Source organism: Micromonospora sp. NPDC049051 (genome assembly GCF_043197575.1).
Classification (GTDB): Bacteria; Actinomycetota; Actinomycetes; order Mycobacteriales; family Micromonosporaceae; genus Micromonospora.
In genome coordinates this window covers 56,273-111,962 of the sequence record NZ_JBICTL010000004.1, presented here as the reverse complement: position 1 = coordinate 111,962, position 55,690 = coordinate 56,273, and the positions used below count along the sequence as shown (strand labels likewise).

Sequence of the window (55,690 nt, the reverse complement as noted above, 5' to 3'; positions counted from 1 at the left end):
TGGGTCGGGCCGGTCCCGTTCTACTCGGGCAGCGCGGGCGCCCGGATCGAGCGCGTCTTCTTCCTGTACCGCAGGGCGCTCGGGGACTGACAACAGGGCGAACGGGATGTAGCGCCATTCGCCCGTATCGGTGATCGTCGCGCCCTACCGTTTCGGTAGAGGAGGCAGCCATGATTACGGACGACGAACGCCCCGGCCCGTTGCCGTTCGACCGGCTCGACTACGGCGACGCCGAGCAGCAGGCGGAGATGGCCGGCGTCGACGAACCGGCCGACGAGCCGGTGACGCTGGTCGACGAGCCGGTACCGGTCCCGCAGCCGTACGACGGGGCGCAGCGGAGGCGCAACCAACGGCCACTGCCGACGTGACAGCGGAAGGGGCGGACCGCTGACGCGGCCCGCCCCTTCCGGCGTATGAAGCTGGACTCAGAAGTCCATCTCCCCGCCACCCGGACCAGCCGGGGCGGCCGGGGTCTTCTCCGGCTTGTCCGCCACGACGGCCTCGGTGGTGAGGAAGAGCGCCGCGATCGACGAGGCGTTCTGCAGCGCCGACCGGGTCACCTTGGCCGGGTCGATGATGCCCGCGGCCAGCAGGTCGACGTACTCGCCGTTGGCGGCGTTGAGGCCGTGACCCGGGTTGAGGTTGCGGACGTGCTCGACGACGACGCCACCCTCGAGGCCGGCGTTGACGGCGATCTGCCGCAGCGGGGCGTCCAGCGCGATCTTGACGATCTGCGCGCCGGTCGCCTCGTCGCCGGCCAGGTCCAGCTTGTCGAAGGCGGTCTTGCCGGCCTGCACCAGCGCGACGCCACCACCCGGGACGATGCCCTCCTCGACGGCGGCCTTCGCGTTGCGGACGGCGTCCTCGATGCGGTGCTTGCGCTCCTTCAGCTCGACCTCGGTGGCCGCGCCGACCTTGATCACCGCGACGCCGCCGGCCAGCTTGGCCAGCCGCTCCTGCAGCTTCTCGCGGTCGTAGTCGGAGTCGCTCTTGTCGATCTCGGCCCGGATCTGGTTGACCCGGCCCTGGATCTGCTCGGCGTCGCCGGCACCGTCGACGATGGTGGTCTCGTCCTTGGTCACCACGACCTTGCGGGCGCGGCCCAGCATGTCGAGGCCGACGGCGTCCAGCTTGAGGCCGACCTCCTCGCTGATGACCTGGCCACCGGTGAGGATGGCGATGTCGGCCAGCATGGCCTTGCGGCGGTCACCGAAGCCCGGCGCCTTGACGGCGACCGACTTGAAGGTGCCCCGGACCTTGTTGACGACCAGGGTGGCCAGGGCCTCGCCCTCGATGTCCTCGGCGATGATCAGCAGCGGCTTGCCCGACTGCATGACCTTCTCCAGGATCGGGAGCAGGTCCTTCACCGACGAGATCTTGCTGTTGACGATCAGGAGGTAGGGGTCGTCGAAGACGGCCTCCATGCGCTCCGGGTCGGTCATGAAGTAGGCCGAGATGTAGCCCTTGTCGAAGCGCATACCCTCGGTGAGCTCCAGCTCCAGCCCGAAGGTGTTGCTCTCCTCGACGGTGATGACGCCTTCCTTGCCCACCTTGTCCATCGCCTCGGCGATGATCTCGCCGACGGTGTTGTCACCGGCGGAGATGGAGGCGGTGGAGGCGATCTGCTCCTTGGTCTCGACGTCCTTGGCGAGCTTGAGCAGCTCCTCCGAGACGCTGGCCACGGCGGCCTCGATGCCCCGCTTCAGGGCCATCGGGTTGGCACCGGCGGCCACGTTGCGCAGGCCCTCGCGGACCAGGGCCTGGGCCAGGACGGTCGCCGTCGTCGTGCCGTCACCGGCGACGTCGTCGGTCTTCTTCGCGACCTCCTTGACCAGCTCGGCGCCGATCTTCTCGTAGGGGTCCTCGAGCTCGATCTCCTTGGCGATGCTCACACCATCGTTGGTGATGGTGGGGGCACCCCACTTCTTCTCCAGCACGACGTTGCGGCCCTTGGGGCCGAGGGTCACCTTCACGGCGTCGGCGAGCTGGTTCATGCCCCGCTCGAGGCCGCGGCGAGCCTCTTCGTCGAACGCGATCATCTTGGCCATACGGCGTTGTCCTCCTGGACACTCACGGGCCACCCGGAGTGTGTGTCCCGGATGGGCCGCCTGGTGTACGCACCTTGGGACGTCGCCACCTGGCGACGACGACGTCTCCTCGGCCGGGCCGGATAGCCCGCGACGACCGGCCATGTGCCGCAACCGCGTCTGGACGCCGCTGCGACCGTGGCCCTACCGCCCCGACCATTGGCACTCGCGGTGTGCGAGTGCCAATGACTTGTTTAGCACTCTCCCCTGCCGAGTGCAAGCACGATGGGCCCGGTCAGCCGAGTTCGCCGGCCAGCCGCGCGCTGTCCACCGGCCCCTCGTGGGCACGTTGCTCGGCGTACGTGACAACCAGCCCGACCAGCTGGGCGAGGTGGGTGGGCAGGGCCAGCACCGCGCCCAGCAGCGTCACCACCAGCACGCCGACCGCCGTGCCGGGCGAGTCCAGCGGGGTGGTGCCGAACGGCAGCGTGCCGATGCCCTCCACCATGCCGGCGGCCCCGCCGCCGATGATCACCGCCGCCGCCACCAGCGCCACCCGGCCGAGCAGCAGGCCGAGGCGGTCGTGGAACATCCGGAAGGAGCGGCCGATCGGGTGCTGCCGCTCGAAGAGGTAGACCGGGCCGGCCATGCTGAGCGCGAAGGCGAAGTAGATGCCGGGGATGACGCAGAAGCAGACGCCGAGGCCGATGATCACGCTCATCAGCAGGGTCCAGCCCCACAGGCCCAGTGCCCGGCGCGCCCCGTGGGACAGCGCCGCGCCCATGCTCACCGACTCGCCGGCCGCCTGCCGGGTGACCACCCAGGTGCCGGCCGCCCAGCCCAGGCTCTGCACCAGGCCGAAGACGAGGGCGCTGCCGAGCACCACGGAGAGCATGACGCCCAGGTCGGTCACGAAGGTGTCGGGCAGCGTGGTGGGCTCCTCGGCCATCGCCTGGTCCCACCGCGCGGTGGGGTCGACGACCAGCGAGAGCACCGAGACCACGGCCGCCGGCAGCACCTGCGTGAGCAGCAGGATCGGCAGCAACAGCCGCCAGCCCCGGCGTACGGCGCCGACGCACCGGTTGAACCAGCCGTTGACGCCGGCGCCGGGCGGGGTGACGAGCGGGTCGGCCGGGTCGAGGCCGTACGCCGGCGGGTGCCAGCCGTGGACGGGCTGCCCGGGGTAGGCGACCGGGGCACCCGGGTACCAGGGCTGCCCGCCGTACGGGCCGGCGCCGACCGGGTACCCGCCGGTGGGCGGGAAGACCCAGTCCTGCGGCGGCTGCGGGCCGGCCGGCACACCGCCGCCCGGGGCCACGGGACCATCCGGGGCCACCGGACCACCCGGGGCCACGGAACTGTCCGGAGCCGGGACGGCCGGCCCTCCGGCATTCGGATCTCCCGGAGACGGCACGGCCTGGGGCGGCTGGTCGGACATGAACCCTCCTCAGCGATGGCTGGAACGGCTCACGATCCTCCCCTGCCGGCGCAACCGCACCGGAGCCCGCCCCACCGCGACACCGCTGCCCGGCACGATCGGCCCGCCGAACCGGACGGCACCGCCGGGTCACCCGCCGGACATCCCGGGACCGATGGCCGGGGAGGGGCGCAGGCGACCGACGCGTGGGCGGAGGAGTGCGCGGTCAGGCGATGACGCGTACGCGCTCGGCCTGAGGGCCCTTCTGGCCCTGGGCGACCTCGAACTCGACCCGCTGGCCGTCGTCCAGCGCCTTGTAGCCGTCCATCTCGATCGCCGAGAAATGGACGAAGACGTCCTGCCCGCCGTCGACGGCGATGAAGCCGTAGCCCTTTTCGGAGTTGAACCACTTCACGGTGCCCTGTGCCACGGTGCACTTCCTCACTCTGCGCAGCGTTTCACGACCCCGGAGGCCGGGCTGGCCGGCACCGGAGGACGCCCGATTCGGCGATCGACAATGGCCGCTGAAACGGTAACCGAAATCGCACGCTACACGAAGCGTGACGGCGGCGCACGACCACAAATCGGGCATATTTCAACCGGTGGGCATCGGCGTTCATCGCTGTGGTACGCATGCGTCATGACGAGCACGCCCGACGGGTCGGGGCAGGCGCGGCGGGCGGAGATCCGGCGGGTCCGGCCCCGCGACGCCGCCCGGATGCGGGCCCTGCGGCTGGAGATGCTCGCCGACGCCCCGCTGGCCTTCCTCGAGACCCTCGCCGACGCGGCGGCCCGGCCGCACGCGGACTACGCGGCCAGGATCGCGTCCGTCTCGGCCGGGGTGGGCACCGCGCAGTTCGTGGCCGACCCGGGCGGCCGGCTCGTCGGGCACGCGGGTGGCACGGCGGCCCCCGGGGAGCCGGCGCTGACCCTGGTGTACGCCGTCTACGTCACCCCGCCCTGGCGGGGCACCGGCCTGCTCGGCGACCTCGTCGACGCGGTCGCGGCCTGGTCCCGGGCCTGCGGGCGCCCCGAACTGATGCTGGAGGTCGTGGTCGGCAACGACCGGGCCTACCGGGCGTACCGGCGGCTGGGCTTCGTCGACACCGGCGTACGCGTCCCGCACCCCACCGTGCCGGTGCTCACCGAACTCCAGATGCGGCGCAAGGCCTGACGCGGCTGCCCGGACCGGCCGGCCGTGGGCCGACCCGGGCAGCCGGACGGATCACGCGTGGCGGCGGGACTGCACGACGCGGAACCGGTTGGCCACGTAGGCGCCGTCGGTGAGCGCGGAGTTGGCCGCCGCGTTGGCGCCGCTGCCGTGGAAGTCGGAGAAGGCCGCCGACTGGTTCACGAAGACCCCGCCGGTGAGGTTGCAGGACAGGTGCACCCCGACCTCGATCGCCGCCGCCTCGGCCGCGTCGAGGACGGTCTCGTCCGTGGAGTAGACCGCCGCCGTGAGCGCGCCCTTCTCGCCGACCGTGGAGCGCAGGATCTCCAGGCTGTGCGCCGTGGAGTCGGTGGCGATGGCGAACGAGATCGGCCCGAACCACTCCTTCGAGTAGGTCGCGGCGTCGTCGGCCGCCAGCCTGACCACCGTCGGGGTGCGGACCACCGCGCCGGGGAAGGCCGGGTGCTCGACCGTACGCGACTCCAGCACCGCCTCGCCGACCTTGGTGACCTCGTCGAGGCGCTCCAGCACCCCGTCGTTGACGATGGCGCCGGTCATCTCCACCCCGCGCGCCGGATCGGCGGTGAGCTTGGCGACCGCCGCGGCGATCCCGCCGGCCACCTCGTCGAAGCTCTTGTGCCCCTGGTCGGTCTCGATGCCTCCCGAGGGGATCAGGATGTTCTGCGACGTCGTGCACATCTGGCCGCTGTAGAGGGTCAGGGTGAAGCCGAGGTTGCGGCACATCCCGGCGAAGTCGTCGGTGGAGTCGATCACCACCGTGTTCAGCCCGGCCTTTTCGGTGTAGACGGCCGCCTGCCGGGCGTTGGCCTCCAGCCAGTCGCCGTACTCGGTGGAACCGGTGAAGTCGATGATCTTGATGGCCGGGTGCAGGGCCAGCGTGGAGGCGAGCTTCTCGCCGGGCGCCTCGGGGGCGAGCAGCACCAGGTTCGGGTCGAAGCCGGCCTCGGCGAGCACCTCCCGGGCGTACTTCACCGTGATCGCCAGCGGCAGCACCGCGCGCGGGTGCGGCTTGACGACCACCGGGTTGCCGGTGACCAGCGAGGCGAACAGCCCCGGGTACGAGTTCCAGGTCGGGAAGGTGTTGCAGCCGATCACCAGCGCCACGCCACGGGGCACCACGTGGAAGGTCTTGGTCATCCGCAGCGGGTCGCCCTTGCCGGCCGCCTTCTCCCAGCCCGCCGTCCCCGGGTGCCGGGTCATCTCCGCGTACGCGTAGGCGACCGCCTCCAGCGCGCGGTCCAGCGCGTGCGCGCCGCCGGCCTGGAAGGCCATCACGAAGGCCTGGCCGCTGGTGAACTGCACCGCGTTGGCCAGCTCGAAGATGTGCTTGTGCAGCCGGTCGAGGATCTCCAGGCAGACCCCCGCCCGGGCCTGCGGGCCGGCGTCGCGCCAGCCGGGCAGCGCGGCGGAGGCGGCGGCGACCAGCTCGTCGGCGCCGGCGTGCGGGTAGCGGACGTTCAGCTCGACGCCGAACGGGCTGGTCTCGGTGGCGACCCGGTCGGTCGCGCCCGGCTGGTCGAGGGGGAAGTCGCCGCCGAGGTACGCCTCGAAGGCGGCCTTGCCGTCGGCGGCGGCGGTCTCACCGTAGACGCGGGGGCTGGGCGACTCGGGGTAGGCGGACCAGTACCCGCGCTCCGTGATGGCGGTCAGCGCCCGGGTCAGGGTGTCGGCGTGCCTGTCGTACAGGGGGTGCGGGGTCTCCGTCATGCCCGCCATCATGCAACAGAAAGCACCAGGATCAGTAGGGGCGTGTCACAACTCAGATGGTGAGCTGCCAGTCGGTCCAGCCGTCGACGGGGCGGAACCCGAGCTGCTCGTTGATCCGCACCATGTGCGCGTTCTCGGCCGCGTTGAAGGTGTCGATCGCGCGTACCGCCGGTTCGTGGGCCAACAGGTGGTGCAGGTTCTCGACCTTGGCGAGCAGCCCGAGGCGGTGCCCACGGTGGTCCGGATCGACGATGGTGATCTGCTGGAACGCGTGCCAGTCGGCCGACGCGCCGACGTCGAGCAGGGTCCAGGCGACCAGCCGTCCGGACGCCTCGTGGCGCAGGGCCGTGTGGTAGCGCCGCCGCCCCCGCGCGTCGAACGCCCGCTCAGTGCTCCGGAGCCGGTCGGCGTCGACCCGCTCCGGCTCCCACTCCACCTCGCCCAGGGGCGCGTCGGCCATCAACCGGCCGTCGAGGTAGGCGATGTCGGCGACGTACTCCTCGGGGGTGTGTCCCTGCCACCGCACGACGCGGTAGCCGGCCGCCCGGGACCGGGCCCCGGCCAGCGCGGCGGCCAGGCCGTCGTGGTCGAGCCGGGTGGTGTCGAGCCGGCGGCGGACCTCGGCCAGCGCCGGCCGGGCGCCGGTGGACGCGGCGAAGGCGGCGCCGGCGCCGGAGCGGGGCGGGCCGCCGGGCAGCGTGGTGACGGCCATCGCCACCACCCGCTTGCGGCCCCGCTCCCGCAGCAGGCGTACGGCGTGCTCGTGCAGCGCGCGGCCGACGCCGCGACGCCGGTGCTCCGGATGCACGACCAGCTCGGCCGTGGCGTTCTCGGTGTTGTCGAGCTGCGGCAGGTCCAGCGCGAGGTAGCCGGCCGGCACGCCGTCGAGCCGGGCCAGCGCCCAGAGCGGTTCGTTGCCCGGCATCGGGTGCCGGACCGCCGCATCGAAGCGCCGCCGGCAGAAGGGCGGGAAGTCCGGCAGGTCGGCCTCGTTGGCCGCCGCGCCGATCCGGTACGCCTCGTCGACCGCGGCCTGGTCGGCGGCGTCGAGCGGCGCGATGGTGATGCTCATCGGCTGAGAGTGCGCCGCCAGACGACGATCGGGCCAGCGAATTAACCGCTGGCCCGATCGGGAGGTTGGTCGGGAGGGACGCTCGCACAACGCCTCCGGCGTTGGGTCGCAAGAACTGAAAGTCTCCGGCGAAACGCCCTCCCGCACGGAGCATCTTGCGCCGTCCGGTTACGGCCGTCAAGTCCTTGTCGGCGCGTTTTCCGCACTCACAGCGAAAACCCAGTTACCCGGCGAATCCCCGGATCAGGTGAGGAGGCCGGCGTCGCGGGCGGCGCGCAGCGAGGGCTTGATGCGGTGGGTGGGACCGACCTGGCCGGACACCGCATCGAGGGTCTTGAGGCCCTCGCCGGTGTTGAAGACGACGGTCTCCGCCGTCGGGTCCAGGCGGCCCGACTCGACCAGCTTGCGCAGCACGGCCACCGTCACCCCGCCAGCGGTCTCGGCGAAGACGCCGGTGGTACGGGCGAGCAGCCGGATGCCGGCGCGGATCTCGTCGTCGTCGACGTACTCCATCCAGCCGCCGGTGCGGCGTACCGCCTCCAGGGCGTAGATGCCGGCGGCCGGGTCGCCGATGTTGAGCGACTTGGCGATGCCGGTCGGCCGGACGGGGGTGATGGTGTCGGTGTCGGCGTGCAGGGCGGTGGCGATCGGGTTGCAGCCGGCCGACTGCGCGCCGAACACCTTCCAGCCGCCGGCCGGCGCCTCGACCAGGCCGATCTCGACCAGCTCGGTGAACGCCTTGTCGATCTTGGTGAGCAGCTCGCCGGAGGCCATCGGGATCACCACCTGCGCGGGGATCCGCCAGCCGAGCTGCTCGGCGACCTCGTAGCCGAGCGTCTTGGAGCCCTCGGCGTAGTAGGGGCGCACGTTGACGTTGACGAACGCGGTGTCCTCGAACTCGTCCGTCTCCACCAGCTCGCCGCAGAGCCGGTTCACGTCGTCGTACGAGCCGTCGATGGCGACCAGTTCGCCGCCGTAGACGGCGGTGGTGACGACCTTGCCCTGCTCCAGATCGCCGGGGATGAAGACCACCGAAGGCGCGCCGGCCCGCGCGGCGTGCGCGGCGACCGAGTTGGCCAGGTTGCCGGTGGAGGCGCAGGCGTAGCGGGTGAAGCCGAGCGCGCGGGCGGCGCTCAACGCCACCGAGACCACCCGGTCCTTGAAGGAGTGGGTCGGGTTGGCGCTGTCGTCCTTGACCCAGAGGGGGGCGGTGATGCCCAGCTCGGCGGCGAGGTGCGGGACGGACACCAGTGGGGTGAAGCCGGGGTCGAGGCTGACCCGGGTGGCCGGGTCCTGGCCGGCGGGCAGCAGTGCCGCGTACCGCCAGATGTTCTGCGGGCCCGCCTCGATCTGCTCCCGGGTGACCGTCGCGAGCGCGGCGGCGTCGTAGTCGACCTCCAGCGGGCCGAAACACTCGTAGCAGGCGTGCTGGGCGGCGAGCGGGTAGCGGGCCGAACAGGCGCGGCAGACCAGGGCACGGGCGGGGCTGGTGGTGGTGTCGATGCCGGAGGGGGCGAACGTCGACGTCATGTCGCGGGTCCTCTCATCTTTCCCCGCATCGCACCCTGCGGCGGGGACGGAATTGGCACCTGCCCCGCCGGTCGCTCTGCGGTGAGCGCGCGGGGTGGTTGCCGGGGCGTCGTCGGGCCGTATCCCTCAGCCCCTCTGGATGAGGTATGCAGTTGTACCTGCGAGTTTAAGCACCGAAGGCGCCCGGATCGACGGCCGATCCCACGCTGTGAGCGATCCCGCAGTCGCCGCCGGGCCGCAGGCGGCCTTCTGTCACGGTACGGATTCAGACGGCCACGGAGCGGGAGTCGGCGGCGGGGCGGCGGGCGCGTAGCAGGGTGTCGACCGCCCACCGGCCGGGACCGAACACGGCGATCAGCAGAAACGACCAGCAGAACAGGACGGCCAGCTCGCCGCCGTTGCGCAGCGGAAGCAGCGCGTCCGGCTGGTGCACCACGAAGTACGCGTACGCCATCGAGCCGGACGCCAGCAGGGCCGCCGCCCGGGTCAGCAGCCCGACGAGCACCAGCCCGCCGCAGACCGCCTGGATCAGCGCGGCCCACCACCCCGGCCACTCGCCGAACGGGACCGCCTCGCCGGTGCCCCGGTTTCCGCCGAGCACCCCCAGCAGCGAGGCCAGGCCGTGGCAGAGGAAGAGCAGGCCGACGACGGCGCGGAACAGGGACAGGGCCGGGCCACCGATCCGGTCAGTGAACATCAGGGCACCTCCGAGCAGGACGACGGGACGACACCAGAATGCCGACAGCCATTCGGCTGTGTCGATTGATTCCCTCTTTATGGGAACGCTCCCACGACGCGGTCGGGCCCTGTTCTGGCGCGTCCCCGCTACGGTGCCAGGCACATCGACGGAAAGGAACGCGCGAATGCGTCGCAAGCTCGTCCCCGTGGTGGCGCTCTCCATGGCCTGCCTGCTGGCGCTCACCACCGCCTGTTCCACAGGCAACCGGAAGAAGCGGAACCGCTCCGCCGACCGGCCCGCCGGCACCGCCGCGAAGCGGGACGACGTCGACGCCGCCCCCGCGACCACCCGGGCCACCCCGACGCCCCGCCGCACCGGCGACCAGCTCACCTGCCTCGAACTGCGCAACACCCGGATCGGCAGCAGCAGGGTCCGCTACCGCGGGTACGCCGCCCCGATCCGTCTCGCCGCCGGCCGCTGGTCCGACCGGAACGGCACGACTGTGGAGTTGCAGCGGCCGTGCGCCATCGGCGACCTCGACGGCGACGGCGCGGGCGACGCGGTCGGCGTGGTCATGCTCGACGGCGGCGGGACCGGCCGCTTCTTCACCCTCGCCGCCTGGCGCAACGTCAGGGGCGAGCCGGACTACCAGGCCCAGGTCGACCTCGGCGACCGTACGCCGGTGGAGAGCGTCAGCGTGAGCGGCGGCAGGGCGACGGTGGTCTACCTGACCCGGCCCGCGGACGGCCCGGCGGCGGAGCTGAGCATCCGGCGTACCGCCGTCTACCAGCTCAGGGGCACGACGCTGGCCAAGCTGAGCCACACCGACGCCCGGGTGACCGCGACGCCCCCCGGCAGCGGGGACGCCGCCGACTCCGGCACCGAGCCGGACTCCCCCGACTCCCGCACCCGCACGCGCAGGCCCCGTTCCCGCTGACGTCCCGCCGGTGGTCGTACCGGGCCCAGGACCGCGCCGGCCGATCCGCCGGCGCGGGCTCCGGCCGTGCCGGGCAGGCGCCGGCTCAGTCCGGGACCGGCCGGGGGGCTGGTGGCTTCGGCAGCCGGATGTATCCGGTGGCCGGGCAATCCTGCTGAGTCACCGCGCCGAGGCAGCCCCACCCCGAGGTCGGGGGGCGCTCGAAGTACTGGACGGGCTGCGACGGGATGGCCTCGGTGGTGAACGTGCCGGCGCCGCTCGGGATGCGTTGCTCGTGGGCGCCGGTCGTGTCGGTGTAGGAGGCGACGATGTGCCACTCGCAGGTGTGGGTGGACACCTCCGGCTGGATGCGGAAGGCCATGTTCGACTGACCGTTGCCCAGTTCGACGACGTTGCGGCGGAAGTACAGCTGGCCCTCCCGCGGCTCGCCCTCGTCCAGGACGTACGGGCCGTGCGGCTCGTCCGTCGGCCCACCGGTCAGGTCCCACAGCAGCCCCTGCCGGGACTCCGCGCCCGCCGGGGGAAGGGTGACGACGGTCTGCGCCGTGGGTACGCGGCACGAGTCCTTGACGGCGGTCATGTTGTTGATCGTGAGTCCGGCGGCGCGATCGCTGTTCAGGTTCAGGTCGAACGTCTGGGCATGACCGCGGTTCTCGTTGCCGTCCTCGAACGGCGCAACGTAGGACGCGTGCTCGACCACCCGGCCGCCGAGCGGCTTGAGGAGCTCCCACACCTCTGACCTGTCGCCGGTCAGGGCGGTGAGCCCGGCCTGCTCGCCCTCGGTCAGCGGCCGGTCGAGCAGCACGGTGAAGGCCTCGGGCAGGTCCCGGTCGTAGTCGAGGGGCGTGACCGTGGACACGAACGCGGCCTGCTCGCGGTCGACCGCCTGCTGAGCCTGCCTGTCCGAGCGGGCCCGATCGGTGGCCGTCGACCGGTCCAGAAGGACATTGGCCTGGTAGGCGAAGAGCACGCCGACCACGACGATGACGGCGACGACGGTCGCGTACACCGCGCGCTGCTTCGGCGCAAGCCGGCGAAAGCCGGGCAGGCGTTCATCGGCCAGCACGGCCCAGGCTTTTGGCTCGGTCGCCGACCCGGACGGCGACGCAGGCGCGGACGGCGGCACGGACGCAGACGGCGGCACGGGCGCAGACGCGGACGACGGCGCGGACGGCGGCGCGGACGGCGACGCAGGCGCAGGCTCGGGCGGCGCCGTGGACGACGGCGGCGTGGCCGGCGCTGTGGATGACGGCGGCTCAGGAGGCGACGCGGGCGGCTGGTCAGGGGGCGGCGCAGGGGGCGGATTGGTCATACCCGATTCTCACTCAGCGGCACCACGCCATCACTGAACTGCTCTCGCCGCGCCGAGATAGAGCGGGACAGGTGATGTCGTAGGCGATTCAGCTCGACAGGCGCCGCACGGCGGCCCCGTTCCGGGCCGGTCCCGCAGATGGGGCAGCTCGACAGCGGGGCCAAGGAGATCACGCTGGGCTTCGACGCCCCGCCCCGGCCGCTGACCCTGCGGCCCGACGAACGGGCTGCGGCCACCGTGCTCTGGCGCAACCTGGTCACCGACTCGACGGTCGTCGCCACCAACGGCGAACGCCTGGAGATCGCGCCCGCCAAGGGCCAGGCCGCGCAGGTGGTGGGCCTGGACGGGCCGATCGACCTCGGCAACACGGGCCGGATCGGGGTCAGCGCCTGGAAGAAGGCGACCGATGCGGCGCCTTAGCTGGTGACGTCCTTGCGGGTGAAGCGCCAGAACGCCAGCCCCCAGAACAGCGTCGCGTAGCTGATCGCGGAGATCGCGCCGCGTACCACGTCGTCGGTCTGCACCGGCGTCGACAGCAGCCCCAACCAGGCGGTGCTGTAGTGCGTCGGCAGGAACGCGCGCAGCGCGCCCAGCGCGGTGATCTGGTCGAGGATGCTGGAGAGGATCCAGAGCAGCACCGCGCCGCCGACCGCGCCGAGCGCCGCGTCCGTCACCACCGACAGCAGGAACGCCAGGCCGGCCACCACCAGGAGTACGACCGCCAGGTAGCCGAGCACGCCCAGCAGCCGCAGCAGCCCCTCGCCCGGTTCGAGCTGGGCGGCGACCGTGCTGCGCAGCGGCTCCCAGCCGTAGCGCAGCGTGCCGATCAGCAGGGCGGTGCCGGCGAGCAGCAGCAGCGCCAGGGCCGAGTACGCGAGCGCGACGAGCAGCTTCACCGTCAGCAGGCGGGCCCGGGGCACCGGTATCGCCAGCAGGTAGCGCAGGCTGCCCCAGCTCGCCTCGCTGGCCACCGTGTCGCCGCAGAACAGCGCCACCACCACGACCAGCAGGAACGACGCCGAGACGAAGATGGTGAAGAGCGTGAAGTTCAGCCCGCCCGACGTGGCGAACTCCACCAGGCTGCCGAACTCCCCGCGCCCGTTGTCGTCGTCGTCGCCCGTGTCGAACTGGAACGCGATCAGGATGATCAACGGCAGCAGGACCATGAACCCGAGCGCGAGCTGCGTACGCCGCCGGGAGGCCTGCCGCCGGAACTCGGCGCCGAACGGCAGGGTCGCCGACGGCCGGTAGCCGGCCGCCGCGCCCGCCGTGCGTGACGTGCCCGCCATCATCGGTCCCCGCTTCCCCGAGAGTTCTCGCCCACCAGGGCGAGGAACGCGTCCTCCAGGCGGCGCCTCGGCACCACCCGGTCCACCCCGATGCCGGCCCGGACCAGCTCGGCGACCACCTCGCTGCGGGCGGTGCCGTTGGTGTCCACCACGAGCTGGCCCTCGCCGTCCGGGAGCACCCGCACCCCGTGCAGGCCGTCCAGCACCGCGCGGGCGGCCTCCGGGTCGGTCACGTCGAAGAGCACGCTGGGCGACTCGCCCACGATCTCCTCGACCGGGCCCGAGGCGACGATGCGGCCCTTGTTCACCACCACCGCGTGCGTACAGGTCTGCTCCACCTCGGCGAGCAGGTGGCTGGAGACCAGCACCGCCCGGCCGTCGGTGGCGTAGCGCTGGAGCACCCGGCGCATCTCCGCGATCTGCGGCGGGTCGAGCCCGTCGGTCGGCTCGTCGAGCACCAGCAGCTCGGGCAGGCCCAGCATGGCCTGCGCGATGGCGAGCCGCTGCTTCATGCCGTGGCTGTAGTTCTTGATCCGCCGGTGCACGGAGTCGCCCAGGCCGGCGATATCCAGCGCCTCCTCGAAGTGCGCGTCCTCGGCCGGCCGGCCGGTGGCCCGCCAGTACGCCTTCAGGTTCGCGAGCCCCGACAGGTGCGGCAGGAAGCCCGGCCCCTCGACCAGCGCGCCGATCCGGGACAGCACCGGCGACCCGGGCACCAGCCGGTGCCCGAAGACGTAGATCTCGCCGGCGGTGGGCTGGGTCAGCCCCATCAGCACCCGCAGCGTGGTGGTCTTGCCCGCGCCGTTCGGCCCGAGCAGGCCGACGACCTGACCGGGGTGCACCTCGAAGTCCACGTTGGAGACGGCGACGAAGCCGTCCGCATACTCCTTGCGGAGCTGCCGCACGGCGAGCGGGACGCCCGCGTACGTCGGATGCACGGAGCTGTCCTGGCGGCGGTGCCGGCGGCGGACCACGGTGACGACCACGACGAGCCCGACCACGATCGCGGCCACGAGGCCGACCAGCACCCAGCGCCACACGGTGGCGGCCGTGGGGATCGGGTCGCCGGCGACGGTCGGCAGGCTGACCGCGCCGGTGGCCGCGACGGTGTGCACGGCCGGCTCGGCGGGGGTGGCGTACGCCTGGTCGGAGGTCGCCACCACCACGCGCAGCCGGTGCCCGGCCTCGAACCGGCGCACGATCGCCGGCAGGGTGACGGTGACCGGCCGCGCCGCGTCGATCGTCGGCGGCAGCCCGGTGAGCCGGACCGGGGCGACCAGGCCGTTGGGCAGGGTGGCCGCGCCGTTGGGGTCGACGTCGTAGAGCTTGACGAAGAGCACCGCCTCCCCCGTCGGCGACGCGGCCCGGACGTCGACCGTCGGGGCGCCGACGACGTCCACCGCCCCGGTCAGCGGCTCCGACTCGAACCGGGCGTGCTGGCCGGGGATGTCCCCCGCCACGCCGCCGAGCAGCGACGACAGCTCGCCGGCGAAGGGCACCGAGGAGATGGCGGCCGGATTGCCGGCCGGCGGGTTGGCGACGGGCTGGGCGGGACCGGCGACCGGTACGTCCCGGCGGGCCGTGCCGGCGACGCCGGGGTAGTCGGCGTAGCGGTAGCCGGTGGCCACCAGTCCCCGGTCGAGGGCGTCGAAGCCGGCGATGCGCGAGAAGGTGAAGTCGTCGCCCGGGGCCGCGCCCTCGCCCTTGACGTAGTGGTCGAGCCACTGCACGGTCAGGAACTTCACCCGGTCCGAGTCGGTCTTCGGGCCCTCGCCGCCGTCGTGCCCGCCGGTGAACCAGGCCACCCGTACGGGCGTGCCGGCGGCGGCGATGCCGCGCGCGTTGGCGTCCGCCTCGCTGAGCGGGAAGAGGGTGTCCGCCGCGCCCTGCACGAGCAGGGTCGGCGCCTTGATCCGGTCGAGCACGCCGGCCGGGCTGGAGCGACGCAGCAGGTCCACGGCGGCCTGGTCGGCCCTACCGGTGGTGGCGATCCGCAGGTACGCGGCGCAGATGTCGGCGGCGAACCGGCCACACGCGGGGTCGGCGGCCCCCGCCGGGGCGCGCCCCGGACCGGTGCCCGGCCCGGCTCCCGGCCCCGGACCGGGCGGGCCGGCGGAGACGGGCGCCCCTTCGGGCTGGGCGGCGTCGGCACCGGAGAGCCCCGCCGGCCCGGAGCCGACGTTGCCGCCGCCGCCGAAGAAGAGGCCGGCCCAGCCGGACTTGAACACGCCCTCGGTGGGCTGCTTACCGGTGTTCTCCGGCAGGAAGGAGCGGGACAGGTCGTTCCACGTGATCATCGGCACGATCGCGTCGACGCGCTGGTCCTGCGCGGCGAGCAGCAGCGCCAGGCCGCCGCCGTACGAGCCGCCGACGACGCCGACCCTCGGGTCACCGGCGGAGTCGGTGCGGATCTCGGGCCGGGCGGCGAGCCAGTCCAGCAGCCGGGCGGCGTCGCGAACCTCGTAGTCCGGGTGGCTCAGGTGGATCTGCCCGCCGCTGCGGCCGAAGCCCCGCGCGGTCCAGGTGAGTACGGCGTAGCCGCGGCCGGCGAACTCCTCGGCGTCGGCCCGGACCGACTCCTTGGTGCCGCCGAAGCCGTGCGCCAGCAGCACCGCCGGCACCTTGTCGGCCGCCGAGGCGCCCTCGGGCAGGTAGAGCGTGGTGTCCAGGTCGACGGGCTCGTCCCCGTTCGGCCCGGAGGGGACGTTCACGAACGCCGCCTCGGTGCGGATGTCCGGCCCCTGCGGCAGCACCGCCCAGGTCACGGCGGCGGCGAGCAGCACGACCACCGCCGTCGCGGCGACGGCGCGCCGGCGGGTGGGCAGGGCACGCCGGATCCACGCGGCCGACAACGGCGATCTCATTCGGCACACGGTACGGGCCGCATCCTGAGCGTTGGCTGAGATCCTCCGTACGTCTGTCCGGATGATCCGATCGGCGTCCCGAACGGGCGGTCCAGACCGTCCCAGGAGGATGAATTCGGATCACGTGCATTCCGATGTTTGCCCGAAATCCACTCCGATCCATCCTTGTCACTCTCTACGCCGACACGGAGAGTGCCCGATCCGACACCTGACGATTACTTCGGGCTCCATGACGCGAAACTGACTGTTTCGCCAACCGATGAGCTCCTGCGGGTCGACTAGTTTTCCGGTCCGGTGCACGGGACTTCGCCGTCCACCCGACACCCCCGTTACCCCGTGCTCCCGCCGGAGGAGACAGACATGACCGTCCCCGCGCCGCCGGCCCGCCGGCGGCCCACCGCGGTGGGCCGCGTACTTCCGCTGCTGCTCCTCGTCGCCCTGCTCGCGCCGATGGCGCTGCTGTTCGTACAGACCTGGCGGTCCACGTCCGACGACCGGGAGCTGGCCGACCGGGAACGCCTCGGCGTGGAGTACCTGCGCGCCCTCGCTCCCGTCACCCACGCCCTGGCCGACGCCCAGTCCGCCGCCGTCGCCGCCCGGCCCGTCAACAGCGCGGCGCTGACCCGCGCGGTCGAGGCCGCCGCATCCGTCGACGCGCGGATCGGGGACGAGCTGCGCACCGAGGAACGCTGGGCCGGCCTCCGCGCCAAGATCGAGGCGCTGAGCGCCCGCGGGCCCGCCGACCCGGAGGCTGCCTTCACCGCGTACGGCGAGGCCGCCGACCTGCTGCTGGCCCTGCACAACAAGGTCCGGGAAACCTCCGGGCTGGTCCGTGACCCCCGGCCGGACTCCTTCTTCCTCCAACACGCCGCCCGAGGCCTGTCCGAGGGGGTCGTGGCGGCCGGGCGACTGGCCGATCTGGCCGTGCTCGCCGACCGCCGGCCTGCCGCCGACCGGAACCGCACCACCGCCGAGATCGCCGCCCTCCGGGTGGCCGTCCTCACCCCCGCCGGGGACCTCGTCACCGACCTGCGGGCGGCCGTGGACAACTCGGAGAGCGCCGACCTCGGCCCGAGTGTGCTGACCCCGCTGGACACCTACCAGCGGGCCATCGAGGCGTTGGCCGCCCACTCCGCGTCGACCGGTCGCGACATCGCGGTCAGCGAGATCGTCGGCGCCCGGGTCGACGCGCAGTCCGCCGCCAGGCAGCTCCAACCCGTACTGCTGGACGAGCTCGACGCCCTGCTCGTCGAGCGTCTCGACGAGCTGAGCCTGGACCGCTGGCTGGCGGTGGCCGCCGGGGTGCTGGCCATCCTGCTGTGGGCGGCACTGGGCGCGATGTGGCTCGCCGCCGCCCGGCGGAGCACCAGGGAGACCGAGCACGAACACGACGGCGCGGTCGGGCCGGAGGACACTCCGTGGCAGCCGGCCGCCATCGGGGGCGCGGAACCGCGTGAGCTCCAGCCCACGGGGGCGGGCCGCGGGCCCGGGAGCACGCAGTGGGGGCCCGCCGATGCTGCTCACTAGTCTCCGGATCCGGGGCAAGCTCGCGCTGCTCGTCGTCATCCCGCTGCTCGCCATGGCGGGGCTCGCCGTGCCGGTGGTGATCGACCGGGTGGCCGCCTCGCAACAGGCTCGCGACACCGCCAACCTGGTCCGTGTCGCCAGCCGGGTCGGCAGCCTCGTGCAGGATCTGCAACAGGAGCAGGTCCTCTCCGTCGGACTGCTGCTCGGCCAGGTCACCCGCACCGACCTGATGCAGCGGACGGCCAACGTGGACGACCGGGTCGCCGACCTGCGGGCCACCCTGGGCGACCTGCTGCCGCCGCAGGCCGCCGAGGCCCTCAACGGCGTACGCGGGCTGACCGACCTGCGGAGCGCGGTGCTCGCCGGAACCGCCACCCCGGAACAGATCATGGCCGCCTACGGGCCGCTGAGCACGACATTGATCGACTCGCTGCGGCTGTCGTTCGGGGTGGACACCGGCACGCCGGCCGGTCGGCAGGTGCTGGCCCTGGACGGGCTGCTCCGCGTCGACGAGGCGATGGGCGCCTGCTCCACCCTGCTCCTGCTGGTCAAGGCCTCCGACTCCCCCCGGGTGGCCACCACGTACGTCGCCTGCATGGCGGCGCTCCGGGTCGACAGCCAGCGGTTCCGCGACATGGTCACACCGGAGCAGTTGCGGCTGGTGACGCTCAACGACGGGGCGGTGGCGGCCCGTACCAGCCCGGACTTCCTCGCCAAGAGCGCGCTGGACCCGGCCGGCGCGGTCCGGGACACCCCGATCGAGAGCCTCTTCTCGTCGGTGCTCTCGATGATCACCTTCGGGCAGTTCATCGAGAAGAAGATCGTCGCCGACGTCATCGACGAGGTGGGGGCGCAACGGCAACGGGCGCTCGTCGAGGCGCACCTGGTCGGCGTGCTCGCCGTCCTGATCCTCGCCGTGGTGGTGCTGCTCAGCGCGGCCGTCGCCCGCACCGTCACCCGGCCGCTGACCCGGCTCACCCGCTCGGCCGACCGGGTCGCCCGCGTCGCCGAGGCGGAGCTGACCCGGGTCGCCGACGACGACACCGAGGGCGGCGCGCCGGTACGCCTCGACCCGATCGACGTACGGGCCCGCGACGAGATCGGCGACCTGGCCCGCGCGTTCGACCGGGTGCAGAGCACCGCCGCCCGCCTCGTGGAACGGCAGGTCGCCGGCCGGCGCAACGTGGCGCAGATGTTCGGCCACGTCGGCCGCCGTACGCAGAACCTCGTCGGCCGGCAGATCGCGTTGATCGACCGGCTGGAGCGGCAGGAGACCGACCCGGACCGGCTGGAGCACCTGTACCGGCTCGACCACATCTCCAGCCGGCTGCGCCGCAACGCCGGCAGCCTGGTGGTGCTCTCCGGCTCCGCCGGCGCCGACCCCCACGTGGCGCCGGTGCCGCTCGGCGACGTGGTCCGGCTGGCGCTCGGCGAGATCGAGGACTACACCCGGGTCGACGTGCAGGTCCCGCCCGGTCTGTCGGTGGCGCCCGGCGCCGTCGGTGACCTCGTCCTGGCGGTGGCCGAGCTGATGGAGAACGCCACCGTCTTCTCCCCGCCGCACACCCGGGTCACCGTGAGCGGCGAGTCGACCGGCTCCGGCGCCCGGCTCACCGTCGTGGACCGGGGCATCGGCATGGCGCAGGAGCGGCTGGCGGAGGAGAACGCCCGGCTCACCCGGCGCGAGCGGCTGGATCTCGCGCCGACCGAGGTGCTGGGGCTCTTCGTGGTGGGCCGGCTGGCCCGCCGGCACGGCTGGACGGTGCGGCTGGCGCCGACCGGCGGCGGTGGCGGGGTGACCGCGTACCTGGACGTCCCGGAGACGTCGCTGGTCACCCACCGCGCCGAGCGGACCGGTGTGACCGTGGCCCGGGCCGCCGTGCCCGTCCGCGACCCGCGCGCCCCCGTCGAGGCGCCGCAGCCCGCCCAGCCCCGCGCGGCGGTCGTCGAGGCGCCACAGCCCGCCCGATCCCGCGCGGCGGCTGCCGGGGCGCTGCAGCCCGCGCAGCCCCGCGCGGCGGTGGCGGCGGAGATCGCCCAGTCCCGCGCGGCGGTGGCGGCGGCTCCGCAGGTCGCCCAACCGCGCGCCGCGGTCGCGGCGACACCGGAGGCCCCGCCGGCCGGATACGACGCGACGGTGCTCAGCCGCGCCACCCGCAGCCTGGAGTCCGGCCCGTCCTGGGACGCGTTCGGCTTCAGCGGGGAGCCGGCCGAGGACGGCCCCCGGACACCGGCCGGCACCGGCCCGGCGGGCATCCGGCAGCGGGTGCCGGGCGCCACCCTGCGCACGGTCGAGCCGCCGACCGCCCCGCCGCGCAGCGGGCCGGCGGAGGTCACCGCCGCGGACCCGGCGGCCGCCCGCGCCCTCGTCGAGGCGGTCGAGTCGGGCGTACGACGGGCCGAACTGGGCCGGGGCACGCCGGGCGGCACCGCGCCGGCCGAACCTGGCCGGGGCGCCCCGGGCGGCACCGGGCCGGCCGGGTTGACCCGACGGGTGCCAGGGGCGAACCTGACCGTCACGCCGGCCCGACAGCCCGACAGCCCGCCGGAGAACCCGGACGAGGTCCGCGACCTCCTCACCGAGTTCGAGGCGGGCGTCGCCCGCGCTCTGACCGAAGTCAGCCAAGACCACCGCTACGAAGAGGGAACATCACGGTGACCAGCCCCTTCCTGCACGACAACCTCGACCACCAGAATTCCGGTGCCGGTGACCTGAGCCCGGAGGCGCGCACCTTCAACTGGCTGCTGGACTCGTTCACCTCCAGCACGGCCGGCGTGGTGGAGGCGATCGCCGTCTCGTCGGACGGGCTGCTGATGGCCATGTCGGCGATCAAGGACCGTTCCAACGCGGAGCGGCTCGCCGCGGTGGTCTCCGGCATGACGAGCCTCGCCGGTGGCGCCGCGAGCTGGTACTCGCTCGGCGGGCTGAACCGGGTGGTCGTGGACATGGCGGAGGGCTACCTGTTGATCAGCTCGATCAGCAGCGGCTCCGTGCTCGGGGTCGTCGCCGACCGGTCGGCGAACCTCGGCACCGTCGCCTACGAGATGACGCTCTTCGCCGGGCGGGCCGGTGGCGCCCTCACACCGAAACTGATCGCCGAGCTGAAGAACGCCGCTCAGCAATGACCCACGAGGCCGCCGGTGAGGGACCGGACCCGGAGCCCACGTTCCGGATCCGGCCCTACCTGCGCGCGTCGTCCCCGTACGACAGCCAGCCCGGGCCGCCCCCGACGCCCGAGGACGGGCCGGCCGGCCCGCGCCCGTTCGTGCTCACCGCCGGACGGGTGGCCGGCGCCGACCCGGCGATCGGGCTGGAGACGCAGGTGACCGCCCGGCCGGCGACCGACCGGACGGCGCCGCTGACCTGGCTGGCGCCCGAGTTGCAGGCGATCGTCGCACTCTGCGACGAGCCGATCTCGGTCGCCGAGATCTCCGCCCGGACCCGGTTGCACTTCGGCGTGACCCGGGTGCTGGTCGGCGACCTCCGTGCCGCGGGCCACCTCGACGTGCACGACAGCGCCGACGTCCTCGACCCCGACATCATCCTGCGAGTGATTGATGGACTCCGTGCGATCTCCTGAATGGCCGGTCGCCCCGCTGGGCGGGGTCGTCGCCAACAGCGCCGCCACCCGCTACGGCTCCCCGACGGGCCCGCAACCGGCCGCGTCGGCGCCCCTGCCGCGGCGGCAGCCGCAGCCGGCGCCACCCCGGCAGCCGGCCACCGGGGTGGCCGCGGTGCCCCGGCACGCAGCGGCCGCCGCGCCACCGATCCCGGTCAAGATCCTCATCGCCGGCGGCTTCGGAGTCGGCAAGACCACCACGGTCGGTGCGATCTCCGAGATCGCCCCGCTGACCACCGAGGCGGAGATGACCACCGCGGGGATCGGCATCGACGACCCCGGCGTACGTTCCTCGAAGACCACCACGACGGTGGCGATGGACTTCGGCTGCGTGACCATCGACCGCAGCCTCAAGCTGTACCTGTTCGGCACGCCCGGGCAGGCCCGGTTCGGTTTCATGTGGGACGACCTGGCCCGGGGTGCGCTCGGCGCCCTCGTCGTGGTGGACAGCTCCCGGCTGGACGACTGCTACGCGGCGATCGACTTCTTCGAGCGGTCCGGCCTACCCTTCGTCGTGGGGGTGAACGCCTTCGACGGCCGGCTGGCGCACGACCTCGACGCGATCAGGTGGGCGCTGGCCATCGGCGACCACGTACCCCTGGTGCAGTTCGACGCCCGGGACCGGCTCTCGGTACGGGACGCCCTGCTGGTCGTCCTCGACCGCGCACTCGAGCGGGCCACCCGGGAGAGGAAGTGAAGTCCTGAACCGTTACGGCGGTTCGACCCGTTTCACGAGAAGGGGTGGTTCGTGATGAGAGGTGGACTGGACGAGACACTGGCCCGGATGGCGCGCCGTGAGGAGGCGCTGCGGCGGCTGGCCGCCGAGCCGGTGCCGACGGACGGGGAGAGCGGCGGGGCGTCGCAGGCGCAGGGCGGATCGGAGCCGGGCCGTGCCGAGGCCCGCCACGAGGCGCGCAACGCCGGACCCGGCTGGGCCGACACGCGGCGGGGCGGGGAACCCCGCGACCCCGTGGCGGAGGTCACCGAGGCGGTCCGTCGGGTGGTCGCCGGCCATCCCGGCACGGCCGTCAGCATCCGGGTCGAACACGACGGGCAGGCGTACCCGCTGCGGGTCGCCTGGACCGACGCCGGCGTGACGGTCGACGCGGAGGCCGCGCCGCCACCCGCGTGGCCGATGTCGGTCAAGACGGTGCCGGCGTGGACCCCGACCCAGGAGGGGTTGACCCCCCACCCGGCGGCGCGGCTGGCCGAGCTGATCCGCCACGATCCCTTCCTGCTCGACGACCGCGAAACGTCCCGCGGATCACGGAGCGCGCTGGGGTCGGGCGCGACGTGACCACGGCGGCTAGGGTCGGGCGGTGGCGGAACCCGACCTGACCCTGACCGCGAGCCTGCGGCCGGCGGCCCTGGACGCCCGACGGGGCATCGTCCGGCTGCACCCGGAGGCGCTCACCGCGCTGGCGCTGCGCCCCGGCGACCCCGTGCGGCTGGCGGGCCGGCGGGTGACCGCCGGCATCGTCGCGCCCGCCGAGCGGACGGCCAGCACCGCGCTGCTCTACGCGGACGACCTGATGCTGGGCAACCTCGGGATCCGCGACGGCGGCCAGGTGACGGTGAGCCGCCTGCCGGTCGCCCCGGCGCGCAGGGTGCTGCTCGCCGGGCCGGCGCAGATCGCCGCGGTGGTCTCCCCCGAGATGCTCCGGCTGGCCCTGCTCGGCAAGGTGGTGACGACCGGGGACGACGTGTCGCTGCTGCCGCAGGACGTGCTGCCGGACGCCTCGGTACGCAGCCTGGTGGAGGCGGCCCGCCGCAGCCTCTCCAACAGCGTCGGGTACGCCTGGACCAGCACGCTGCTCGCCGTGGTCGCCGCCGAGCCCGACACCGGCTCGCTGGTCACCATGGACACGGTGGTCGGTTGGGAACACGGCCAGACGACCCACGGCTCGGCCGGCACCGGGCCCGGCGCGGGTCGCCTCGTGCCCGGCGCCCCGGACGGGACCGCCCCGGGGCGGGCGCGGGCCACCGGCGCCGGCCCGGTGGGCGTACGACCCGGTGCTCCCGCCGTGGACGCCACCGGGCGGAGCGCCGGCGGCGTCGACGACTCCCCGCCCTCGGTGGACGAGCTGCCCGGGCTGCGGGCCCAGGCCGAGGAACTCACCGAGCTGCTGGACCTCGGCTTCCACCACCGGGAGGTGCTCGGGCGCCTGGGCACGACCGTCTCGCTGGGCGTACTGATCGCCGGGCCGGCCGGCTCCGGGAAGGCGGCGCTCGTGCGGGCCGTGGCCGCCCGGGTCGGTGCCCGGGTCAGCCCGCTATGGGCGCCCGAGGTGGCCGCGCTGACGAACCAGGCCGCCGCGGAGCGGCTGCGCGCCGCGGCGGCCGAGGCACGCGCGGACGGCCCCGGGGTGCTGCTGGTCACCGACGTGGAGGCGCTCGCCCCTGCGGACGGGCCGGGGCCGGTGGCGACCGTGTTCCGGCAGGTGGTCGCCGAGACCGTACGGGCGGGGGCGGCGGTCGTCTGCACCACCGGCCGGCCCGAGTCGGTGGACCCCGCGCTGCGCGCCCCGGACCTGCTCTCGCTGCGGATCAGCATCCCGCTCCCGGACACGGCCCTGCGCCGGGAGCAGCTGACGGTGCTGACCCGGCAGGTCCCGCTCGCGGACGACGTGCGGCTCGACGAAGTGGCGGGGCGTACGCCCGGCTTCGTCGCCGCCGACCTGGCCGCGCTGGTCCGCGAGGCCGGGGTGCGCGCGGCCCTGCGGCAGAAGTCGGCGGAGACGCCCACCGTGGCGATGGGCGACTTCACCGCCGCGCTGGAGGTGGTCCGCCCCACCACGATGGCCGCCTCCACCCTGGAGCTGGCCTCGGTGACGCTGGACGACGTCGGCGACCTCACGGAGGTCAAGGAGACGCTGACCGAGTCGGTGCTCTGGCCGCTGACCTACCCGGACACCTTCGCCCGGCTCGGCGTGCAGCCGCCGCGCGGGGTGCTCCTCTACGGCCCGCCGGGCTGCGGCAAGACCTACCTGGTCACGGCGCTGGCCGGCTCGGGGCGGGCCAACGTGCTCTCGGTGAAGGGCGCGGAGCTGCTGTCGAAGTGGGTGGGTGAGAGCGAGCGCGCGGTCCGCGAGCTGTTCCGCCGGGCCCGCGAGGCCGCGCCCACCCTGGTCTTCCTCGACGAGGTGGACGCGCTCGCCCCGGTACGCGGCCAGGCCAGCGACGGCGGCACCACCGACCGGGTGGTGGCCGCGCTGCTGACCGAGCTGGACGGGGTGGAGACGCTGCGCAACGTGGTGGTGATCGGCGCCACGAACCGGCCCGACCTGGTGGACCCGGCGTTGCTGCGTCCGGGGCGGCTGGAGCGGCTCGTCTACGTACCGCCACCGGACGGGCCGGCGCGGGCGGAGATCCTGCGTGCCTCCGCGCGCAACGTGCCGCTGGCGCCCGAGGTGGACCTCGCGGCGCTGGGCGCGGAGCTTGACGGCTTCTCGGCGGCGGACTGCGCCGCGCTGGTGCGGGAGGCCGCGCTCGCCGCGATGCGGGAGTCGCTGACCGCGTCCACGGTCACCGCCGCGCACGTGGCGACGGCCCGCGCCCGGGTCCGCCCGTCCCTGGACCCGGCCCAGGTCGCCTGGCTCGCCGCGTACGCCGAGAAGCGGGCCGGCTGAAGCTCCTGGCCGGTGGGCCGGCCAGTCGGCGGCCTTCTGGTCGGCGGCCGGCCGGTGGGAGGGCCTGCTGGTCGGCGGGCCGTCAGTCGGTGGGCAGGAGGGGGCCGAGCGGCCCGAGGTCGAGATTCAGGTCCTCGGGGGCGAGGCCGAAGTACTCGCGTAGCCCCGTCATCTGCTCCTCGAGCGCCATCAGCGTGGTGCCGATCCGTTCGACCTGCTCCTCGGTGAGGTCGCCGAGGTCGACCCGGCGCAGCGCCTGTCGCTCCATGAGCTGGCGCAGCAGCTCGATCACGGTGAGCACGAGGCTGGCCAGCCCCCGCTCGACGGAGTCCCGGTCGACGGCCAGGCGGCGGTCCAGCGGGGTCACCCGGGGCGGCTGCCACCGGGGGTCGCCGAGCGCGGCGGCGAGCGTGGTCGCCTCGTCCCGACGGGTGCGGTCCGGGCTGCCCACGCCCGCCGGGCCGGCCCCACCGCCCGGGCCGTCCGCGTGGTTGCCGGGGGCGGTCATGCCGGCGTTCCCGGCGGACTGAGGGGGTCGGCCGGGACGGCGTCCCGCAGCTCGGGCGGGGCCAGCGCCCCGACGGAGGCGACCAGTGCGCGCAGGGAGACCCGGACCAGGTCGACGTCGGCGATCGCGATGGTGATGTCGCCGCTGATCACCACGCCCGTGGCGAGGACCCGGTCGAGCAGGTCGACCAGCGCCACCGGCCGGTAGGCCAGCGGGTCGTCGGCGCTGCTGGGCGCGAGCGCGGTGGTCACGCCGGCTCCCGTACGGTCAGCGCCGGCTCGGCGGGCCGTTCCTCGGCGAACGAGTACGGCGGCCACGGGCCGGTCAGCTCCAGCCGGATCTCCGGGTGCCGGTCGGCGAGCGCGTCGACCAGCCGGTGGAAGTCGGCGAGCGACGACTGCTCGACCAGGTACGCCCCGTTCAGCACCATCGCGGTGGGTGCGCCCGAGAGCCGGCGGTCCTGCGGGGGATGCCGTCGGGCGGCCACCGCCTGCCCGGCCAGCGCCCCGTGCACGGCGCAGGCGGCGTCGACGGCGATCCGCTGCCCCTCGTCGCGGGCGGTGAGCTGGGCCCGACGCCGCCGCAGGTACGCCGCCCCGGCGCCGCCGCCCGACCCGACCGGCGGCGAGGTCCCGGCGGGAGCGCCGGACCCGGCCGACTCGGAGGTCCCGGCCGCAGCGCCCGGCACCGACTCCGAGGTCCGAGATGCCGCGCCGGGCACAGACTCGATCCGGGGCGTCGCGCCCGGCACGACGTAGCCCTTGACGCCCCACTCGTCACGGCCGGCGAGCCGGTCCAGGACGGTGGTCAGCTCGGCCTGGCGGGCGGCGAGCTGCCCCGCCACCCGGGCGTCGTCGTGGTGCACCGTGGCGAGGCGGGCGGGCACCACCGCGCCGGCCCGGGAGAGTGCCGCCACCACGGCATGGTGGGTCCGGGCCGCGCGCTCCAGCCAGGCCAGGTCCTCCAGGTTGCGGCGCAGCGCCTCCTCGCCGTACTCGGACAGGGGCGCGGCGCTGACGACGGCGACCAGGCCGGCGGCCCGCACCGCACGCACGGCGGCGCCGTCCATCCCGGCGGTCGTGGCGAGCAGGGCCGGGTCGGCGTCCCGCGTCACCCCGTGCAGCCACACCCCGACGCCGGGGTCCGCCGGTCCGGCGTCGGACACCAGGTCAGCCGTCGAACTCATCCCACTCCTCCCTGCGGGCGGCCTCCCGGGCGACCCGGGGACGCCGTTGCGCCTCCACCTGCTCCGGATCCCGTGGGCCGGGCTCCACCGGCGGCCTCGCCCGGGAGCTGAGCCACGGGTCGTGCTCCCACCAGTCGATGCCGATCTGCCGGGCCGTGTCGACCGAGGCGATGACCAGTCGCAGCTTGAGTGTCAGCAGCTCGATGTCGAGCAGGCTGACCCGGATGTCCCCGGCGATCACGATGCCCCGGTCCAGCACGCGTTCCAGGATGTCGCCGAGATTTGCCGGCTCGTGCCCGGCGGGCAGGACCTGGCCGGAGTTCTGCACCACCGGCGGCGGCTGCACGCTCACGTCATCCCACCTCGCCCTTCCCGCGCTGGTAGCGCCGCACCCGCCGGTAGCCGAGCAGGGCGCCCTCCAGGTCCAGCTCCACCTCGTAGAGGCCGAGCAGGTCGATGGAGCTGGGGATACGGGGGTCCTCGACGACCTCCACGCCGACGATCCAGCCGTCCCGCGACGACTTGAGCGAAGTGGTCCCCATGGGATCCCGGCCGGTCAACTCGACGATCTGCCGCATCCCCTCGCGCGCCGCCTCGGCGGCCGAGATCGGTTCGAAGTACTCCTCCTCCTCGTCGTCGTAGCGGTCGCCGACGGGCTCGCCCCTACGCGCCCGACCGCCGTCGCCGCGGATCAGATCCACCATCGCGCTCACCTCCCTCGCCGCCGCCGTACGGCACCCGCCGCACCCGTTCGTTGCCCCGACGGGAGCCGGGGCCGTTGCGGGCCGGGCTGCGACCCCGCGCGGGCCGTCGTACGCCGCCCGTCAGCCGCTCCAGCACCTGCTGCTGCCCCCGGTCCCGTTCCGCGGCGCTGATCTCGCCGGCGGCCGCCGCCGCGTCCAGCGCCTCCAGCTCGCGCCGGACGTCGACGGGGTCGTGCTGCCGCGACTCCGCCTCCCGGGCGACCACCTTGACCACCGAGGTCAGCCCCCGCACCGGCGCGTACGGCAGGGTCAGCAGCGCCCACAGGATGTCCACCGTTCACCCCGTCAGCTGGTGGGCGCCGACGAAGTCGTACGGGGCGAGCGGGCCGAGCAGCCGCATCCGGATCAGCTCCCGGCGCTGCTCGGCGTACTCCTCGACCGCCGAGACGAACTCGTCCTCCCGGTCCTGGTCGACGAGGAAGACGGCGTTCGCCGCGTCCAGCTCGTTGCTCGGCGCCCGTGGCGCGCTCGCCACGACGAGCGGGTCCAGTGCGTCGACCAGTTGCCGGTTGTCCGCCTCCCGGCGCAGCTCCACCGCCTGGCTGATCATCTCGCCGAGCCGGATCCGCTGCGGCCGGGTGGCCGTCTCCGGCTGCCCGCGTACCTGGTCCGCCAGCTCGGCGGCGGCCGGGTTGTCGGCCAGCACCGCCGAGAGGAGGGGCGCCTCGTCGTAGCGCCCGTGCACCCGGTACTGGATCCGGCCCTCGAACTCGTCGAGCGCGGCGGCGAACCGGTCGTGGTGCGCGTCCAGCAGGTCGGCGACCGCGTCGGGCCCGGTGACGACCGTGCCGAAGCGCACCGGCAACACCGGCGCCACCGCCGCCGTGCCGTCCACCAGTTCCTGGTACGCGGTCAGGTCCGCCGGCCGGCCGATCGGCTCGGTGAGGCTCACCTCGCTGACCAGCGCGGCCAGCTCGCCGTGCCGGATCGCCGCCACCGCGCCGGGCGGGTCGCCGACCCCGGCGGCGTCCGGGGTCGGCTCCACGTCGGAGGGCACGATGCCGTAGATGAACAGTCCGGTCTCCTCGGCCATGCTCAGCGCTCCCCGTTCCGCCGCCGCCGGGGCCGCTCACGGTCCCGGTCCCGGTCGTCCGAGCCCAGCTCGCCGACCGCGTCCCTGACCGCGCCACCGAGCGCGCCGACCGTCCTGCCGATCCCGGACACCGCCCTGCCGGCGCCGACCGCCCCCGAGGCACCCTCGATCAGGTCCGGCAGCCCCTTCTGGTTCCTCGGGGTGATGTCGAATCGGTCGACCGCCTCCGCGAAGCGCAGGTACGTCTCGATGCTGGCGATGGTGACCCGGGCGTTGATCTCCAGCAGCTGGATGCCGACCACGGCGACCGACACCTGGGCGTCGATCACCACGCCCTTGTCCAGCACGGTCTCCACGGTGTCGGCCAGGCTCGACCCGGCCCCGCCGCGTTCCAGGGCGGCGCCGGCCTGGCCCCCGCTCGTCGCGACGGTCACTCCTGCTCCTCCCGTCGACGACGGACCACGGGTCGCCGGGGCGCCTCCGGGGAACGGCGGGCCCGGGGCTCCTCCCGGGACCTGGGTTCCTCCCGGGGCCCGGGCTCCTCACGAGGTCGCGTGCGGCGGGCCCGTTCGGGGGTACGGCGGCGCGGCGGAGGCTGCTCCTCCTCCGGCTCCTCCTCGTACCCGTCGTCGTAGTCGCCCTCGTCGTACTCGTCCTCGTACTCCTCCTCCTCGGCCGGGCGCCGGCGCTGAGGCGGTCGACGGCGGCCACGCTCGGCGGGCCGGCGCTCCTCGCCCGGTTCCTCCTCGGGCGCACGCCGGCCGCGTTCCTCGCGCTCCTCCTGCCGCCGGCTCTCCTCGTGCTCCTCGCGCAGCGCGGTCTCGTGGTCCCGCACCACCTGCGAGTTCTCGATCTCGCCACGCCAGCCCTGCACCGAGTCGGGGTCGAGCACGGTCTGGGTCATCACGTGCCGGACGAAGTGCTTCAGCTCCAGCCGGACGCGGCGGCCCTGGGCCCGCCAGAGGTTGCCGGTGTGCTCGAAGAACCCCTGCGGGTGGTACTCCAGCACCACCAGGATCCGGGTCAGGTCGGGTGACAGCTCGTGGAAGCTGACCGTGCCGTCGACGGAGCCCTTCTCGCCCTTGGAGCGCCAGTGGATCAGCTTGTCCGGGATCTGCCGGACGATGGTGGACTCCCAGCTGCGGTGCGACCAGAGGATCTGTGCCTTCCAGGTCAGCTTCTCGTCCGACTCGGTGTCGACGGCCTCGACCTTCTTCATGAAGCTCGGGAAGTCGCCGAACTGGGTCCACTGGTCGTACGCGACCCGGACCGGCACGCCGACCTCGATCGCCTCCACGATGTTGGTGACCTTGAGCTTCCTGCCGCCGCCCTTGCCGCCCTTGCCGAGAGCCGACATGATCTTCTCCTTACCGCCGGCGAGCCCGGCATGCGCCATCGCCTTCACCGGTGAACCGCCCTCGGCGAGCTTGTGCGCACCGGTGGCGGCGGCGATCAGGCCGGGCCCGCCGCCCTGCTTCGCGTAGTCGCTGAGCCGGCCGGTCGCGCCCGTGATCCGCTCGGTCACCACCTGGACCGCGCGTTCGCCGATCGCGCTGGCCAGGTTCCGCGCCTCGCCGGCGAGTTGGCCCCGGAGCTTGTCCCCGAGGCCGCCGGGGTTCGTCGTCTCCGCCATGGTCACCGCCCCCGCTGCTCGGCGGCGTCGCGTTCCCGCTGCCCGCCGTCGGCGTCCCGGTCGGTCCGCCCGCCGTCGGGCGACGTCCCACCGGGCGCTCCGGCGCCGCCCTTGCGGCGCAGCGTGTCGGCGGAGCTGCGTAGCTTGCCGCTGACGGCGTCGATGCCGCTGCCGGCGGCGGCGGTCGCGGCCGCCTTCGAGGCGGCCGCGAGGGGGGCACCGAGGCGGCCGAGGTTGCTCAACTGGGGGGACGACTGGAGCAGGTTGCCACCCGCCTTCAGCAGCCCGCCGTGCTCCCGGCTGGCCCGACCGGCCGCGACCGCGGCGGCCAGGGTGAGGGCGGTACGCAGCTTGCGCCGGCGGCCGAGCAGATAGCCGAAGCCGACCGCGAGCCCGATTCGTGCTCCGCTGTTCATCAGTTCTCCTTCGCTCCCCGCAGCGCCGGACACCTGACGGCAATGGTCAGAAAAAGGTGGCCGCCGGGGATCAGCACACACCGGACCGCACATCTGGTGTCCCGTTCAATCGGACCCGACGGGCAGTACCCGTTGACCTATCGGCGAAACACCCGAGGGATTTTGTCGGCGGCACTTGTCCGAGTCGGAGGAATGCTTCCCACGAAGCAGCCGAAGCGGACACCAAGGCCGCTACGAGCAGGAAGAACGTCAGTGAGCAGGGAGTCGACGAATGGCGTTCACACGGCCGGCAGTGCCCAATCGAGGCACATTTCGGCCTGCACCCTGCCGGCATCCTCGCGCAATTTCGCGCCGCACTTCCTCAGCACCGAGACGGCACCCTGATTGTCGATTGTCGTCTCCGCGACCACGAGTCGCATTCCGGCCGCCGCCGCCTCGTTGAGCAGTTCGCGCAGCGCCGCCGCGCCTATTCCCTGCCCCCGGGCCGAGCGCCCCAGCCACATCCCGGTCTCGACGGTGCCCGGCTCGGCACGGCGACTCATCCGGATCATGCCGACGACCTCGCCGCCGGCCAGGATCGCGTACATGCGGGTGCCGGTCGGGCCGTCCAAACCGCCGAAGCTCGCCCGGTGGAACTCCCGGAACGCCTCCCGCCGGGCGTGCGACCACCCCGCCGGGGCCTCCACCGGCGGCATCACGTCGCCCGGCTCCGCCTCCGCAGCCGCTACGGAGAGCAATGGCTCCAGGTTTCCCTCGTCCACCGGCTCCAACCGGACCGTTCCCGCCACGTGCCGCAGTCTGCCGCCCCCACCGGCCCGAGTCCACCCGATCGGGCCCCGACTGGCGGTCCGGCGGAAGGTACCGGCCGGTCGGACCGCATCGTGTTCCACCTCACTCCGCGTTGTCGAACCGCCCGCCCGCGCCACGCTCAGCAACGGCGTCGCCCGTCGACGAGGGGCGGAAGCCGCCCGACCTGGCCCGGTCAGCGTCCGTCGACGTCGAACTCGCAGAGCACCACCGACGCGTCGTCGGCGGGCTTGTGGCGGCGCAACCGGTCCGCATGGTCGCGTTCCGCGGCGCGTACGCGCTCGATCAACGCCTCCGGCCCCTCGGCGGTCGCCACGTCCAGCAGCCCGGCCCAGTCGAGCAGGCCGAACTGCTCCACCAGGGCCGACGCGCCGTCGCTGAGCAGCGCCGCCCTGCGTACCGCGCCCGGCCCGCGCAGCGGCAGGCTCCCCGTCACCGCGTGGAACGCCGCATCCGGGTCGGCGGCGGCCACCCAGTAGCCGTGGGTCCGGTTCATCCGTTCCCGCTGCACCCCGACCGCCTGCCGGAACCGGGTCATCCGGTCGGCGGAGCCGTCCGGTGCGGCGGCGACCGTGGCCCGCAGGGCCGCCATGGCGGAGTCCAGGCGGTCGTCCGTGACCACGCTGACGCGACCGCCTGCGTCGAGCACCAGCGGACTGTCGCAGAGCACCAGGTAGTCGAGGTGGTCGCCGCCGTCGCGCAGCAGGCAGACGGTGCTCGACGGGGTGCCCGGGTGGTCCAGGTCGCACTCGCCGCCGTGATCGGACCGCACGGCGAGGATCGCCGCCGCCAGGTTGCTCATCAGCGTCGCCGTCGGGCGGACCGCCTCCGCCAGCCCGAGTCGGGCCGCGAGGTGCCGGACGTACCAGGACGGCCCGTGCACGCAGCCCGTGTCGAAGCCCTCCGGCACGGTCGCGCCGTCCAGCACGCCGGTCAGCGGCCCGAACCGGAAGACCAGGTCCTCGTTGTCCGGCCGGCCGGGCGGCGGCGCGGACGCGGAGCGTACCCGCATCGTCCGCGCCGCCCCGACCACCCGGGTCGCCTCAGCGGCGACGGAGGTCGTCGGCGGTCTCATGCGCCTGCCCCTGCATCTGGTGGGCGGCCGACCGGCCCTGCTCCCGGACGGCGGACGCGCCACCGGCGGCGGTGGAGGCCACCGAACCAGCCGCCTGCTGCACCGGCTCGCGCAGGTTGTCGCGCATCTCGTGCCCGACCTGGCTGGCCTGTTCCCGCAGCTGTCCGGCCCGCGCGCGCAGTTGGTCGGAGTGCTCGCTGACCATGTCCTTGGCCTGCCCGGCCCACTGCCGTTCGGGCCGGCTGGGCGGGATCAGCGACGAGACGAGCAGCCCGGCGCCGAAGGCGATCAGCCCGGCCGCGAGGGGGTTGCCCTCCGCCTGCCGCCGGGACTGCTGCCCGAGCGAGCGGGCCTCCTCCCGCACCGACCCGGCCATGTGCGACATCTGCTCGCGGGACTGTTCACCGAAGCCCCGCGCCGACCCGGTCGCGTGCGACATCCGCTGCGCGACGCCGTGCCCGTCCGACTGCACGCCCATCACCTTCTCCCTGGCCCGGGTGAGCGCGCCGCGGGCCTGCCCGACGCGTTCACCTGCGATCCGCCGCGGATTGACCCTGTCGGCCAGCGCGTCGACGTCACTGCTCAGTTCGTTCCGGGTGTTCTCGATCTCCCACCGGATCCGGTCCGGATCGTTGGACATGATCTGCTCCCTCCCGGCTGGTTCACCGGCCGCGCATCGCGTCCGGCATCTTCCCCACGGTCTGCCGCGTCCGGGGCAGCACCGCGCGGAGCTGCGCCATCTCCCTGCGTGCCCTGCCGAGCAGGCCACCCGTGACGGCGGCCCAGATGACGGCCACGATGAGCGCCGCCCAGCCCTGGTCCATCACGTTGGACAGCCCCCACCACAGCGCGTACGACACGAACAGCACCGTCAGGAAACCGGCCAGTGCCGCCCCGCCGAACATGCCGCCGGCCCTGCCGGCCTGACCCGCCTCCTCGCGCAGCTCCGCCTTGGCCAGTTCGACCTCCTTGCGGACCAGCGTGGAGAAGTCCCGGGTCACGTCGCCCAGCAGCTCGCCGACCGACTGCGTCCGCTCCTTCTCGGGGGCACTCATGGTGCCACCCCGCCCGGGATGTCCGGACCCGGCCGGTCAGGCGGCGAGGCGTTTCGCACCCGGGCCGACCCGGTGTAGGCCCCCTCGGCCATGTACGGCGCCGCGGCCGTGCGCTCGTACGGCTGCGGCCGGGGCGGGGTGCCCGCTCCGGTGGGCGGGGTCGACGGCTGGCCCGTGCCCCGCGCCCCGTCGCCCGAGGCGGTCATGTTCCGGGTGAGCCGCCCGACCAGCATGCCGGCCAGGGCCGCGCCGGCCAGGAAGGTGCCCGGGTGCCGGCGTGCGTACGACCGCACCTCGTCGAGCACCGCCCCCGGTTCGCGCTCGTCGAGCCAGCCCGCCGCCTGCTGGGCGGCATCGGCGGCCCGGCGGACGGCCTGGCCGGCCATCCCGGAGTCCTCGCTACGCTCGGCCATCGAGCTGAGTTCGCGCCCGATGCCGCGCAGCCCGTCGGCCGCCCGGTGCTGCTGTGCCCGGGCCTGGTCGCGCAACTGTGTGCCGGCCTCGCCGGTCAGGTTGTGCGCCTGCCGCCGGGCTTCCGACGCCGCCTGTCCGCCCTGTTCGGCGGCGGCGTGCGCGACCTGACCGCCGGCCTGGGCCGCGTGGTGCCCGACCCGGGACGCCTCCTGCCGGGCCTGCTGTGCGGTGCCGGTCGCACCGCCCGGTGGCCGGCTCGGGTTCATCTGCGTCATCGCCCGCTCCCTCCGTCGGCCCCGGGCCGCAGGTCACGGCCCGGAACGTGAACCGGCCGCGGCACGCGGCCCGGAACGACACCCGCGTACCCGCACGCCCCGCCGACATGCCGTCCCCAGGGCCGGAGCAGGGCGGGTGGGCCGCCTGGGCGCGGTACCACATCGACGGCACCGGACCGGCCGGCCGGAACCGGGGCAAGGCGGGCGGCGACCCGTCAACGCAACAACAGCCCTCACCAGGTAAGACGGCCGTCAGCGGGTGTGGCAGCGGTCAACGGCGGCGGTTGCGGGCCCGCGAGGACCGCAGCCGGCGCAGCCGTCCCACCAGGACGGGTTCGGCGGCGAGGGCGGCCGGGTTGTCGAGCAGCGCGTTCAACAGCTGGTAGTAGCGGGTGGCCGAGAGGCCGAAGGTGTCCCGGATGGCCTGTTCCTTGGCACCGGCGTGCCGCCACCACTGCTGTTCGAAGGCGAGGATGCCCTGCTCCCGCTCGGTCAGCGCGCCGTGCGGCGGCACCACCGCGGCGGAACCGGCGCCGGGATCAGGGCCGGGATCGGTGTCGTAGTCGCTGTCGGCGTCGTCACCCGGCAGGGCGTCGTCGGGTGCCGCCACGGCGGTGTCCGGCTCCGCCGCCGTGCGGGGATGCGGGACGGCCCGCGCCCCGGCGACCGGGGCGGTGCGCGGCTGGGGGACGACGCCCGCGTCCCCCCGCTCCCCGCCGGTCGCAGCGGCCGCGTCGCTCTCACCCGCCGCGCCCGATCCGGCGGGCGCCCCGGGCCCGGCCGGCGCGGGCGGCTCGATGGCGGCCGGGGCGGCGTCGGCGGGTTGCATGGCGCTCCTCGTGGGGCTGGCGGACGGCACACCACGACGCCGACCGGTGGGGGAACACCAGCCTAACCAGGGACGACCCGGATCGCATCGGACGACGGGGGCGGTGCGACCGGGGCCGGGGAGAGCCGCCGGTCGCACCGCGCACGGTCAGGAGATGTCGCGCCGGCGCATCGCCCAGAGGGCCGCGCCGAGGATCACCACGAACCCGACCGTCATCATCACCGAGGACTGCTGCCAGGTGATGTCCATCGTGTCCGGTTTGCACTCGCCGAAGTAGGTGGCCTGGCAGGCGTTCCAGTCCTCCAGCGTCACCTTCTTCTGCATCCACGCGACGGCGTAGGTGGGCAGCAGCCACGCCTCGGCGAAGCGTACGCCGGCCATCGCCAGCAGGATGCCGAGGCCGAACTGGCCGACGACCATCAGGGCGATCACCCCGCCCAGGGCCATCGCGGTGTGCCGCCCCAGCGAGGCGAGCGCGAAGCCGATGGTCGCGGTGACCAGTGCGAGCACCAGCCCGCGCAGCCCGGTCAGGGCGAAGGACTGCCACGCCCCGGAGGTCATCTTCGCCGTGCTGCCACGGAACGTGGCGACCAGCCAGAAGCTGCCGAACCACAGCGCCGTCGTGGGCACCGCCAGGGCGACCAGCCCGCTGAGCAGCGCCGCCAGCTTCGTCAGCAGTACGGTGAGCCGCTTCGGCCGCCACAGCAGCAGGTTCATCATGCCGCCGGTGTTCCACTCGGCCCCGACGAACGAGGCCCCGACGACGAACCCGACCAGCGCGAGGATCGCCGCGAGCGGCAGCAGCGTGTCGCCGAAGTTCTCGCGGAAGTCGAAGGTGGAGGGCAGGAACCAGTCCGTCTGGATCGCCTCGCGCGGCGGCGGCTGGATCTTCGCGCAGTCGTCCGGGAACTCTCCCTCCTGGCCGGTACCGGCGGCCTTCGCCTTCTCGCACTCCGCGCGGTACTGCTCGTTGAACCGGACGTCCTGCTGCCACTGCTGCTCGGCGGCGCGTTCGGCCTTCGCCACCACGGCAGCGTCGATCTTCTCGTTGGTGAAGAAGACCCCGACCACCACCGCCGCGAGCACCAGCAGGCCCAGCAGGCTCATCCAGCGGGTGAAGCGCCGCTTCACGAGCCGGCGCAACTCCGTACGGTAGAGGCTCACGCGCCCCACCCTCCTCCGGCGGCACCGGGCTGCCCCGCGCCACCGACCTTCGTGGACTGGTCGACCTGCCGGTGCTGGCCGGGTACCGGCGCGGTGGCGGTCAGTTCGAGGAAGACGCTCTCCAGGTCGACGGCGACCGGGGCCAGCTCGCTGACGTAGAGGCCCTGCTCGGCGAGGAGCCGGGTCACCGTGGCCGGCTTGTCGACCCCGGCGAGCATCAGGTGGTCGGGCTGACCGGTCACCCGGATGCCCGCGCGGGTCAGCGCCTCGGTGGCGAGCGGCAGGTCGGTGACCGCCTCCAGCCGCACCCGGACCGCGCCCGAGGAGTGCTCGGCGAGCACCTGCTCGACCGGCCCGGAGGCGACGCGCCGGCCCAACGAGATGATGGTGACCGAGTCGCAGATCAGCTGGATCTCGCCGAGGATGTGGCTGGAGAGCACCACGGTCATCCCCGACTCGGCGAGGCCGCGCATCAGGGTGCGCATCTCCCGGATTCCGCCCGGGTCGAGGCCGTTGGCCGGCTCGTCGAGGATCAGCAGCTTGGGGTTCTTCAGCAGGGCCGAGGCGACGGCGAGGCGCTGCTTCATGCCGAGCGAGTAGGTCTTGACCCGCTCGCCGGCGCGGTCGCGCAGGCCGACCAGTTCGAGCACCTCGTCGACCCGCTGCTGCGGCACGTCGCCCGCGCCGGCGAGCAGGGACAGGGTGTCGCGCGCCGTGAAGTGCGGGAAGAACTGCGGGCTCTCCACGATGGCGCCGACCTGACCGGCGACGGCGGACAGCGCGGCGGGCACCTCGTGCCCGAGGATCGCCATCCGGCCGCCGTTGGGCCGGATCAGGCCGAGCAGCGTACGCAGCGTGGTGGTCTTGCCCGACCCGTTCGGGCCGAGGAAGCCGTGCACCTGTCCTTCCTCGACCCGCATGTCGAAACCGTCGAGCGCGTTGCGGGTGCCGCGCCGACGGCTCTTGTACGTCTTGCGGAGACCTTCGATCTCCAGGACAGCTGGCAAGCTGCACCTCCCCCGATGGGCGTATGACACGCGACACCATACGCGGTATGCAGCCGCACGCAATACCCGGTATGCATCCGACGCGCCGATCGGGTGTCGGGACGGGCCTGTGCGCCAGGCCGGGCAGGTGACCTCAGGCGCAGACGACCGTGACGCCGGCGGCCCGGAACGCCTCCACCACCTCCGGGTTGGCGCCCGAGTCGGTGACCAGGGTCTCCACCCGGTCCACCGGGCAGATCCGGGCGAAGGCGTGACCGCCCAGCTTGGACGAGTCGGCGATGATCACGACCCGCTTGGCCCGGGCCACCATCAGGTTGTTCATCGCCGCCTCACCCTCGTGGTGGGCGGCGGCGCCGAGCTGCGGGTCGATCGCGTCCACGCCGAGCAGGGCGACGTCCAGGGTGACCTCGCGCAGCAGGGCCCCGCCCAGCGGGCCGACCAGCTCGAACGACTTCGGGCGGACGACACCGCCGGCCACCACGACCTTCATCCGGGAGCGGACGAGCAGCTCGTTGGCGATGTTGAGGGCGTTGGTGACCACGGTGAGCTGGGCACCCTCGGCGCTGGTGTTCAGGTCGGGCCGCACGGCCAGCGCCCGGGCCACCTCCGTGCTGGTGGTGCCGCCGTTGAGGCCCACCACGGTGCCCGGCGAGACCAGCGCGGCGGCGGCGGCGCCGATGCGCTGCTTCTCCGCCGAGTGCTTGGCGGTCTTGTAGCGCAGCGGCAGGTCGTACGAGACGCCGTTCGCCACCGCGCCACCCCGGGTCCGGGTGATCATCTGCTGCTGGGCGAGCTGGTCGAAGTCACGGCGGATGGTGGCCTGGGAGACGTCCAGCCGCCCGGCGGCCTCCTCGACGCTGACCCGGCCGTTGTCGGTCAGCATCTCGAGCAGGGCGTTCCATCTGGCGTACCGGTCCACCCCGTGCCCTCCAGTTACTGCGCGGTCGGTGATTGATTGCGTGCACAGTAGTGCGCGAAACTACGAGGGCGCAAAACCCTGGCCTGCGCGATGCCGGGGCTGGTTGCCACAGCCAGGCGCTTTCGCGCAGAATAGCGCGCGAAAGGCGGCTCTAACGAGCCGTATTGCGCACCGCTCCCCTGCGTAGGAGTTCTCATGTCGTACGTCGACGCCGAGATCGCGAGCCAGCCCGACTGCTGGCGGGAGGCGGCGCGACTCGCCGCCACCGCGACGGGCCACCTCCCCCGCCCGGGGGAGCGGGTCGCCGTCGTGGGCTGCGGCACGTCGTGGTTCATGGCGATGGCGTACGCGGCCCGCCGCGAGCACCTCGGCCAGGGCGAGACCGACGCCTTCCAGGCCTCCGAGTACCCCGCCGACCGGCACTACGACCGGCTCGTGGCGATCACCCGCTCCGGCACCACCACCGAGGTCACCGAGCTGATCGCCGCCCTGCGCGGACGGGTGCCGACCACCGTCCTGGTCGGCGACCCCGACTCCCCCGCCGCCTCGCTGGCCGACGCGGCGGTCACCATGCCCTTCGCCGACGAGCGCTCGGTGGTGCAGACCCGCTTCGCCACCACCGCGCTGGCCCTGCTCCGCGCCCACCTCGGCGACAACATCGACGCGCTCGCCGCCGACGCGGAGGTGGCCGTTCGCGCCCCGCTGCCGATCGACCCGGCCCGGATCGAGCAGGTCACCTTCCTCGGCCGGGGCTGGACGGTCGGGCTGGCCCAGGAGGCCGCCCTGAAGTGCCGCGAGGCGGCCACCTTCTGGGCCGAGGCGTACCCGGCGATGGACTACCGGCACGGGCCGATCTCGATCGCCGCGCCGGGCCGGCTGGTCTGGGCGTTCGGCGAGCTGCCCGAAGGGCTGCCGGAGGACGTGGCGGCGACGGGGGCCGCCTTCGTGCACAGCCGCACCCACGGCTGCCGCACCGTGCTGGGCAGCTGGGCCGCCGGCCGTACGCCGGTCGACCCGATGGCCGACCTGATCCTGGCGCAGCGGTTCGCCGTCGCGCTCGCCACCAGCCGGGGCCTCGACCCCGACGCCCCCCGGCACCTGACCCGCTCCGTGGTCCTGGCGTGAGGTCGACCGACGTCGTCGTCGCGCTGGACGTCGGCGGCACCGGGATGAAGTGCGCCCTGGTCCGCCGCGACGGCGCCGTGCTGCACAGCGAACGGCACCCCACCGGAGCCGGGCGCGGCCCGGACGCCGTGGTGGACACCGTCCTCGGGGTCGCCGAGGGGCTGGCCGGCAGGGCCCGCGCCGACGGGTTCGACCCGGTCGCGGTCGGCATCGCGGTGCCCGGGGTGATCGACGAGGCGCGCGGGATCGCCGTCTGGTCGGCGAACCTGGGCTTCCGGGACGTACCCCTGCGGGACCTGGCGCGCGAACGGCTCGGACTGCCGGCGGCGCTCGGCCACGACGTGCGCGCCGGCGGCCTGGCCGAGGCGCGGCTCGGCGCGGGCCGCGACGTGGCGCACGTGCTCTTCGTCGCGATCGGCACCGGGATCGCCGCCGCCCACGTGGTCGACGGCACGGCCCGCACCGGCGCCCACGGCGCCGCGGGCGAGATCGGCCACATCCAGGTACGTCCGGGCGGGCCCCGCTGCGGCTGCGGTCGCCCCGGCTGCCTGGAGGCGGTCGCCTCCGCCTCCGCCATCGGTCGGCGCTACTCGGATCTGGCCGGCGTCACGGCTACCGCCGCCGAGGTCGCGGACCGGGCGGCGGCCGGCGAGCCGCTGGCGGCCGACGTCTGGCGGGAGGCCGTCGAGGCGCTCGCCGACGGCCTCGCCACCGGTCAGGCCCTATACGACGTGCAGGCCGTCGTGCTGGGCGGCGGGCTCGCCCGGGCCGGCGCGCGGCTGCTGGACCCGCTCCGGGCCGCGCTGCACGAGCGGATGACGTTCCACCGGGAGCCGCGCCTGGTCGCGGCGGCCCTCGGCGACGAGGCCGGCTGCCTCGGCGCCGCCCTGCTCGCCCTCGACAGTCTGGAGATGTGATGGCCACTCGGGTGAACGGCAAGGTGGTGACCCCGACCGGCGTGATCCGGCAGGGCTGCGTGGAGCTGGACGGGGGCCGGATCACGGCGGTGGCCGAGTACCCGTCCGTGCGCGACGGGCACTGGATCGTGCCCGGCTTCGTCGACATGCACACGCACGGCGGCGGCGGACACACCTTCACCACCGGCGACGCCGAGCAGGCCCGGCAGGCCGCCGACTTCCACCTGCGGCACGGCACCACCACCCTGCTGGCCAGCCTCGTCAGCTCGCCCTTCGTGCTCATGCGCGCGGCCACCGAGGCGTTCGCCCCGCTGGTCACCGACGGGGTGCTGGCCGGGATCCACTTCGAGGGGCCGTACCTCTCCGCCGCCCGCTGCGGCGCGCAGAACCCCGAGTACCTGCGTGACCCGTCCACCGACGAGTTGGCCGAGCTGATCGAGCTGGGCGGCGGGGCGGTGCGGATGGTCACCCTCGCCCCCGAGCGGGACGGCGCGCTGGAGGCGATCAAGCTGCTCACCGCGCACGGGGTGGTCGCCGCCGTCGGCCACACCGACGCCACCTTCGACGAGACCCGCGCGGCCGTCGCCGCGGGCGCGAGCGTCGGCACCCACCTGTTCAACGGGATGCGACCGGTGCACCACCGCGAGCCCGGCCCGGTGGTGGCCCTGCTGGACGCCCCGAACGTGGTCTGCGAACTGGTCGCCGACGGCGTCCACCTGCACGACGGGATGCTGTCCTTCGCCACCTCCACGGCGGGCCCCGAGCGCGCCGCCCTGATCACGGACGCGATGGCCGCGGCCGGCATGGCCGACGGCGAGTACGACCTGGGCGGCCAGACGGTCACCGTGTCGGACGGCGTGGCCCGGCTGGCCCGCGACGGCGCGATCGCGGGCAGCACCCTGACCATGGACGCCGCGCTGCGGCACGCCGTGGCCGCCGGGATCCCGATCGCGGACGCGGTGCGGATGGCGTCCACCACGCCGGCCCGCGCGATCGGCCTCGGCGACCGGCTGGGCGCGCTCCAGGTCGGGCTCCGGGCCGACCTGGTGGTGCTGGACGACGACCTGAACGTGGTCCGGGTGATGCGCGGCGGTTCCTGGGTGGAGTGACCCGCTCAGCCGGCGGTGGGCACCTCGACGCCGAGCACCGCCTGCTCGTCGGGGCGGTGCACCAGCACGTCGGCCAGGTACGACTGCACGGCCGGGGCCATCCCGACGTCCCGGCCGGCCCGCTCGGAGAGCAGCCACTTGTGCTCGATGATCTGCGCGAAGATCTCCTGCGGCTCCAGCTTGCGGCGCAGGTGCGCGGGCACGGCCCGGACCACCGGCTCGAAGACCTCGGTCAGCCAGCGGTGCGCGGCCTGGTGCTCGTCGGTCAGGTAGCTCTCGGCGCGGTAGGCGTCCAGGTCGTTGAGCAGCCGGCGGGCCTGGTTCTCCTCGGCGTCCAGGCCGGTCAGGCGCAGCAGCCGCCGGGTGTGGTAGCCGGCGTCGACCACCTTCGGCCGGACCAGGTAGCGCCCGTTGTCGATCGTGGACATGGCCACCTCGGCGACGTCGAAGCCCAGCTCGTTGAGGCGGCGGATGCGCCCCTCGATGTCGTGCCGGGCCTCCCGCTCGACCTGCTGCTCGTAGGTGATCTCGTGCCACAGCCGCTCGTAGCGGCGTACGACCTCCTCGCAGACCACCTCCGGGTCGATCGACTCGTGCAGCAACCCGGCGGCCTGGAGGTCGAGCGCCTCACCGAAGATGTTGACCCGGGCGATCTCCAGGTCCTCACCGCGCTGCCCGTTGGACAGGGAGTGGTGCAGCGCCCCGGTCTCGGCGTCCACCAGGTAGGCGGCGAACGCGCCGGCGTCCCGCCGGAACAGGGTGTTCGACAGCGAGCAGTCGCCCCAGAAGAAGCCCGTCAGGTGCATCCGGACGATCAGGGCGGCCAGCGCGTCGAGCAGGCGGCCCATCGTCTCCGGGCGCAGGGTGTGCGAGAAGAGCGCCCGGTAGGGCAGCGAGAACTGCAGGTGCCGGGTGATCAGCACCGGGTCGAGCGGCTCCCCGTCGTCGCTCTGCCGGTCGGCCACGATCGCCACCGCCTCCACCGACGGGAAGTCGATCCGCTCCAGGGCGCGCAGCAGGTCGTACTCGCGCTCGGCGACCCGCTCGCCGGTCTCCTTGACCGCGTAGACGTAGCCGCCGAGGCGGACGAAGCGGACGACGTGCCGGGAGATGCCCTGGGGCAGCGCCACCAGATGCTGCGCGGGCCACTCCTCCAGCGGGGTCGACCAGGGGAGATCGAGCAACGCCGGGTCCACGAGGGCCGAGGTGATCCGCACGGCGACAAGTCTGCCGGGTGCGTCCATCGAGCGCCTCTCTTCGTGGCTCGGCACACAGCCGTCCCCGGCCCGACCCGGTCCGGGTCGGACCGCGGCCGGTAGCGTGACGGGGGTGCGGGAGACCACGGCGGTACGGGGAAGGGTCCAGCTCCGGCCGGTCCGGCCGGCCGGCTGGTGGTTCGACGCACTGCTGCTCACCGCCCTGATCGGGTTGACCGTGGCGCTCGCCTTCGAGCGGTTCTTCGGGATCGACCGCGCGATCGCCGACTGGTCGCAGGCACATCGGCCGACGGCCGCGCACTGGACGGCGGTGGTCCTCAACTACCTCGGCCAGGGCACCCCGTTGACGCTGATCGCCCTGGGGCTCGGGATGCTGCTCGCGGTGCGGCTGAGATCGGTCCGCCCGGTGCTGCCGCCGGTGCTCGCCTTCGCCCTCAGCTACCTCACCATCGGCCCGCTCAAGGTGTGGACCGCCCGACCCGCGCCCAGCGCGAGCGTCAAGGAGCCCTTCCTGCCCGCCGAGCAGACCCTGCCGTTGTTCCAGGACGAGCTGCCGCTGCGGTTCGCCCAGTCCTACCCCTCCGGCCACGTCGCGAACGCGATCCTCTGGTACGGCGTCATCGCGCTGCTGCTCGCCCCGCTGCTGCGCACGTACGGGCGCACTGTGCCGCCCCGGCTGGTCACCGTGGTCCGGATCGTGCCGCCCGTCGTCGTGCTCTGCACCACCACGTACCTGGGCTGGCACTGGCTGACCGACTCGGTCGCCGGGCTGCTGCTGGGGCTCCTGCTCGACCGGCTGCTGCACCGGGTGCCGTGGGACGACCTGCCGTTGCCGGGCATGCTGCGGAACTGGAACCGTCCGTTCATCTGCGCGCCCTAGGGTCCGGATGTGGACCGACTGGCGCGCCGGCTGGGCGCGGGGGACGCGGTGGTCATCGGGCTGGGCTCGATGCTCGGCGCGGGCGTCTTCGTGGTCTTCGCGCCCGCTGCGGCGGCGGCCGGCGGGGCCGGGCTGCTGGCGGCCCTCGTACTGGCCGGTTTCATCGCCTTCTGCAACGCGACCAGCTCTGCCCGGCTGGCCGCCCGCCTTCCGGAGTCCGGCGGCACCTACGTGTACGGGCGGGAGCGGCTCAGCCCGTTCGCCGGCTTCCTGGCCGGCTGGGGCTTCGTGGTCGGCAAGACGGCGAGCTGCGCGGCGATGGCGCTGACCATCGGGGCGTACCTCTGGCCGGGGCAGGCCCGGCTCGTCGCCGTCAGCGCGGTGGCGACGGTGACCGCCGTGAACCTGCGCGGCATCGGCAAGACCGCCACCGCGACGAGGGTCCTGGTGGCCGTGGTGCTGGCGGTGCTGGCCCTCGTGGCGGTGGCCGGCGCGGTCGGCGGCCACGTCGCGCTCGACCGGCCCGGCGACCTCGGCGGCGGCGGGCGGGGCGTGCTCACCGCCGCCGGGCTGCTCTTCTTCGCCTTCGCCGGGTACGCCCGCATCGCCACCCTCGGCGAGGAGGTACGCGACCCGGAGCGGACCATCCCCCGGGCCGTCCCGCTGGCCCTGGGCGTGGTGCTGGCGGTCTACCTGGTGCTCGCCGTGGTGACGGTGGGCGTGCTCGGGGCCGACCGGCTGGCCGCATCCGCCGCGCCCCTGGCCGACGTGGTGACCGCCGCCGGGCTGCCCGGCCTGGCCTGGCTGGTGCGGGCCGGGGCGACCGTGGCGGTGACCGGGGTCCTGCTCTCCCTGCTCGCCGGGGTGGGGCGTACGGCGCTGGCGATGGCCCGACGCCGCGACCTGCCGGGGGCGCTGGCCGCCGTCCACCCGGTGCACCGGGTGCCGCACCGGGCGGAACTGGCCGTGGCCGCCGTGGTGGTGGCGATCGTGCTGCTGGGCGACGTACGCGGCGCGATCGGCTTCTCCAGCTGCACCGTGCTGGTCTACTACGCGATCACCAACGCCGCCGCGCTGACGCTGGGCCGGGACCCGGGCCGGCGGCTGCCGGTGCGGGCGCTGGCCGTGCTGGGGCTGGCCGGTTGCCTGCTGCTCGCGGTCAACCTGCCGCCGGCCAGCGTGCTCGCCGGCGCCGCCGCGCTCGCCGCCGGCGCCCTCTGGTACGCCCTGCGCCCGCGCCGGCCCTGACGCCGCCTCGGGACCGCGCCGGCCCTGACGCTGGGCCGGGACCGCGCCGGCCCTGAGGCTGGGCCGGGACCGCGCCGGACGGCACCTCCGGGTGCGCCGCGCCGTGACCAGGTGCCCGGCGCGGCGGCCGTCACTCCTCCGGCTGGCGGGGGGTGGGCGTGACCGGGTCCTCCGACGGCGGTGGCGCGGCCTCGCGGAGCAGGGCGTTCAGCCCCGCCCGGCGGGCCACCACCGTCAGCCGGTCCCCCGCGACGATCACCAGCCGGGCATCGGGCGCCCAGTCGAGGCGCTGCCCGGCGCGGGCGTGCGCCAGCAGGCGTACGCTCTCGGTCCGCCCGACGGCGGCGATCGGCCGGCCGTCCAGCGCCGACCCGGCGGCGACGGAGACCTCGGTGACCAGCAGCGCGTGCCGGCCGACCGGGATGGTGGCGATCACGGCGCGGTCGAGCAGCGCGGCGGCGAACGACGGCGCGGCGAGGTAGGACACGCTGCGCGAGACGCCGATGCCGAAGGCCTGCTGGATGCGTTCGGCGAAGTGGCCGTCGAAGAGCCGCAGCACCACCTGGATTTCCGGGTTGACGGCCAGGCCGTTGAGCGCCGCCTGGAGGTTGGTCTCGTCGTCGGTGGAGACCACCACCAGCGCCTGGCAGTTGCCCACGGACGCGGACTCCAGGGTCTCCGCCAGCGCGGCGTCCCCCACGATCAGCGGTACGCCCAGCCGCCGGGCCAGCGCCCCACCGCGCGGCTCGGGCAACTTGTCGATCGCCACCACCTCCACGCCGAAGTCGCAGAGCTGGGCCATCACCCGGGTGCCGACGTTGCCGAGCCCGACCACCACCACGTGGCCGGAACGCTCGGGCTGGATGCGGCCGGAGTGCAGGGCCAGCCGGGCGTTGACGACGCCGTCCACCACCACGGCGGTGATCAGCGGGATCAGCGCGAGCCCGGCCAGGTTGAGCACCACCTGCATGACCTGCTCGGCGGCCGACTTGTCCGGATCCGGGTCCTGCCCGGTCAGCGTGGTCACCAGGGTGAGGTAGAGCGAGTCGGCCCAGCCCCGGTGCGAGGCGTAGCCGTTGAGCCAGCCGAGCACCCCGATCACCGCCAGCAGCACGATCACCGCGAGGCCGATCTTGCGGGTGGCGAAGCTGCGTACCGCGCGCAGCAGCACCGTCAGGGGGCGGCGACGCCGGCGGGCCCGCACCAGCCGGCGGGCGGCCACCTCCGTACCGGGCGGCGTCCCGGTCGCCTCGGCGATCACCAGGTCGGCCACGCCCTCGTCGGCGGGGAGCAGCCGGACCTGCTGCGGATCGCCGGTGTCGGCGACCCCGCAGACCACGTCGGCCGGGTGTACGTCCTCACGGCGGGCCACGTAGAGGGTGCGCCCGCCGTGCCGGAAGTGGGTGGGGGCGACCTCGCCCAGCGCGGCGGCCACGAAGGCGGGGGCGGCCATGGAGGCGTCGGAGAGCACCGCCGAGTCGGGGAAGATCTGCCGCACCCCGTTGGCGAGGCCGGTGTTGAACATCCGCACCACCAGGCGCAGCCCGGGCTCGACCTCCTGCGCGCAGAGCGCGGCGTGCATGTTGCCGACGTCGTCCTGGTGCAGCAGGGCCAGCCCGTCGGCCCCGGCCAGCCCGGCCCGGCGGAAGGTGACCTCGTCCAGCCGGTCGGCGCGGACCACCTCGACGCCCGGGAGGTCGCGCCCGTCGGGCTCGTCCGAGCGCGGTCGTTCGGGCACGACCAGGGTGATCCGGACGCGGCCGGACTGGAGCTCGGTGGCGAGCAGCGCCCGCACCACCCAGTAGGCGAGGGCGTCGCGACCACAGATCACGTAGTGCGCCCGCACGTCCCCGTTGACCCGGAGCCGCCGGCCGGCACGCCGCGCACGATCCAGGAGGGGCTCCGCCATGCGCCGCATCGTAGTCAGCCGGTCGCGGCGGGCGCAGCCCCCTGATCATGGACGCTGGTCGCGCCGGCATGTCCCAACCGGTGCCGGGTAGAGCACCGGCATGCAGACGTTCCTGCCGTACCCGGACTTCATCGCCAGCGCCCGGACGCTGGACCAGAAGCGGCTGGGCAAGCAGCGGGTGGAGGCCATCCAGGTGCTGCGCGGGCTGACCTGGCCCACGTACGGCTGGCGCAACCATCCGGCGGTGAAGATGTGGGCCGGGTACGAGGAGGCCCTCACCCGGTACGGGCTGGACGTCTGCGCCGTCTGGTGCGAGCCCGGACGGGCCGACACCTGCGCCATCACGATGACCGTCGACCTCGCCGCCGCGTGCGGCGTGACCCGGGTGCGTACCCAGCCGGAGCTGGCCGAGGCCGGAGAGCTGCCGCCCTGGCTGGGCCGCGACGAGCTGCACCTGAGCCACCGCTCGTCGCTGCTGCGCAAGGACCCCGGGCACTACGGGCCGATCTTCGGCGACGACGTCCCGCCCGACCTGGAATACGTCTGGCCCGGCTCGGACCGCGAGCGCCGCTGCCTCCCGCCGCCCGCCTGAGGAGCAGGGCACCTTGTTGACGCCTGAGGTGAAAGCAAGGATTCGTTCCCTTCACCTCGGGGCAGACTGGACGCACATCCGGCGGGAGGGTGCACATGGCGCTGTCGAAAGTGGTCGGCCGGCTCATCGGCGTACGCGAGCACGAGGTGGACCCCGGCGGTGGTGGCGCCGACCGCGTGCCGGGCCCGGTCGAGGCGGTGGTGGTCGGCGGCGGGATCGCCGGCATGTCGGCGGCGGTGGTGCTCGCCGAGCGCGGGGTGGCCGTGACCGTGCTGGAGGCCGCGCCGACGCTCGGCGGCCGGCTCGGGGCCTGGCCGGAGACGCTGGCCGACGGCACCGCGCAGATGAACGAGCACGGCTTCCACGCGTTCTTCCGGCAGTACTACAACTGGCGGTCCGTCCTGCGTCGCGCCGACCCGGAGCTGGGCTTCCTCAGGCCGGTACCGGGCTACCCGATCCTCAGCGAGCGGTGGCCGACCGAGGAGTTCGGCCGGCTGCCGCCCGCGCCGCCGGCGAACCTGCTGGCGCTGCTGCTGCGCAGCCCCAGCCTGCGCCTGGGCGACCTGCGCGGGATGGACCGGGACGCGGCGCTGCCGCTGCTCACGTACGACCCGCGGCGCACCTACGCCGAGTTCGACGACACCACCGCCGACGCGCTGCTCACCTCGCTGCGGCTGCCGGACCGGGCCCGCGCGATGCTCTTCGAGGTCTTCTCCCACTCGTTCTTCAACCACGAGGCGGAGATGTCGGCGGCGGAGATGATCGCCCAGTTCCACTTCTACCTGCTCGGCAACCCGGAGGGGCTGGCCTTCGACTGCCCCGACGAGGACTACGCGACGGCGATCTGGGAGCCGCTGGCGCGGCACGTGGAGAAGCACGGCGGCCGGGTGGTGACGGGCGCCGCCGCCACCGCCCTGACCCGCGAGGGCGCCGGCTGGCGGGTGACGACCGCCGACGGCACGTCGTACCCGGCCGGGCACGTGGTGCTCGCCGTCGACCCGCCGGCCCTCGCCGCGCTGGTCGCGGCCTCCCCCGGCCTGGTCGGGCACGCGCCCCGGCTGGTGGCGCGGATGCCCGCGTTCGGCCGGCCCGGCCCGCCGTACGCGGTGGCGCGTTACTGGTGCGACGGGGACGTCTCCGCCGACCGGGCGGTCTTCAGCGGGGTCTCCCGACAGCCCACCCTGGACTCGGTGACCCTCTACCACCGGCTGGAGAACGAGTCCCGCCGCTGGGCGCGGCGCACCGGCGGCTCGGTCGTGGAGCTGCACGCGTACGCCTGCGACGCGGGCGTGCCCGCCGAGGAGCTGGCAGAACGGATGCGCGTCGAGCTGGTTGCGCTGTGGCCCGAGGCGGCCCGGCTGCGGGTCCGTGAGCTGCGCGCCCGGGTGGAGGCGCAGGCGCCCGCCTTCACGCCCGGCAGTCACGCCTGGCGGCCGGGCGTACGCACCGACGCCGACGGGCTCTACCTGGCCGGCGACGGCATCCGGACGGACTTCCCGAGCGCGCTGATGGAGCGCTCGGCGGCGACCGGGATCGTCGCGGCCAACCACATCCTGCGGGCCGAGGGCGGCGCGGCCGAGCCGGTGCGCTCGATCCGGCCCCGGGGCCTGCTCGCCGGCCGAGGATGAGCAAAACGGGCAAATCGACCGCCGGGCTGCCCTAGGCTGATCGTCTGGGACGAGCCGGGAGGTCAGCGGGATGTCGCCGCGCACGGACGACGGCTTCGTCGCCGACGTGCCGCGGGACGACGCGTACCCGTTGGTCCGGGACGAGCGGGCCTGCGTCGTGACCGCCCTGCGGCTCGGCTGGTGGATGGCGGACGCCTACCACCACGCCCGGACCGCCGAACTGCTCGACCCCGACGCCGACCGGCCGGCGGGCGCACCGGCGAAGCTGTCCAACCTGACCGAGATGTCGGGGCGGCGGCGCATGCAGATGTACCTGGACGGCGTGGAGGTCGCGCTCGCCCAGATCGCCGAGCTGACCCGGCGCGTCGGCCCCGCGCCCACCACCGTCGACGCGCGGGACCGGGTGGCCGACGGCTCCGGCGACGCCCTGCTGCTCGCCCTCGACGACCTGAACGTCGAGCTGCTGCGCTGGACGATGGCCACCAACCAGCGGGTCGGGCTGGCGTACCGGCTGGGGCGCTCGCTCGCCGACACCGTCCGGTACGGGGACGCCGTCCGCAACGGCGACGCCGGGCAGGTGGCGCACCGCTTCGGCGGCCGACAGTTCGAGATCGGCCGCTGGCTGGGCGAGCTGGCCAGCGTGCTGCCCCCGTACTCGGCCGCGGTGGTCCGCCGCTCACTGTCGACGTGGGCGTCGGCGGTCACCCGGGCGGGCATGGGCGACCCGGCCGAGGCGGGACTGCCCGAGCTGGCCCGCGAGCTGCGCAACCAGGGCGAGCTGTGGCAGGGCGTACTGACCGGCGGGCTGCACCCGAGGGACCTGCTGGACGAGGAGGACTACGCGATCGTCGCCCGGAACCTGATCGTCCGGGACCGGAAGCTCGTGGTGCAGGCCGTGCGGGGGATCTTCTGGCCGGTGCTCGTACCGCTGCTCGCCGTGCTGTTCGCCGTCGTGGGGGTGAGCGCGCTGGCCGCCGCCGGGTCGCCGGTGACCCGGGCCGCCGTGGCCCTGCTCGGGCTGGGCGCCGGGCTGGCCGCGATCTGGCGTACCGTCTCGGGGCCGGCGCTCGCGGTCGCCGCCGAGGTCAACCGGCCGCTGCTGGAGAGCGAGCTGACCGCCAGGATGGCCGTACGCATCGACCGGCCCCTGGCCGCCGCGCGGGCCGCCGGCCGGGCCCGGCGGCAGCGCCGCCCCGACGAGCCGGGGCCTCGATCGAAATCCGTTGCTCCTCTCTCCCCCGCCGACCTACCGTGATCGCGCAAGGTCAACCACCGCAACGGGAGTTCGTCATGTCGATGCCGCACGTCACCCGTGTGCCGTCGACGCCGTTCCTGACGCGCCCCGGCACCCGGCGGCCTCGCCCGACGTGCCTGCCCGCACGTCCGGCGACGCTGGCGGTCCGCGGCGGTCACCGTGCCGAAGACCCCGGGGGCGGCCAGCCCGACTGACGTGCGCCCGCACGACGTCGAGCCGCCCGTCCACACCCGGACCGGGCGGCTCTTCCGCTGTCCGGCCCGTCCAGATCGTCACCGCCACGAAGGGAGACACCGGTGGACGCCGTACTCGTCATCAACGCCGACCTCGGCCCGCTGCACCGGGTCACCGTCCAGCACGCGATCCGGATGCTCTGCCGGCGGGTCGCCGAGATCCACGAGGCCGAGCCCGACCGCGTGATCGGGATCTTCCCGCTCCCCCGGGTGGTCCGCCTCGTCCGCTACGTGGTGACCCGGTGGCGGTTCAGTGCCGGTCCGGCCTGGTCCCGCGCCGGCGTGCTGCGCCGCGACGGGCGCTGCTGCGCGTACTGCGGCGGGCCGGCCGGCACCATCGACCACATCCTGCCCCGCTCGCGCGGCGGCCGGAACACCTGGCGGAACACGACCGCCGCCTGCTACGGCTGCAACCAGCGCAAGGGTGACCGGACGCCGGCCGAGGCGGGCATGCCGCTGCGGCGCGAGCCGGCGGTCCCGAGCTGGGCGTCGCTGGCCGGGCGGTGACGGACCGGCCGGCGGGAACGGGGGGCCGCGTCGGGGGTACGACCCTCGGCGCGGCACCCGCCGGCCCTCCTCGTCAGCCCTCCGCCTCGTCGCCGGCCGGCGGGCGAGGGCGGCGGTGGATGTACGCCTCGACCTCGGAGCGCAACCACACCGAGCCGGCCTGCAGCGTCTGGAATGGGCGCGGGAAGTGCGGCTGCCTGACGATCGGCCGGAACCGGGAGAGCGTCGGTCAGTGCCGGGTCGGCGGGGTCCAGCCGAAGCGGGGCGGGCGGCGCTCGTGGAAGGCGGCGACGCCCTCGCGGGCCTCGCCGCTGGCCCGCACCTGCCCGTGCCACCAGGCGATCCGGTCCTCGTCCGCCCGCCCGTCGACGATCTCCTTGGCGGCGGCGACGCTGAGCTGCGACCGGGCGACCATGGCGGCGGTGAGTTCCTCCACCCGGGTGGCGAGCCGGTCGGCCGGCAGCACCTCGTCGACCAGGCCCACCCGCAGCGCCCGCTCGGCGTCGACCAGTTCGGCGGTGAAGAGCAGGTGCTTGGCCGCGGCCGGGCCGACCAGCCGGGCCAGTCGACGGGTGGTCGGCGCCGGGTAGACCAGGCCCAGCCGCGCCGGTGGCACCCCGAACCGCGCGTCGGCGGCGGCGACCCGCAGGTCGCAGGCGACGGCGAGCTGACAGCCGCCGCCCACGCACGCGCCCCGGACGGCGGCGACGGTCGGCTTGGCGAAGGCGGCGAGGCGTTCCTCGGCGGCGACCGCGATGCTGGCGTCGCCGGCGTCCAGCAACTCGTCCAGGTCGCCCAGGTCGGCGCCGGCGCAGAAGGTGTCCCCGGCGCCGGTGAGCACCACCGCCCGGACGGCCGGGTCGGCCTCCAGCCCGTCGAGCAGCTCCGGCAGCCGCCGCCACATGGCGGTGGTCATCGCGTTGCGCCGCGCCGGGTTGCGGATCACCACCGTCGCCACCGGCCCGGCCACCTCGACGAGGAGTTCCGCGTCCGCCACCGTCACCACCCCTTCGACGTCCGCCCGGCCGCCGGGATCGGCGACGCGTCGGTGCGGCGACCATAACGGCGGGGGCCCGACGACCACCCCGGCGGGGTGGTCGCCGGGCCCGGCGACCGTACGGCTACGTCAGGAGACGTTGAGCGCCGTGTCGTCCACGACGAAGGACGTCTGGAGCGACACGTCCTCGACACCGGTGAACTTCAGGGTCACGGTCTGGCCCTTGTACGCGGCCAGCGAGAACGACTTCTGGCTGTACCCGGCGGCCTTGTTCAGGTTCGAGTACGTGGCGAGGGTCGCCAGCACCGTCCCGGAGGAGTTGAGCACCTGCACCCGCAGCGTGTCGTACGCGGTGCCGGTGGTGGTCTCCGCCGTGTCGATGTGCAGCCAGAAGCTGAAGTTGTACGACGTGCACCCGGCCGGCAGGCTCACCGACTGGGAGAGCGTCTCGGTACGGGTGCTGCCGTACCCGTTCATCCACGCGTTCCACGTGCCGGTGCGGGCCGGCTGCGAGGTGCCGTGCTGGCCGATCACGCCCGAGGTCTGCGTCCAGGTGGTGGCCCCGGACTCGAAGCCCGCGTTGCCGAGCTTCTGACCCGGGCTGGTGCAGCCGCCGCCGGTGCCGTTCACCGTCAGCGTGTAGGTGGCGCTGCGGGTGACCGCACCGGCGCCGTTCACGGTCACCGTGTAGGTGCCCGGGGCCGTGGCGGCCGTGGTGGCGATGGTGAGGGTCGAGGAGCCGCCCGAGGTCACCGAGGCCGGGCTGAACGAGGCGGTCGCGCCGCTCGGCAGGCCGGAGGCCGACAGCGTCACGGTCTGCGCCGAGCCGCTGGTGGTGGCGGTCGCCACGGTGGTGGAGACCGAGCTGCCCGGGTTCACCGCGCCGGAGGTCGGCGAGAGCGAGACCGAGAAGTCGTTGCCGGTCGAGCACGGGGCGTCGTTGCCGGCCACGTTCACCGCGGTCCAGGCCGCCTGGACGGTCTTGTACTCGGTCGAGCAGCTGCCGTACAGGTCGGTCGCGGCACGCAGCGAGTACGCCCGGGCGGTGTTCGCCGGGTTGCTGGTGTTCACGTACGACGTGTTGGAGGTGAAGTACGCGTCCAGCGCCCGCCACCAGATCTTCTCGGCCTTGGCGCGGCCGATGCCGGTCACCGCCGGGGCGGAACCGCAGACCGGCGAGGTGCCGTACGAGGTGGCCCCGGTGCCCTCGGCGAGGTTGAAGAAGAAGTGGTTGGCCACGCCGGAGGAGTAGTGCACGTCGACGTTCTTGGTGCTGGTGGACCAGCAGGAGTGCGACGAGCCGTCCAGCGACGGGTTGTACATGTAGCGCAGCGGCGTACCGTTGCCGTTGATGTTGATCTTCTCACCGACCTGGTAGTCGCCCGGGTCGGCGGTGGTGTTGGCGTAGAACTCGACCATGTTGCCGAAGATGTCGCTGGTGGCCTCGTTGAGGCCGCCGGACTCGCCGGAGTAGGTGAGGCCGCCGGGGACCACGTTCTCGGTGACGCCGTGGCTCATCTCGTGGGCGGCCACGTCGATCGAGACCAGCGGGTTGGAGTTGCCGCTGCCGTCGCCGTACGTCATCCGGGAGCCGTCCCAGAAGGCGTTGACGTAGTTGTTGCCGTAGTGCACCCGGCTGGGCACGCCCCGGCCGTCGCCGAAGATGCCGTTACGGGCGTGCACGTTCTTGAAGTAGTCGAAGGTCTTGGCGGCGCCGAAGTGCGCGTCCACGGCGGCGGACTGCCGGTTGGAGGCGGCGCCGGTGCCCCAGGTGTTGTCGGCGTCGGTGAACGTGGTGCACGTCGACGTGCCGTTGTTCATGTCGCACGTGGAGCCGTTGCCACGCGTCGGGTCGATCAGCTGGTACGTGCTGCCGGAGAGCGTGGTGTCCACGGTGACGCTGCCGGAGTAGACGCTGTTGCCCGTGCCGGCGACGGCCTCGATCTCGTCGTACGAGCCGATGACCTTGCCGGTCGTGGCGTCGGTGACGACGTGGAACTTCGACGGGGTCTGCCCGTCCGGCTGCCAGCCGGTGACGACGGTCTCCCAGGCCAGCCGGCCCTTGCCGGAGCTGGCGTCGACGAAGAGCTCCGGGGCGCCCACGGCGGTGAGCGTGCCGGAGAACTCGGCGCGGGCGGCCTTCTTCGCCGCCGCGGCGGGAACCTTCGCCGTGGTGGGCAGGGTCAGCGGGGCGTCCAGACCGACCGAGGAGCCGGCGTACCCGCCGTTCGGGGTCGTGTGGATGATGAAGTCACCGCCGTACACCCGCAGGCCCTGGTAGGTCCGGGTGTAGCGGGTGTGCGCGGCGCCGTTGGCGTCCACCTTGGTGCTGTGCACCTGGTAGGCCTCCGCGCTGGTGCCCTGGACGGTACCGGGGTTGGTCCGCAGGACGCTCGCCGCGGCGGCGGCTGGTCCGACCGGGGCGGGGGCGGTAACGGGTGCCGCGAGCGCCGGGGTGGCGACACCGGTCAGCAGGCCGCTGGTGAGCAGGGCTGTGCCGACGGCGGCGATGGGTCTTTTCACGTGCCCTCCTGAACGGGGGTATGCGTGACAGGGATAGTCACGCATGTAGATATAACGATGTGACGACCCAAAAGAGAAGAGGTGAAACAAATTCTGTCCCCGACACTGACCGTTCGGTGGAACCCTGGCCGGTGGGAACCGCGCCGCCGCGCCGCACGTCCGAGCGGCATGAGATCAGCTTCGATGGCGTTCGTCAAGATCGCGCTGGCGGCGACGGTCCTCTCCGGCTGCGCGACGGCAGATCCGGACCAGGCAGCCTCGCCGGGGCCCGTCCGGCCGGAACCCAGGTCGACGTCCGCCGCGCCGCCCCCGGCACCGTCCTCGCCCGGGCCGGCGGACGCGGCGACGCGCGTCGTACTGACCCGCTCGGGCGGGTTCGCCGGCCGCGGCGACACCGTGACGGTGGAGCCCGACGGACGGTGGACAGTGGCCGACCGCGCCGGGTCGCGGCGTACCGGTCGGCTCTCCGGCGCCGACCTGGACCGGCTGCGCCGGCTCGTCGCCGACCCCGCGCTCGCCGCCGAGGCCGCCCGTCCGTCGGCCCCCACTGCCTGCCACGACGCCTTCGACTACCGGCTGACCGTCGGTCCCGTCGAGACCGGCTACGTGGACTGCCCGACCGACGCCGCCCCACCGGAGACGACCCGGGCGGTGGTGGAGCTTCTGCTCACGGCCACCGGCTGAGGGCCTCCCTCCGCACCCGACCCGCGATCGTCCCCCGGACACGCGATCGGGAGGCGGGGCCGCCGGCCGCCCGCCTCCCGATCATGACCGTCGCAGGTCAGCCCCTGGGGAACATCTGCCCGATGCGGATCTTGTTGCCGAACGGGTCGCGGATGCCGAAGTCGATCCCGTACGGGCGCTCCATCGGCTCGTCGGTGATGTCGACGCCCTTGGCGACCAGGTCCTCGTACGTCTTGTGCGCGTCGTCCGTGGTCATGAAGAGGTACCCGCCCAGCGCCCCCTTGGTGAGCAGATCACGGACCTGCTCGGCGGTGGCCGGGTCCAGCGCCGGCGGGCCCGGCTTCTCCAGCAGGATCTCGCGCTCCGGGTCGCCCGGCAGGTTCACCGTCAGCCAGCGCATGAAACCGAGGTCCTGGTCGGTGTTGACCTCCAGGCCGAGCTTGCCGACATAGAAGTCGAGGGCCTCGTCCTGGTCGAGCACGTAGATCTGGGAGCGGCTGATCGCGTTCATCGTCATGCCGGAAACGCTACGGGGCCACACTGACCTGCTGCTTATCCAAAACTGACAGTTGCTACCCGAAGCTGCTGGGGCGGGTCCACGCCTTGGTGAAACACACCGGCACGGCGGCGGACGGCACCTTGCGCCGACGGTACGCCGACGGCGACTCCCCGACGATCTGCCGGAACGTGCGGCTGAACGTGCCCAGGCTGGAGAAGCCGACCGCGTAGCAGACGTCGGTGACGTCGCGGTCGGTGTGCAGCAGCAGGTACATGGCCCGCTCCACCCGCCGCCGTTGGAGGTAGCGGTGCGGCGTCTCGCCGAAGGTCGCCCGGAAGGTGCGGATGAAGTGCGCCTCGGAGACGTACGCGATCCGGGCCAGGGCGGGAATGTCCAACGGCTGGTCGTACGCGCGGTCCATGGCGTCCCGGGCGCGCAGCATGGCCCGGTTCGACTCCTCCGTCGCCCTGCTCACGCCGC

55 protein-coding genes, 2 pseudogenes and 1 riboswitch (2 of these 58 cut by a window edge) are annotated in these 55,690 nt (G+C 74.0%); of the genes and pseudogenes, 22 read left to right on the top strand and 35 right to left on the bottom strand.

Annotated elements, in window-relative coordinates:
* Nucleotides 1-90 carry the 3' portion of a GNAT family N-acetyltransferase gene (locus ACGFIR_RS17190; protein ID WP_393145943.1) on the top strand. It extends 837 nt beyond the left edge of the window, so the window shows 90 of its 927 coding nt (coding positions 838-927); its start codon lies beyond the left edge, outside the window; it ends in the stop codon at nt 88-90.
* Nucleotides 91-170: 80 nt separating this feature from the next.
* Nucleotides 171-368, top strand: a complete 198-nt coding sequence (locus ACGFIR_RS17185; RefSeq protein WP_392998083.1) for a hypothetical protein — start codon at nt 171-173, stop codon at nt 366-368.
* A gap of 57 nt (nt 369-425) precedes the next feature.
* Here the strand turns inward: ACGFIR_RS17185 and groL are convergent, their stop codons facing one another.
* From groL to ACGFIR_RS17170, 3 genes are all read right to left on the bottom strand, one after another.
* Nucleotides 426-2,048, bottom strand: a complete 1,623-nt coding sequence (gene groL, locus ACGFIR_RS17180) for a chaperonin GroEL (RefSeq protein ID WP_392998082.1) — start codon at nt 2,046-2,048, stop codon at nt 426-428.
* 274 nt (nt 2,049-2,322) lie between these two features.
* On the bottom strand, nt 2,323-3,363 hold the full coding sequence (locus ACGFIR_RS17175) for a hypothetical protein (protein WP_393145941.1): 1,041 nt from the start codon (nt 3,361-3,363) through the stop codon (nt 2,323-2,325).
* Between the two features lie 307 nt (nt 3,364-3,670).
* A complete protein-coding gene (locus tag ACGFIR_RS17170; protein ID WP_121656584.1) occupies nt 3,671-3,874 on the bottom strand; it encodes a cold-shock protein in 204 nt (67 codons plus the stop codon).
* 210 nt (nt 3,875-4,084) lie between these two features.
* On the opposite strand from ACGFIR_RS17170, the gene ACGFIR_RS17165 reads away from it, so the two are divergent.
* A complete protein-coding gene (locus ACGFIR_RS17165; RefSeq protein ID WP_392998080.1) occupies nt 4,085-4,618 on the top strand; it encodes a GNAT family N-acetyltransferase in 534 nt (177 codons plus the stop codon).
* A gap of 51 nt (nt 4,619-4,669) precedes the next feature.
* On the opposite strand, the gene paaN is transcribed toward ACGFIR_RS17165, so the two are convergent.
* From paaN to ACGFIR_RS17145, 4 genes are all read right to left on the bottom strand, one after another.
* Nucleotides 4,670-6,343, bottom strand: coding sequence for a phenylacetic acid degradation protein PaaN (gene paaN / locus ACGFIR_RS17160; protein ID WP_392998079.1), 1,674 nt, complete (start codon nt 6,341-6,343; stop codon nt 4,670-4,672).
* A 52-nt stretch (nt 6,344-6,395) separates the two neighbouring features.
* A complete protein-coding gene (locus ACGFIR_RS17155) occupies nt 6,396-7,415 on the bottom strand; it encodes a GNAT family N-acetyltransferase (protein WP_393145939.1) in 1,020 nt (339 codons plus the stop codon).
* A gap of 243 nt (nt 7,416-7,658) precedes the next feature.
* Complete coding sequence (gene thrC, locus ACGFIR_RS17150) at nt 7,659-8,945, bottom strand: threonine synthase (protein ID WP_393145937.1); 1,287 nt, start codon at nt 8,943-8,945, stop codon at nt 7,659-7,661.
* 10 nt (nt 8,946-8,955) lie between these two features.
* Nucleotides 8,956-9,091, bottom strand: a riboswitch (SAM riboswitch).
* A 119-nt stretch (nt 9,092-9,210) separates the two neighbouring features.
* On the bottom strand, nt 9,211-9,642 hold the full coding sequence (locus tag ACGFIR_RS17145; protein ID WP_392998076.1) for a DoxX family protein: 432 nt from the start codon (nt 9,640-9,642) through the stop codon (nt 9,211-9,213).
* Between the two features lie 166 nt (nt 9,643-9,808).
* Here ACGFIR_RS17145 and ACGFIR_RS17140 point away from each other — a divergent pair, with 166 nt between their 5' ends.
* A complete protein-coding gene (locus ACGFIR_RS17140; RefSeq protein WP_393145935.1) occupies nt 9,809-10,561 on the top strand; it encodes a hypothetical protein in 753 nt (250 codons plus the stop codon).
* Nucleotides 10,562-10,646: 85 nt separating this feature from the next.
* Here the strand turns inward: ACGFIR_RS17140 and ACGFIR_RS17135 are convergent, their stop codons facing one another.
* A complete protein-coding gene (locus ACGFIR_RS17135; RefSeq protein WP_393145933.1) occupies nt 10,647-11,873 on the bottom strand; it encodes a hypothetical protein in 1,227 nt (408 codons plus the stop codon).
* 138 nt (nt 11,874-12,011) lie between these two features.
* Here ACGFIR_RS17135 and ACGFIR_RS17130 point away from each other — a divergent pair, with 138 nt between their 5' ends.
* A complete protein-coding gene (locus ACGFIR_RS17130) occupies nt 12,012-12,293 on the top strand; it encodes a DUF4232 domain-containing protein (protein ID WP_392998073.1) in 282 nt (93 codons plus the stop codon).
* Here the strand turns inward: ACGFIR_RS17130 and ACGFIR_RS17125 are convergent.
* On the bottom strand, nt 12,290-13,165 hold the full coding sequence (locus ACGFIR_RS17125; protein ID WP_392998072.1) for an ABC transporter permease: 876 nt from the start codon (nt 13,163-13,165) through the stop codon (nt 12,290-12,292). The genes ACGFIR_RS17130 and ACGFIR_RS17125 overlap by 4 nt on opposite strands.
* Entirely contained in the window at nt 13,162-16,026 is a 2,865-nt protein-coding gene (locus ACGFIR_RS17120) for an alpha/beta fold hydrolase (RefSeq protein ID WP_392998071.1), read from the bottom strand. Before ACGFIR_RS17120 ends, ACGFIR_RS17125 begins: the two co-directional genes overlap by 4 nt.
* 360 nt (nt 16,027-16,386) lie before the next feature.
* On the opposite strand from ACGFIR_RS17120, the gene ACGFIR_RS17115 reads away from it, so the two are divergent.
* The 7 genes from ACGFIR_RS17115 to ACGFIR_RS17085 are packed head-to-tail and all read left to right on the top strand — an operon-like array spanning nt 16,387 to nt 24,802.
* A complete protein-coding gene (locus ACGFIR_RS17115; protein ID WP_393145931.1) occupies nt 16,387-17,553 on the top strand; it encodes a hypothetical protein in 1,167 nt (388 codons plus the stop codon).
* Complete coding sequence (locus ACGFIR_RS17110; RefSeq protein ID WP_393145929.1) at nt 17,540-20,212, top strand: nitrate- and nitrite sensing domain-containing protein; 2,673 nt, start codon at nt 17,540-17,542, stop codon at nt 20,210-20,212. The genes ACGFIR_RS17115 and ACGFIR_RS17110 overlap by 14 nt, the downstream gene beginning before the upstream one ends.
* Nucleotides 20,209-20,679 (top strand): roadblock/LC7 domain-containing protein, encoded by a 471-nt coding sequence (locus ACGFIR_RS17105; protein ID WP_392998068.1) that lies wholly within the window; start codon nt 20,209-20,211, stop codon nt 20,677-20,679. Before ACGFIR_RS17110 ends, ACGFIR_RS17105 begins: the two co-directional genes overlap by 4 nt.
* The gene (locus tag ACGFIR_RS17100; RefSeq protein ID WP_392998067.1) at nt 20,676-21,134 is read left to right on the top strand and encodes a DUF742 domain-containing protein; all 459 of its coding nucleotides are present in this window, start codon (nt 20,676-20,678) and stop codon (nt 21,132-21,134) included. Before ACGFIR_RS17105 ends, ACGFIR_RS17100 begins: the two co-directional genes overlap by 4 nt.
* Nucleotides 21,112-21,870, top strand: a complete 759-nt coding sequence (locus tag ACGFIR_RS17095) for an ATP/GTP-binding protein (protein WP_392998066.1) — start codon at nt 21,112-21,114, stop codon at nt 21,868-21,870. Before ACGFIR_RS17100 ends, ACGFIR_RS17095 begins: the two co-directional genes overlap by 23 nt.
* 54 nt (nt 21,871-21,924) lie before the next feature.
* Nucleotides 21,925-22,470, top strand: coding sequence for a hypothetical protein (locus ACGFIR_RS17090; protein WP_393145927.1), 546 nt, complete (start codon nt 21,925-21,927; stop codon nt 22,468-22,470).
* A 22-nt stretch (nt 22,471-22,492) separates the two neighbouring features.
* Entirely contained in the window at nt 22,493-24,802 is a 2,310-nt protein-coding gene (locus ACGFIR_RS17085) for an AAA family ATPase (RefSeq protein ID WP_393145925.1), read from the top strand.
* An 82-nt stretch (nt 24,803-24,884) separates the two neighbouring features.
* On the opposite strand, the gene ACGFIR_RS17080 is transcribed toward ACGFIR_RS17085, so the two are convergent.
* From ACGFIR_RS17080 to ACGFIR_RS16990, 19 genes and pseudogenes are all read right to left on the bottom strand, one after another.
* Nucleotides 24,885-25,310, bottom strand: coding sequence for a gas vesicle protein K (locus ACGFIR_RS17080; RefSeq protein WP_393145923.1), 426 nt, complete (start codon nt 25,308-25,310; stop codon nt 24,885-24,887).
* Nucleotides 25,307-25,561, bottom strand: coding sequence for a gas vesicle protein (locus ACGFIR_RS17075; protein WP_392998062.1), 255 nt, complete (start codon nt 25,559-25,561; stop codon nt 25,307-25,309). The genes ACGFIR_RS17080 and ACGFIR_RS17075 overlap by 4 nt, the downstream gene beginning before the upstream one ends.
* Nucleotides 25,558-26,496: a GvpL/GvpF family gas vesicle protein gene (locus tag ACGFIR_RS17070; RefSeq protein ID WP_393145921.1), complete on the bottom strand. Its 939-nt coding sequence runs from the start codon at nt 26,494-26,496 to the stop codon at nt 25,558-25,560. Before ACGFIR_RS17070 ends, ACGFIR_RS17075 begins: the two co-directional genes overlap by 4 nt.
* Before the next feature lie 154 nt (nt 26,497-26,650).
* A pseudogene (gene gvpJ / locus ACGFIR_RS17065) lies at nt 26,651-26,803 on the bottom strand (gas vesicle protein GvpJ); the annotation flags it as partial.
* Between the two features lie 46 nt (nt 26,804-26,849).
* Nucleotides 26,850-27,200 (bottom strand): gas vesicle protein, encoded by a 351-nt coding sequence (locus ACGFIR_RS17060; protein ID WP_393145919.1) that lies wholly within the window; start codon nt 27,198-27,200, stop codon nt 26,850-26,852.
* Entirely contained in the window at nt 27,160-27,534 is a 375-nt protein-coding gene (locus ACGFIR_RS17055) for a gas vesicle protein GvpG (protein WP_393145917.1), read from the bottom strand. The genes ACGFIR_RS17060 and ACGFIR_RS17055 overlap by 41 nt, the downstream gene beginning before the upstream one ends.
* Nucleotides 27,535-27,537: 3 nt before the next feature.
* Nucleotides 27,538-28,293, bottom strand: a complete 756-nt coding sequence (locus tag ACGFIR_RS17050) for a GvpL/GvpF family gas vesicle protein (RefSeq protein WP_393145915.1) — start codon at nt 28,291-28,293, stop codon at nt 27,538-27,540.
* A 218-nt stretch (nt 28,294-28,511) separates the two neighbouring features.
* A pseudogene (gvpJ, locus tag ACGFIR_RS17045) lies at nt 28,512-28,727 on the bottom strand (gas vesicle protein GvpJ); the annotation flags it as partial.
* Entirely contained in the window at nt 28,724-29,926 is a 1,203-nt protein-coding gene (locus tag ACGFIR_RS17040; RefSeq protein WP_393145913.1) for an SRPBCC family protein, read from the bottom strand. The pseudogene gvpJ (ACGFIR_RS17045) and the gene ACGFIR_RS17040, both read right to left, overlap by 4 nt.
* 2 nt (nt 29,927-29,928) lie before the next feature.
* On the bottom strand, nt 29,929-30,342 hold the full coding sequence (locus ACGFIR_RS17035) for a hypothetical protein (protein ID WP_392998056.1): 414 nt from the start codon (nt 30,340-30,342) through the stop codon (nt 29,929-29,931).
* 278 nt (nt 30,343-30,620) lie between these two features.
* Entirely contained in the window at nt 30,621-31,130 is a 510-nt protein-coding gene (locus ACGFIR_RS17030) for a GNAT family N-acetyltransferase (protein ID WP_392998055.1), read from the bottom strand.
* A 194-nt stretch (nt 31,131-31,324) separates the two neighbouring features.
* Nucleotides 31,325-32,224, bottom strand: a complete 900-nt coding sequence (locus ACGFIR_RS17025; protein WP_393145911.1) for a hypothetical protein — start codon at nt 32,222-32,224, stop codon at nt 31,325-31,327.
* Nucleotides 32,193-32,864, bottom strand: a complete 672-nt coding sequence (locus tag ACGFIR_RS17020) for a DUF3618 domain-containing protein (RefSeq protein WP_392998053.1) — start codon at nt 32,862-32,864, stop codon at nt 32,193-32,195. Before ACGFIR_RS17020 ends, ACGFIR_RS17025 begins: the two co-directional genes overlap by 32 nt.
* Before the next feature lie 22 nt (nt 32,865-32,886).
* On the bottom strand, nt 32,887-33,279 hold the full coding sequence (locus ACGFIR_RS17015; RefSeq protein ID WP_392998052.1) for a phage holin family protein: 393 nt from the start codon (nt 33,277-33,279) through the stop codon (nt 32,887-32,889).
* Complete coding sequence (locus ACGFIR_RS17010) at nt 33,276-33,968, bottom strand: hypothetical protein (RefSeq protein WP_393145909.1); 693 nt, start codon at nt 33,966-33,968, stop codon at nt 33,276-33,278. Before ACGFIR_RS17010 ends, ACGFIR_RS17015 begins: the two co-directional genes overlap by 4 nt.
* Nucleotides 33,969-34,239: 271 nt before the next feature.
* On the bottom strand, nt 34,240-34,797 hold the full coding sequence (locus ACGFIR_RS17005; protein ID WP_393145907.1) for a DUF3263 domain-containing protein: 558 nt from the start codon (nt 34,795-34,797) through the stop codon (nt 34,240-34,242).
* 147 nt (nt 34,798-34,944) lie between these two features.
* Entirely contained in the window at nt 34,945-35,961 is a 1,017-nt protein-coding gene (locus ACGFIR_RS17000; protein WP_392998049.1) for an ABC transporter permease subunit, read from the bottom strand.
* Nucleotides 35,958-36,968, bottom strand: coding sequence for an ATP-binding cassette domain-containing protein (locus tag ACGFIR_RS16995; protein ID WP_393145905.1), 1,011 nt, complete (start codon nt 36,966-36,968; stop codon nt 35,958-35,960). Before ACGFIR_RS16995 ends, ACGFIR_RS17000 begins: the two co-directional genes overlap by 4 nt.
* 133 nt (nt 36,969-37,101) lie before the next feature.
* A complete protein-coding gene (locus ACGFIR_RS16990) occupies nt 37,102-37,887 on the bottom strand; it encodes a DeoR/GlpR family DNA-binding transcription regulator (RefSeq protein ID WP_392998047.1) in 786 nt (261 codons plus the stop codon).
* Between the two features lie 195 nt (nt 37,888-38,082).
* Between ACGFIR_RS16990 and ACGFIR_RS16985 the strand changes: the two genes are divergently transcribed.
* From ACGFIR_RS16985 to nagA, 3 genes are read left to right on the top strand one after another with little or no spacing between them, the layout of a single operon-like run.
* Nucleotides 38,083-39,012 carry an SIS domain-containing protein gene (locus tag ACGFIR_RS16985; RefSeq protein ID WP_392998046.1) on the top strand — a complete coding sequence of 310 codons (930 nt, stop codon included), beginning with the start codon at nt 38,083-38,085 and terminating at the stop codon, nt 39,010-39,012.
* Nucleotides 39,013-39,056: 44 nt separating this feature from the next.
* Nucleotides 39,057-39,929, top strand: a complete 873-nt coding sequence (locus ACGFIR_RS16980) for an ROK family protein (protein ID WP_393146586.1) — start codon at nt 39,057-39,059, stop codon at nt 39,927-39,929.
* Nucleotides 39,929-41,038 carry an N-acetylglucosamine-6-phosphate deacetylase gene (gene nagA, locus ACGFIR_RS16975; RefSeq protein WP_392998045.1) on the top strand — a complete coding sequence of 370 codons (1,110 nt, stop codon included), beginning with the start codon at nt 39,929-39,931 and terminating at the stop codon, nt 41,036-41,038. Before ACGFIR_RS16980 ends, nagA begins: the two co-directional genes overlap by 1 nt.
* 5 nt (nt 41,039-41,043) lie before the next feature.
* Here nagA and ACGFIR_RS16970 read toward each other — a convergent pair whose 3' ends face one another.
* Nucleotides 41,044-42,255, bottom strand: coding sequence for a DUF4032 domain-containing protein (locus ACGFIR_RS16970; protein WP_392998044.1), 1,212 nt, complete (start codon nt 42,253-42,255; stop codon nt 41,044-41,046).
* A gap of 112 nt (nt 42,256-42,367) precedes the next feature.
* Between ACGFIR_RS16970 and ACGFIR_RS16965 the strand changes: the two genes are divergently transcribed.
* Nucleotides 42,368-43,135, top strand: coding sequence for a phosphatase PAP2 family protein (locus tag ACGFIR_RS16965; protein WP_393145903.1), 768 nt, complete (start codon nt 42,368-42,370; stop codon nt 43,133-43,135).
* 9 nt (nt 43,136-43,144) lie between these two features.
* Complete coding sequence (locus tag ACGFIR_RS16960; RefSeq protein ID WP_393145901.1) at nt 43,145-44,383, top strand: APC family permease; 1,239 nt, start codon at nt 43,145-43,147, stop codon at nt 44,381-44,383.
* A gap of 130 nt (nt 44,384-44,513) precedes the next feature.
* Here ACGFIR_RS16960 and ACGFIR_RS16955 read toward each other — a convergent pair whose 3' ends face one another.
* The gene (locus ACGFIR_RS16955) at nt 44,514-46,292 is read right to left on the bottom strand and encodes an NAD-binding protein (protein WP_393145898.1); all 1,779 of its coding nucleotides are present in this window, start codon (nt 46,290-46,292) and stop codon (nt 44,514-44,516) included.
* Nucleotides 46,293-46,392: 100 nt separating this feature from the next.
* Here ACGFIR_RS16955 and ACGFIR_RS16950 point away from each other — a divergent pair, with 100 nt between their 5' ends.
* The 4 genes from ACGFIR_RS16950 (at nt 46,393) to ACGFIR_RS16935 (ending at nt 50,507) form a co-directional block, all read left to right on the top strand.
* A complete protein-coding gene (locus ACGFIR_RS16950; RefSeq protein ID WP_393145896.1) occupies nt 46,393-46,884 on the top strand; it encodes an MSMEG_6728 family protein in 492 nt (163 codons plus the stop codon).
* 95 nt (nt 46,885-46,979) lie between these two features.
* Entirely contained in the window at nt 46,980-48,512 is a 1,533-nt protein-coding gene (locus ACGFIR_RS16945) for an FAD-dependent oxidoreductase (RefSeq protein WP_392998039.1), read from the top strand.
* A gap of 70 nt (nt 48,513-48,582) precedes the next feature.
* Nucleotides 48,583-49,767 (top strand): hypothetical protein, encoded by a 1,185-nt coding sequence (locus ACGFIR_RS16940; protein ID WP_392998038.1) that lies wholly within the window; start codon nt 48,583-48,585, stop codon nt 49,765-49,767.
* A gap of 296 nt (nt 49,768-50,063) precedes the next feature.
* Nucleotides 50,064-50,507 (top strand): HNH endonuclease, encoded by a 444-nt coding sequence (locus ACGFIR_RS16935; protein ID WP_393145894.1) that lies wholly within the window; start codon nt 50,064-50,066, stop codon nt 50,505-50,507.
* 229 nt (nt 50,508-50,736) lie between these two features.
* Here the strand turns inward: ACGFIR_RS16935 and ACGFIR_RS16930 are convergent, their stop codons facing one another.
* Nucleotides 50,737-51,510, bottom strand: a complete 774-nt coding sequence (locus ACGFIR_RS16930; protein WP_392998036.1) for an enoyl-CoA hydratase/isomerase family protein — start codon at nt 51,508-51,510, stop codon at nt 50,737-50,739.
* A 123-nt stretch (nt 51,511-51,633) separates the two neighbouring features.
* Nucleotides 51,634-54,027 carry a M4 family metallopeptidase gene (locus tag ACGFIR_RS16925; RefSeq protein WP_392998035.1) on the bottom strand — a complete coding sequence of 798 codons (2,394 nt, stop codon included), beginning with the start codon at nt 54,025-54,027 and terminating at the stop codon, nt 51,634-51,636.
* 183 nt (nt 54,028-54,210) lie between these two features.
* Here ACGFIR_RS16925 and ACGFIR_RS16920 point away from each other — a divergent pair, with 183 nt between their 5' ends.
* Nucleotides 54,211-54,711 carry a hypothetical protein gene (locus ACGFIR_RS16920; protein ID WP_392998034.1) on the top strand — a complete coding sequence of 167 codons (501 nt, stop codon included), beginning with the start codon at nt 54,211-54,213 and terminating at the stop codon, nt 54,709-54,711.
* Between the two features lie 97 nt (nt 54,712-54,808).
* On the opposite strand, the gene ACGFIR_RS16915 is transcribed toward ACGFIR_RS16920, so the two are convergent.
* Nucleotides 54,809-55,228 carry a VOC family protein gene (locus tag ACGFIR_RS16915; RefSeq protein ID WP_357713243.1) on the bottom strand — a complete coding sequence of 140 codons (420 nt, stop codon included), beginning with the start codon at nt 55,226-55,228 and terminating at the stop codon, nt 54,809-54,811.
* A gap of 55 nt (nt 55,229-55,283) precedes the next feature.
* A protein-coding gene (locus tag ACGFIR_RS16910) for a helix-turn-helix domain-containing protein (protein WP_392998033.1) crosses the window boundary here: on the bottom strand, nt 55,284-55,690 show its 3' portion. Its footprint extends 7 nt past the window's final position; 407 of the gene's 414 nt are visible here — the last part of the coding sequence; its start codon lies beyond the right edge, outside the window — the gene reads right to left on this strand; its stop codon occupies nt 55,284-55,286.

Coding starts and splice junctions, on each gene's coding strand:
- nagA (WP_392998045.1), top strand. CDS start 39,929: ATGGCCACTCGGGTGAACGGCAAGGTGGTGACCCCGACCGGCGTGATC.
- paaN (WP_392998079.1), bottom strand. CDS start 6,343: ATGACGGAGACCCCGCACCCCCTGTACGACAGGCACGCCGACACCCTG.
- groL (WP_392998082.1), bottom strand. CDS start 2,048: ATGGCCAAGATGATCGCGTTCGACGAAGAGGCTCGCCGCGGCCTCGAG.
- ACGFIR_RS17035 (WP_392998056.1), bottom strand. CDS start 30,342: ATGAACAGCGGAGCACGAATCGGGCTCGCGGTCGGCTTCGGCTATCTG.
- ACGFIR_RS17020 (WP_392998053.1), bottom strand. CDS start 32,864: ATGTCCAACGATCCGGACCGGATCCGGTGGGAGATCGAGAACACCCGG.
- ACGFIR_RS16955 (WP_393145898.1), bottom strand. CDS start 46,292: ATGGCGGAGCCCCTCCTGGATCGTGCGCGGCGTGCCGGCCGGCGGCTC.
- ACGFIR_RS17130 (WP_392998073.1), top strand. CDS start 12,012: ATGGGGCAGCTCGACAGCGGGGCCAAGGAGATCACGCTGGGCTTCGAC.
- ACGFIR_RS17145 (WP_392998076.1), bottom strand. CDS start 9,642: ATGTTCACTGACCGGATCGGTGGCCCGGCCCTGTCCCTGTTCCGCGCC.
- ACGFIR_RS16920 (WP_392998034.1), top strand. CDS start 54,211: ATGGCGTTCGTCAAGATCGCGCTGGCGGCGACGGTCCTCTCCGGCTGC.
- ACGFIR_RS17070 (WP_393145921.1), bottom strand. CDS start 26,496: ATGAGTTCGACGGCTGACCTGGTGTCCGACGCCGGACCGGCGGACCCC.
- ACGFIR_RS17120 (WP_392998071.1), bottom strand. CDS start 16,026: ATGAGATCGCCGTTGTCGGCCGCGTGGATCCGGCGTGCCCTGCCCACC.
- ACGFIR_RS17080 (WP_393145923.1), bottom strand. CDS start 25,310: ATGACCGCCCCCGGCAACCACGCGGACGGCCCGGGCGGTGGGGCCGGC.
- ACGFIR_RS17100 (WP_392998067.1), top strand. CDS start 20,676: ATGACCCACGAGGCCGCCGGTGAGGGACCGGACCCGGAGCCCACGTTC.
- ACGFIR_RS17040 (WP_393145913.1), bottom strand. CDS start 29,926: ATGGCGGAGACGACGAACCCCGGCGGCCTCGGGGACAAGCTCCGGGGC.
- ACGFIR_RS17165 (WP_392998080.1), top strand. CDS start 4,085: ATGACGAGCACGCCCGACGGGTCGGGGCAGGCGCGGCGGGCGGAGATC.
- ACGFIR_RS17115 (WP_393145931.1), top strand. CDS start 16,387: ATGACCGTCCCCGCGCCGCCGGCCCGCCGGCGGCCCACCGCGGTGGGC.
- ACGFIR_RS17155 (WP_393145939.1), bottom strand. CDS start 7,415: ATGAGCATCACCATCGCGCCGCTCGACGCCGCCGACCAGGCCGCGGTC.
- ACGFIR_RS17140 (WP_393145935.1), top strand. CDS start 9,809: ATGCGTCGCAAGCTCGTCCCCGTGGTGGCGCTCTCCATGGCCTGCCTG.
- ACGFIR_RS16950 (WP_393145896.1), top strand. CDS start 46,393: ATGCAGACGTTCCTGCCGTACCCGGACTTCATCGCCAGCGCCCGGACG.
- ACGFIR_RS16940 (WP_392998038.1), top strand. CDS start 48,583: ATGTCGCCGCGCACGGACGACGGCTTCGTCGCCGACGTGCCGCGGGAC.
- ACGFIR_RS17025 (WP_393145911.1), bottom strand. CDS start 32,224: ATGAGACCGCCGACGACCTCCGTCGCCGCTGAGGCGACCCGGGTGGTC.
- ACGFIR_RS17010 (WP_393145909.1), bottom strand. CDS start 33,968: ATGACGCAGATGAACCCGAGCCGGCCACCGGGCGGTGCGACCGGCACC.
- ACGFIR_RS17005 (WP_393145907.1), bottom strand. CDS start 34,797: ATGCAACCCGCCGACGCCGCCCCGGCCGCCATCGAGCCGCCCGCGCCG.
- ACGFIR_RS17095 (WP_392998066.1), top strand. CDS start 21,112: ATGGACTCCGTGCGATCTCCTGAATGGCCGGTCGCCCCGCTGGGCGGG.
- ACGFIR_RS17050 (WP_393145915.1), bottom strand. CDS start 28,293: ATGGCCGAGGAGACCGGACTGTTCATCTACGGCATCGTGCCCTCCGAC.
- ACGFIR_RS17015 (WP_392998052.1), bottom strand. CDS start 33,279: ATGAGTGCCCCCGAGAAGGAGCGGACGCAGTCGGTCGGCGAGCTGCTG.
- ACGFIR_RS17060 (WP_393145919.1), bottom strand. CDS start 27,200: ATGGTGGATCTGATCCGCGGCGACGGCGGTCGGGCGCGTAGGGGCGAG.
- ACGFIR_RS17135 (WP_393145933.1), bottom strand. CDS start 11,873: ATGACCAATCCGCCCCCTGCGCCGCCCCCTGACCAGCCGCCCGCGTCG.
- ACGFIR_RS16980 (WP_393146586.1), top strand. CDS start 39,057: ATGAAGTGCGCCCTGGTCCGCCGCGACGGCGCCGTGCTGCACAGCGAA.
- thrC (WP_393145937.1), bottom strand. CDS start 8,945: ATGACGTCGACGTTCGCCCCCTCCGGCATCGACACCACCACCAGCCCC.
- ACGFIR_RS17090 (WP_393145927.1), top strand. CDS start 21,925: ATGAGAGGTGGACTGGACGAGACACTGGCCCGGATGGCGCGCCGTGAG.
- ACGFIR_RS17125 (WP_392998072.1), bottom strand. CDS start 13,165: ATGATGGCGGGCACGTCACGCACGGCGGGCGCGGCGGCCGGCTACCGG.
- ACGFIR_RS16915 (WP_357713243.1), bottom strand. CDS start 55,228: ATGACGATGAACGCGATCAGCCGCTCCCAGATCTACGTGCTCGACCAG.
- ACGFIR_RS17185 (WP_392998083.1), top strand. CDS start 171: ATGATTACGGACGACGAACGCCCCGGCCCGTTGCCGTTCGACCGGCTC.
- ACGFIR_RS16985 (WP_392998046.1), top strand. CDS start 38,083: ATGTCGTACGTCGACGCCGAGATCGCGAGCCAGCCCGACTGCTGGCGG.
- ACGFIR_RS16945 (WP_392998039.1), top strand. CDS start 46,980: ATGGCGCTGTCGAAAGTGGTCGGCCGGCTCATCGGCGTACGCGAGCAC.
- ACGFIR_RS17110 (WP_393145929.1), top strand. CDS start 17,540: ATGCTGCTCACTAGTCTCCGGATCCGGGGCAAGCTCGCGCTGCTCGTC.